This is a genomic window from Streptomyces sp. NBRC 110028 (assembly GCF_001417735.1).
Lineage (GTDB): Bacteria > Actinomycetota > Actinomycetes > Streptomycetales > Streptomycetaceae > Streptomyces.
Window position 1 is genome coordinate 166,207 of sequence record NZ_BBUZ01000034.1, and the last position, 48,896, is coordinate 215,102.

General features: G+C 72.6%; 30 protein-coding genes. 14 read left to right on the top strand and 16 right to left on the bottom strand.

Annotated elements, in window-relative coordinates:
• Nucleotides 1-241: 241 nt before the first annotated feature.
• From prfB to ASC60_RS27355, 3 genes are all read right to left on the bottom strand, one after another.
• The gene (prfB, locus tag ASC60_RS27345) at nucleotides 242-1,348 is read right to left on the bottom strand and encodes a peptide chain release factor 2 (RefSeq protein ID WP_055555536.1); all 1,107 of its coding nucleotides are present in this window, start codon (nucleotides 1,346-1,348) and stop codon (nucleotides 242-244) included.
• Between the two features lie 87 nt (nucleotides 1,349-1,435).
• A complete protein-coding gene (locus ASC60_RS27350; protein WP_079038664.1) occupies nucleotides 1,436-2,872 on the bottom strand; it encodes a serine/threonine-protein kinase in 1,437 nt (478 codons plus the stop codon).
• A 205-nt stretch (nucleotides 2,873-3,077) separates the two neighbouring features.
• Nucleotides 3,078-4,763, bottom strand: a complete 1,686-nt coding sequence (locus ASC60_RS27355) for a serine/threonine-protein kinase (protein WP_055555458.1) — start codon at nucleotides 4,761-4,763, stop codon at nucleotides 3,078-3,080.
• 504 nt (nucleotides 4,764-5,267) lie between these two features.
• Here ASC60_RS27355 and ASC60_RS27360 point away from each other — a divergent pair.
• The 9 genes from ASC60_RS27360 (at nucleotide 5,268) to ASC60_RS27395 (ending at nucleotide 20,958) form a co-directional block, all read left to right on the top strand.
• A complete protein-coding gene (locus tag ASC60_RS27360; protein ID WP_055555460.1) occupies nucleotides 5,268-9,413 on the top strand; it encodes an FHA domain-containing protein in 4,146 nt (1,381 codons plus the stop codon).
• 316 nt (nucleotides 9,414-9,729) lie between these two features.
• Nucleotides 9,730-11,097, top strand: a complete 1,368-nt coding sequence (locus tag ASC60_RS27365) for an ABC transporter substrate-binding protein (protein WP_055555462.1) — start codon at nucleotides 9,730-9,732, stop codon at nucleotides 11,095-11,097.
• Nucleotides 11,098-11,120: 23 nt separating this feature from the next.
• A complete protein-coding gene (locus ASC60_RS27370; protein ID WP_055555464.1) occupies nucleotides 11,121-12,491 on the top strand; it encodes a carbohydrate ABC transporter permease in 1,371 nt (456 codons plus the stop codon).
• Nucleotides 12,488-13,369 carry a carbohydrate ABC transporter permease gene (locus tag ASC60_RS27375; protein WP_055555466.1) on the top strand — a complete coding sequence of 294 codons (882 nt, stop codon included), beginning with the start codon at nucleotides 12,488-12,490 and terminating at the stop codon, nucleotides 13,367-13,369. Before ASC60_RS27370 ends, ASC60_RS27375 begins: the two co-directional genes overlap by 4 nt.
• Nucleotides 13,370-13,561: 192 nt before the next feature.
• Complete coding sequence (locus ASC60_RS27380) at nucleotides 13,562-15,469, top strand: stealth family protein (protein WP_055555468.1); 1,908 nt, start codon at nucleotides 13,562-13,564, stop codon at nucleotides 15,467-15,469.
• Nucleotides 15,442-16,452: an FkbM family methyltransferase gene (locus tag ASC60_RS27385; protein ID WP_055555469.1), complete on the top strand. Its 1,011-nt coding sequence runs from the start codon at nucleotides 15,442-15,444 to the stop codon at nucleotides 16,450-16,452. The genes ASC60_RS27380 and ASC60_RS27385 overlap by 28 nt, the downstream gene beginning before the upstream one ends.
• Before the next feature lie 141 nt (nucleotides 16,453-16,593).
• The gene (locus ASC60_RS27390) at nucleotides 16,594-18,633 is read left to right on the top strand and encodes a hypothetical protein (protein WP_055555471.1); all 2,040 of its coding nucleotides are present in this window, start codon (nucleotides 16,594-16,596) and stop codon (nucleotides 18,631-18,633) included.
• Nucleotides 18,634-18,769: 136 nt separating this feature from the next.
• Nucleotides 18,770-18,928: a hypothetical protein gene (locus tag ASC60_RS41805; protein ID WP_159043328.1), complete on the top strand. Its 159-nt coding sequence runs from the start codon at nucleotides 18,770-18,772 to the stop codon at nucleotides 18,926-18,928.
• A gap of 26 nt (nucleotides 18,929-18,954) precedes the next feature.
• Nucleotides 18,955-20,958 (top strand): glycosyltransferase, encoded by a 2,004-nt coding sequence (locus tag ASC60_RS27395; protein ID WP_055555473.1) that lies wholly within the window; start codon nucleotides 18,955-18,957, stop codon nucleotides 20,956-20,958.
• 2 nt (nucleotides 20,959-20,960) lie between these two features.
• Here the strand turns inward: ASC60_RS27395 and ASC60_RS27400 are convergent, their stop codons facing one another.
• The 3 genes from ASC60_RS27400 to ASC60_RS27410 all read right to left on the bottom strand — a co-directional run bounded on the left by ASC60_RS27400 (nucleotide 20,961) and on the right by ASC60_RS27410 (nucleotide 30,426).
• Nucleotides 20,961-22,946: a glycosyltransferase family 2 protein gene (locus ASC60_RS27400; protein ID WP_055555475.1), complete on the bottom strand. Its 1,986-nt coding sequence runs from the start codon at nucleotides 22,944-22,946 to the stop codon at nucleotides 20,961-20,963.
• Between the two features lie 38 nt (nucleotides 22,947-22,984).
• Complete coding sequence (locus tag ASC60_RS27405) at nucleotides 22,985-25,279, bottom strand: bifunctional glycosyltransferase/CDP-glycerol:glycerophosphate glycerophosphotransferase (RefSeq protein ID WP_055555477.1); 2,295 nt, start codon at nucleotides 25,277-25,279, stop codon at nucleotides 22,985-22,987.
• Between the two features lie 173 nt (nucleotides 25,280-25,452).
• Nucleotides 25,453-30,426: an NAD-glutamate dehydrogenase gene (locus tag ASC60_RS27410; protein WP_055555478.1), complete on the bottom strand. Its 4,974-nt coding sequence runs from the start codon at nucleotides 30,424-30,426 to the stop codon at nucleotides 25,453-25,455.
• Nucleotides 30,427-30,854: 428 nt separating this feature from the next.
• Here ASC60_RS27410 and ASC60_RS27415 point away from each other — a divergent pair, with 428 nt between their 5' ends.
• Complete coding sequence (locus tag ASC60_RS27415; protein ID WP_055555538.1) at nucleotides 30,855-31,436, top strand: DJ-1/PfpI family protein; 582 nt, start codon at nucleotides 30,855-30,857, stop codon at nucleotides 31,434-31,436.
• A 114-nt stretch (nucleotides 31,437-31,550) separates the two neighbouring features.
• On the opposite strand, the gene ASC60_RS27420 is transcribed toward ASC60_RS27415, so the two are convergent.
• Both ASC60_RS27420 and ASC60_RS27425 read right to left on the bottom strand, forming a co-directional pair.
• Nucleotides 31,551-32,219: an HAD family hydrolase gene (locus tag ASC60_RS27420; RefSeq protein WP_055555480.1), complete on the bottom strand. Its 669-nt coding sequence runs from the start codon at nucleotides 32,217-32,219 to the stop codon at nucleotides 31,551-31,553.
• A 16-nt stretch (nucleotides 32,220-32,235) separates the two neighbouring features.
• A complete protein-coding gene (locus ASC60_RS27425; protein WP_055555482.1) occupies nucleotides 32,236-32,742 on the bottom strand; it encodes a hypothetical protein in 507 nt (168 codons plus the stop codon).
• 393 nt (nucleotides 32,743-33,135) lie between these two features.
• On the opposite strand from ASC60_RS27425, the gene ASC60_RS43325 reads away from it, so the two are divergent.
• On the top strand, nucleotides 33,136-33,708 hold the full coding sequence (locus ASC60_RS43325) for an Rv3235 family protein (RefSeq protein WP_234357170.1): 573 nt from the start codon (nucleotides 33,136-33,138) through the stop codon (nucleotides 33,706-33,708).
• Nucleotides 33,709-33,756: 48 nt separating this feature from the next.
• Here ASC60_RS43325 and secA read toward each other — a convergent pair whose 3' ends face one another.
• Complete coding sequence (gene secA, locus ASC60_RS27435; RefSeq protein WP_055555484.1) at nucleotides 33,757-36,597, bottom strand: preprotein translocase subunit SecA; 2,841 nt, start codon at nucleotides 36,595-36,597, stop codon at nucleotides 33,757-33,759.
• Nucleotides 36,598-36,839: 242 nt separating this feature from the next.
• Here secA and ASC60_RS27440 point away from each other — a divergent pair, with 242 nt between their 5' ends.
• Nucleotides 36,840-37,439 carry a GNAT family N-acetyltransferase gene (locus ASC60_RS27440; RefSeq protein ID WP_055555542.1) on the top strand — a complete coding sequence of 200 codons (600 nt, stop codon included), beginning with the start codon at nucleotides 36,840-36,842 and terminating at the stop codon, nucleotides 37,437-37,439.
• Nucleotides 37,440-37,493: 54 nt separating this feature from the next.
• Complete coding sequence (locus ASC60_RS27445; RefSeq protein ID WP_055555486.1) at nucleotides 37,494-38,675, top strand: winged helix-turn-helix domain-containing protein; 1,182 nt, start codon at nucleotides 37,494-37,496, stop codon at nucleotides 38,673-38,675.
• Between the two features lie 21 nt (nucleotides 38,676-38,696).
• On the opposite strand, the gene ASC60_RS27450 is transcribed toward ASC60_RS27445, so the two are convergent.
• The 7 genes from ASC60_RS27450 to mtnA form a co-directional block, all read right to left on the bottom strand.
• Nucleotides 38,697-39,434: a response regulator transcription factor gene (locus ASC60_RS27450; protein WP_055555488.1), complete on the bottom strand. Its 738-nt coding sequence runs from the start codon at nucleotides 39,432-39,434 to the stop codon at nucleotides 38,697-38,699.
• Nucleotides 39,435-39,644: 210 nt separating this feature from the next.
• Nucleotides 39,645-40,337, bottom strand: a complete 693-nt coding sequence (hpf, locus tag ASC60_RS27455) for a ribosome hibernation-promoting factor, HPF/YfiA family (RefSeq protein ID WP_055555544.1) — start codon at nucleotides 40,335-40,337, stop codon at nucleotides 39,645-39,647.
• 318 nt (nucleotides 40,338-40,655) lie between these two features.
• Nucleotides 40,656-41,426 carry a ComF family protein gene (locus ASC60_RS27460; RefSeq protein ID WP_055555489.1) on the bottom strand — a complete coding sequence of 257 codons (771 nt, stop codon included), beginning with the start codon at nucleotides 41,424-41,426 and terminating at the stop codon, nucleotides 40,656-40,658.
• A gap of 127 nt (nucleotides 41,427-41,553) precedes the next feature.
• On the bottom strand, nucleotides 41,554-43,422 hold the full coding sequence (locus ASC60_RS27465) for an LpqB family beta-propeller domain-containing protein (protein WP_234357171.1): 1,869 nt from the start codon (nucleotides 43,420-43,422) through the stop codon (nucleotides 41,554-41,556).
• On the bottom strand, nucleotides 43,412-45,448 hold the full coding sequence (gene mtrB / locus ASC60_RS27470) for an MtrAB system histidine kinase MtrB (RefSeq protein ID WP_304956820.1): 2,037 nt from the start codon (nucleotides 45,446-45,448) through the stop codon (nucleotides 43,412-43,414). Before mtrB ends, ASC60_RS27465 begins: the two co-directional genes overlap by 11 nt.
• Nucleotide 45,449: 1 nt before the next feature.
• Nucleotides 45,450-46,127, bottom strand: coding sequence for a two-component system response regulator MtrA (gene mtrA / locus ASC60_RS27475; protein ID WP_055555491.1), 678 nt, complete (start codon nucleotides 46,125-46,127; stop codon nucleotides 45,450-45,452).
• On the bottom strand, nucleotides 46,124-47,284 hold the full coding sequence (mtnA, locus tag ASC60_RS27480) for an S-methyl-5-thioribose-1-phosphate isomerase (protein WP_055555492.1): 1,161 nt from the start codon (nucleotides 47,282-47,284) through the stop codon (nucleotides 46,124-46,126). The genes mtrA and mtnA overlap by 4 nt, the downstream gene beginning before the upstream one ends.
• Nucleotides 47,285-47,433: 149 nt before the next feature.
• On the opposite strand from mtnA, the gene ASC60_RS27485 reads away from it, so the two are divergent.
• Nucleotides 47,434-48,645: a proline-rich domain-containing protein gene (locus tag ASC60_RS27485; protein ID WP_055555496.1), complete on the top strand. Its 1,212-nt coding sequence runs from the start codon at nucleotides 47,434-47,436 to the stop codon at nucleotides 48,643-48,645.
• Nucleotides 48,646-48,896: the final 251 nt, after the last annotated feature.

Genomic DNA, 48,896 nt, shown 5'->3' on the forward strand with positions numbered 1-48,896 from the left:
TTTCATGACACCGTCAAGCGTCTTTGGGAGCGAGATGTCCGCTATGAAGGTGCTTGCGTGACGCATGGGTACAGGACTGTGACCAAAAAAGGTCCCTGCGCGACCACTTGGGGATCGGGAAGACCGTCGCCAGGGGCAGCTGAGGGGTCCTTAGCTGCCCTGCTCGCGCTGCTCGCGCCAGCGGATTCCGGCCTCCAGGCTGCGCTTGTCGTTCCTCTCGCAGGGGATCCGCACGGTCGAGTTACTTCTCCTGCTTCTTTCGCCAGCGGATCCCCGCTTCGAGGAAACCGTCCAGCTCGCCGTCGAGCACCGCCTGCGGGTTGCCGACCTCGAACTCGGTGCGCAGGTCCTTGACCATCTGGTACGGGTGCAGGACGTACGAACGCATCTGGTTGCCCCAGGAATTGCCGCCGTCGCCCTTGAGCGCGTCCATCTTGGCCTGCTCCTCCTGGCGGCGGCGCTCGAGCAGCTTCGCCTGGAGGACGTTCATCGCGGTCGCCCGGTTCTGGATCTGCGAGCGCTCGTTCTGACAGGAGACCACGATGCCGGTCGGGATGTGGGTCAGCCGCACCGCGGAGTCGGTGGTGTTGACGCCCTGCCCGCCGGGGCCCGACGAACGGTAGACGTCGACCCGCAGCTCGGACTCGTCGATCTCGATGTGGTCGGTCTGCTCGACCACCGGCAGCACCTCGACGCCCGCGAAGGACGTCTGGCGGCGGCCCTGGTTGTCGAACGGCGAGATGCGCACCAGGCGGTGGGTGCCCTGCTCGACGGAGAGCGTGCCGTAGGCGTACGGCGTCTGCACGGCGAAGGTGGTCGACTTGATGCCGGCCTCCTCCGCGTACGAGGTCTCGTAGATCTCCGTCTTGTAGCCGTGCCGCTCGGCCCAGCGCAGATACATCCGCTGCAGCTGCTCGGCGAAGTCGGCGGCGTCGACGCCGCCCGCCTCGGCGCGGATGTTGACGAGAGCCTCACGGGAGTCGTACTCGCCGGACAGGAGGGTACGCACCTCCATCTCGTCGACGGCCTTGCGCACGGCCTCCAGCTCGGCCTCGGCCTCGGCCTGCGCGTCCTCGTCGCCCTCGTCGGAGGCCAGCTCGAACAGCACCTCGAGGTCGTCGATCCGGCCGCGCAGCTCCTCGGCCCGGCGCAGATGGCCCTGGAGGTAGGAGAGCTTGCTGGTGACCTTCTGCGCGCTCTCCGGGTCGTCCCACAGGGACGGGGCCGCCGCCTGCTCCTCGAGCACGGCGATGTCGGCCCGCATCTTGTCGAGGTCCAGGACGGCCTCGATCGACCCCATGGTCGAGGAGAGGGACTTCAGCTCTTCGGATACATCGACGACTGCCACGTGCACCAGCCTAACCGCTATAGAAGGATCTCCGGCCCGTCGGTCCCTCGCCGGGACAGCGGGCCCTCATGGGAGGACCGGCGGCCCTCATGGGGCACCGGAACCCTGCCCTGACTCCTGCCCCGAACCCTGTCCGCCACCCTGTCCTGCGCCCTGTCCGGAGTCCTGCGAGGACGAGTGTTCGCCGCCCTTGGGCGCATCGCCGCCGTCCCCGCCGCCCGCGACCAGCCACCCGCCGATGCCCAGGACGACCAGCGCCGCCACCGTGGCCGCGGCGACCTTGAGCCGACGGCGGCGCAGCGCCCCCGAGACCGCGGGATGGCGCGCCGAGCCCGCCCGGCGCTGACCGTGAACGCGGGGCGCGCGCGCGGTGCCGTGCGCGCCGCCCGCCAGCTCGTCCGCGCTGGGCACGCGCATGCTGGTGTGCGTATCGCGGCTGCTGTCCGGCACCGCGCCCGGGACCAGCGGGACCGCGCCGCGCCGCCGCCGCTGCGGCCCGCCCTGGCCGTACCCCTGCCCGGCCCCCTGGTCGTAGCCCTGGCCCTGGCCCGGTCCGGCGGCGGGCCGGTGCCCGCCCTCCGGGTGGGCGCCCTCGTCCTCCCGCCGCTCCTCGGACTCGTCCGGCTCGTCGATGTCCAGCGGCGGGTACCCGGCCAGGCCGGGCAGGATCTCGCGCAGCCGCGCGGCCAGCTCGGAGGCGCGCAGCCGGGAGGCGGGCGCCTTGGCGAGGCACTGGAGCAGCAGCTGCCACAGCTCGTCGGGGATACCGGGCAGCGGGGCGACGGTCTCCGTCACATGGCGGCGCAGGATCGCGCCGGGGTGGCCGCCGCCGAACGGGGTGAAGCCCGCCAGCAGCTCGTACAACACCGTGGCCAGGGCGTACACATCCACGCTGGCGCGCGGCGGCAGCCCCTCGATGATCTCCGGCGCGAGGTAGTCGGGGGTGCCGATGACGCTGCGCGGGTTGGGCGAGCGGCCCTGCGACTGCTGCTGGCCGCGGGGCGGGCGGCCGCCGCGGGACCGGCCCGGTTCGTCGACCAGGCGCGCGATGCCGAAGTCGGTCAGCAGGGCGGGGTGGGAGCGGCCGGGGCCGAGCGGTCCCTGCATGTCCAGCAGGACGTTCTCCGGTTTGACGTCCCGGTGCACGATCCCGGCGGCGTGCGCCGCGGCCAGCCCGTCGGCGACGTCCGCGGAGATCGCGACCGCGGCCTCCGGGGACAGCCGCCGCTCGCGGTCGAGCCGGGTGCGCAGATCCGTACCGCGGATCAGGTCCATGACGAGGGCCAGGTCGTTGCCGTCCACCACGAGATCACGCACGCCGACCACCCGTGGGTGGTCGAGGCTGAGCAGCGCGGTGCGCTCCTGTACGAAACGGCCCACGAGCTCCTCGTCGGAGGCGAGATCCTCGCGCAGGAGCTTGATGGCGACCGGGCCCTCGGGACCGTCGCCCAGCCACACCGTGCCGGCGCTGCCGCGGCCCAGGACCTGGTGCGCGGTGTACCGGCTGCCGATCTTCCGTGACAAGACTGCTCCGAATCCTCCGACAGGGGGCACGTTGGCGACAAAGCTACGCGGCTACTGGCGCGTTGGGGGCACCAGACAGCGCCAACTGTCACTTCTGAGCGGAAAACACCCCTTGGATATCGACAAATCACCTGACTCGGCGCATCGGTCGGGGTGTTGAGGGCGCTCCGGTGTGCTCGTGGTGCGCGGCGGATTCAGCCGTGGGTCAGCTCGGGCCGCCCAGGCTGGAGATCCAGTCCTTGACCTCGGTGACCCAGGACGAGACCGCGTCCCAGTAGCCCTTGCCCTCGGCGACCCAGTCCTTGAGCGGGGTCAGCTCCCAGATCAGCCAGGAACCCACGACCAGGATCAGGATCACGAACAGGCAGCCCTTGAGGCAGCCGAGCCCGGGGATCTTCATCCGGTTGGGGTTGGACCCCCGCTGCCGGGGCTCGCGGCGCTCCGGCTCCGGCGGCGGCGCGTAACGCTGCGGCTGCGGCTGCTGGGGGTGGTGCGGGGCCGGGGCGTACTGCTGCGGCTGCTGCTGTTGCTGACGGCGCTGCTGCCGACGCGACGGCTGCGGCTGCGGGGGCTGCTGCGGCTGCTGGTACGGCTGCTGTTGCTGCTGGTACTGCTGTTGCTGATAGCCCTGCTGCTGATACCCCTGCGGCGGCTGCGGCGGTCCGGGGCGACGCTGGGGGCGGCGGCGCAGCGGGTCCTCGCTCGGGTCGAGGTACTGGACCTGCGTCTGCTCGTTGCGGTCGCGGGCCGCGGCCATCTGGTTCTGCCAGGGGTGCGGATCGTCCTGGCCGGGGGCGCCGCCGGGCGGCACGGGCGGCATGGCCCGGGTGGGGTCGGCGCCCGGGCCCGTGGTGGGGAGCACGTTGGTGGCCGCGGCCGGGTCGTACGAGGGCTGGTTGCCCGGCGCGTTCGTCGGCAGGACCTGGGTCGCGTCGCCCGCGTCCGCGGGGGCGGTGTCCGGGACCGGGGCCGGCGCCGGGTCCGGCGCGAGCAGCGCGGCGACGCCGAGGGCGGCCTCCGCCTGCGCGGCCGAGGCGTGCACGCCGACACCGGCGGCGACCACGCGCAGACCCCGGGCCAGGCTCTCGGCGCTGGGGCGCTCGTCCGGGTTCTTGCGCAGACAGCGCTCTATGACCGTCCACAGCGGCTCGGGCACGGTCGTGGGGCGGCGCGGCTCCTCGCTCAGGTGCCGGTGCAGCACCTCCAGCGCGGTGTTCCCCGCGAACGGCGGACGGCCGGTGGCCAGCTCGTACAGCATGATGCCCGCGCCGTAGATGTCCACCGCGGACGTCTGCGGACGGCCCTCGGCGGACTCCGGCGCCACGTAGGCGGGGGTGCCCACGAACTCCTGGGTCCGGGTCAGCCCGGGCGAGTCGGCGAGCCGCGCGATGCCGAAGTCGGTCAGCATCGGGTGCATCTCCTCGCCCTCGCCGGTGCCCGCGAGGAGCACGTTGGCGGGCTTGAGGTCGCGGTGCACGATGCCGTCGGCGTGGCTGGCGGCGAGCGCGTCGGCGACCTGCGCCATGAGGAGGGACGCGGCGACGGGGGTGAACGGGCCGTTCGCGCGCAGATAGTTGTGGAGATCCGGACCGTCGATCAGGTCCATCACGAGGGCGAGCAGATCGCCCTCGACGACGAGATCGCGGGTGCGGACGATGTTGGGGTGGGTGAGACGGAGCAGCACGGAACGCTCGCGGAGAAAGCGCATGACGATGTCCGCGTCGTTCGCCAGCTCCTCCTTGAGGACCTTGATGGCGACCGTCTCGCCGGGCTGCCCGGCCACGGCCGCCTCGGCGCCCGCCGTCTCCCGCTGGCTGGCCCGCCAGACGGTGCCCGTGGCTCCGCGTCCGAGCGGCTCCTCGAGCAGGTACTTGCTGCCTACCGGCCGCACGTCATGCGCTCCCTGGTCGTGGTCGTATCGCTTGCATCGCTTGCTGCGTCGCTTGTACTGACTGCCGTGCTCGTCCGCCCACTGTAATGGGGACGGACAAGGTGCCGTACCGATCACCGCGGGACCCGACCGGGCGCGCGACCGGGCCCCCGGGGAAGACGCGTGATCCGGAGGGACGGTTGCCCGCTCCTCGCTCCCCGGCACGGCGGAGCCGTCCTCGGCCGGGCGGCGCTCGCACGGCACTCACGCAGCGGATCCGGTCGCAATCAGCCAGTTTCGGCCGACTAGCCGACCAATCAAGATCATGTGGCGCCAGGCGGCGGGCGAAGTGTCAGCGGCAGGTGCGAGGATGCACGCAGCACGGAAGCGCCGAGCGGCGGGGGACTCACGCTCCGTGACCCGTACGACCCCGTACGGACCTGTACGTGCCGAAGCGCCTGGGGGCGAGGCGGCGGGGTTGGCACCCCCGCCCGGCCCCCCGGACAGAAGGGACCGTTGACGGCGATGCAGATTCGGCTGACCGTCCTCGGGCCGCGCAGCGCCCATCCGGGCCGTTCCGGCCATCCTGCGCCCGCGCCGCCGCCGCACGCCCTCGCGGGCGCGGTGGACGTGCTCGTGACCGCTCCCGTCGGCACCGCCCTCGCCTCCGTGACGAGCGGCCTCGCCGCCGCCGTCGCCGCGGCCGGGCACGACGCCGGGGGCGGCACCGGCGCGGTCGTGGTCTACGCGGGCTCGGAGCGGCTCGACCCACAGCGCTGCGCGCTCGGCGAGCCGCCGCTGGTGGACGGCGCGGTGCTCTCCCTCCACACCCCGGCCGACCCCGATCACTACCCCGGCTACCCGGGCTACCCCGGGCTGCCCGAGGCGGCCGTGTCCGACGCCACGGTCCACCTGGACGTGATCGCCGGGCCCGACGCGGGCGGCGTCCACCTGCTGCACGGCGGCCAGGTCCGCATCGGCCGCTCCGCCGAGGCCGACGTCCCCCTGGACGACCCCGACGTCTCCCGGCTGCACTGCGCCGTGACAGTCACCGAGGACGGCCGGGTGACCATCGCCGACCTCGGCTCGACGAACGGCACCGCCGCCGACGGCGCCCCCGTCGGCCGCGACCCCGTACCGCTCGCGCCGGGCGCGCTGCTCCGGATCGGGGAGTCCGCGCTGCGGCTGCGCGCCCCCGCCGCCGCGCCGTCGTCCCCGGTCCGCCTCCCGGTCCACCCGGACGGCGAGGGCCATCTGCGGGTCGCCCCCCGCACGGACGGTGTGGCCCACGCCCAGGGCCCCTGGACCGGCGCCCCGGCGCCCCGCCACCCCGGCCGGGGCTGGGCCCCGGCCGGCCAGTGGGACGCCACGACCCACGCGGGCCCCCAGGGCGTCACCCCCCACCCCGGAGCCCCCACCACCCACGGCACGGGCACCTCGCCCGGCGCCCCGCCCGCGGACACGGGGCGGCCTGCCGAGCGTCCGGCAGCCCCGGGCCACCCCGCCGCCCAGGCCCCCTGGGCCGAAGGCCCGGCGCGCGGCGGCGCGCCGTACGGTGCCGCTGCCGCCACCGGGCCGCGCGGCGCCGCCGGGCGGCCAGGCGCGGGCGGCGACGCACCGCATGGCGGCCCGGCGGGCAGCGGAGGCCCCGGACAGCCAGGCGCGGCGGGCAACGCCCCCTACGGCGCACGGTCCGCAGCCCCCGCGCACGACGCGCAGGAGCCATGGGACCCCCGTACGGGCGGTGGCAGGCACCCCGCGAGCCCCGGCCCCCGCCCCGGGGGCCCGGCGGGCGGCGGCGCGCCGTACGACGACCAGGCCCACCCCGGACCGCGCGGCGCGACCGGCCGACGCCCGGCCGACGACCGCGGCACCACGGGACAGCCGGGCGCGGGTGAAGCCGCGTCCTACGGCACCCCCGGCGGACCGCACGGCGCGCAGGAACCCTGGCCGGACGACAGCCGCACCGGCCAGGGCAGGCATCCCGCGAGCCCGGGCCCCCGGGCCGGAGGCGGCGCGCCGTACGACGACCAGGCCGCCACCGGACCGCGCGGCGCGGTCGGCGGGCCCCCGGCCGACGCGCGCGGGCTTCCCGGACAGCGCGGCAGCGGCGGGGGTTCCGGCGGCCCGCGAGAACCCTGGCCGGGCGGTGCGGATCGCCAAGGTGCGGCCGGCGGCTCCGGGCGCGGCGGCCAGGAGCCCTGGGCCCCGGGCCCCACAGCAGGCGGCGCGCCGCACGGCGCAGCCGACCGGCGTCCCGGGGGCCGGGGGCGGGGGACGCCGTTGCGGGGGACCACCGTGCCGCAGGGGCTCGGCGAGGCGGGGGCGTACGCGTACGACGCGCCCGGGGCGCAGGTCCGGCGGCGTGGGATAGGGGCCTGGGTGCGGCAGCTGACCGGGGGCCGGGGCGCCGACGAGCGCGGCGCGGACGAGGCGGTGAGCGCCGAGGACGCGGCGGCGCGGGCGGCCGAGGAGGCCGCCGCGCTGCACCGGCGGTGGCCGGACCCCGCCGCGGTGCTGATGACGGCGCTGGGGCCGGGGCCGCGGCTGTGGGAGCGCGGGCCGGGCCACCCGGACGCGCTCACCGTGCGGCTCGGCTCCGCCGACCGGCTCTCGGGCGCGGGCGGGCTGCTGCCCGCGGCGCCCGTGACCGTCGATCTGCGGCAGGCGGGTTCGCTGGGGCTGGCGGGGCCGCGCGGGCGGCTGGCCGGGCTCGCCCGGTCCGTCGTGGCGCAGCTCGCGGCGCTGCACCCGCCGGGCACGCTGGAGATCGTGCTGCTCAGCACCGAGGACCGGCCCGCCGAGTGGTCCTGGCTGGGCTGGCTGCCGCAGCTCCAGCCGTTGCGCGGGCAGGACTGCCGGTTGCTGCTGGCGTACGACGCGGAGCAGGTGACGGCCCGTGCGGCGGAGCTGACGCGGCGGCTGAACGACGCCGCCGGGAGCCCGGCCGGGCCGTACACGGTGGTGATCGTGGACGGCGATCCGGGCCCGCCCGCGCTGCGCGAGACGCTCGGGCGGCTGGCGGTGGGCGGTCCGGGGGCCGGGATCCATCTGCTGTGTCTGGCCGAGGCCCCGGCCGCGTCGCCCGCCTCACCGCTGTCGATGAGCTACGAGACGGCGTGCGCGGCCTCCGCGGCGTTCACGTCGTGCGAGGTGGCGGCGCTGCTGAGCGGTGATGTGGCCACCGGGCTGCAGATCGTGCGCCGGGATGCCGCCACCGGCGGCGCGGGCGTCCCCATGTGGGTGGCCGGGGCCACCACGGCAGCCACCGTGGACGCGGTGTCGGGGGCGTGGGCCGAGCGGTTCGCGCGGGCGCTCGCGCCCCTGCGCCCGGCCGCTTCCGGCCACGGCGACGAGGGCGGTCCGGGGCGGCAGGTGTCGGCTCCGCTGCCCGACTCGGCCCGGCTGCTGGACGAGTTGGGGCTGGCCCGGGCCACCCCCGCCTCGCTGATGGCCCGTTGGGCGGCCGCCGCGGACGAGGTTCCGGCGGGCGGGCGGGCGCTCGCGGTGCTGGGCGCCGGGCCGCGCGGGCCGGTGACCGTCGACCTGGCCGCCGACGGCCCGCATCTGCTGATCGACGGCGGGGCGGGCACCGGCAAGACGGAGCTGCTGCGGTCGCTGGCCGCCTCGCTCGCGGCCGCCGAGCGCCCCGACCGGCTGGAGCTGGTGCTCCTCGACGGCGCGGGGGCGAGCGACGGCGCGGAGCGCGGCGAGGGGCTGCGGATGTGCACCGACCTGCCGCATGTGTCGACGTATCTGGCGGCCTCCGACCCGGTGCGGATGCGGGAGTTCGCGCAGGCGCTCAGCTCGGAGCTGAAGCGTCGGGCCGAGCTGCTGGGCCGACTGGACTTCGTCGCCTGGCACGGTCGGCTCCGGGAGGGCACGGGCGTGAGCGCGGCGGGCGGCGCTTCCCCGCGGGTGATCGCGCCCCGCTCCCCCGGTGACGTCGACGCGCCGCCCAGTACGACGCTGAGGCTGCGCCCCCAGCGCGGCCGCCACGACCAGCCCGACCAGCCCGACCGGTCCGGCCGCCCCGACCGTCCCGGCCCGGGTGGGCAGCACGACCCCGAAGCGCGCACCGCGGAAGCTCCGCGCCCCTTCCCCCGCCTCGTCGTCCTCGTCGACGACTTCGACGCGCTGGTGGCACCGGCCCTCGGCAGCCCGGGCCGCCCGGCGGCCGGTTCGGTCGTCCGCGCGCTGGAGGCGATCGCCCGCGACGGCGCCCACCTCGGCGTCCACCTGGTGGCGGCGTCCGGCCGCCCGGACCGTACGGCGGACACGGCGGCGGTCGAGCGGGCCGGGCTGCGGATCGTCCTGGAGCCCCGCCCGCTGGGTCCCGCCTCGTCCGAGCGGCCGGAGGCGGAGACCCACACGTCCGACGCGTCCGGTGAGCCCGGCGGGGAGCACGCCCCCGGCCGCGGCCGTCTGCTGCGCCCGGAGGACGCCGCGACGACCCCGTTCCAGGCGGGCCGGGTCACCGGGCGGATACCGCGCACCGCGACCCAGCGGCCGACGGTCGTCACCCTGGAGTGGGAGCGGATGGGTGATCCCCCGGCCCGCCGCCCGCTGCGGGAACTGGGCAACGGGCCGACCGATCTGGCGCTGCTCGCCAGCGCGCTCCAGCGCGCCGCGCAGTCGGCCGACGCGCCGACCGCGCCCGCGCTGATCTGAGCGACGGACTCCCGGCCGGAGGGGCGGGCCGCACCGCGGCCCGTCACCCCTCGGCGTCCCCCGATCAATTGACGCCTTAACCGATCCCAGACCCCAGATCCCAGACCCCAGATCACCGATCCCGGACCCCAGATCCCAGACCCGGATCACCGATCTGCCCGTTCCGCTCCCTCTTTGTGATTCGGCGTTCATCACGGCCCGGTCACGACCGTGAGTGAACGCCGAAAACAGTATTGCCACGTTGGGTGACCGGGCGTAGGACTGTCGCACGGGACACGACCGCGCGCGCGGCGGTCGGCATCGGAGGGAAACGGGGATGCAGAAATCGCTTCGCAGGAAGCGGAGGAAGCGAGCGGCACGAGCCGCGCTGGCCGCGGCGTCGGCGGGAGCGCTCATGCTCACCGCCGCGGGCTGCGGCGGCGACGACGGGGACACGGTCAGCGGCGGCCCGCCGCCGGTCACCGTGAAGCTGCCTCAGCTGAAGGGCCAGAAGCTCCAGGTCACCGCGGTCTGGACGGGGACGGAGCAAGAGAACTTCACCAAGGTGCTGAAGGAGTTCGAGAAGCGCACCGGCGCCAAGGTCTCCTTCGTGCCCAGTGGTGACGACATGGCGGGCTTCGTCGGCTCGAAGGTCGCGGGCGGTTCGCCGCCGGACGTGGCGATGGTCGGCCAGGTCGGGGTGATGCGCGAATTCGCGCAGAAGGGCTGGGCGAAACCGCTCGACGCCGCCGCCAAGGCGGAGGTGAACAAGAACTTCGCCAAGGGCTGGCAGGATCTCGGCTCGTACGACGGCAAGCAGTACGGGGTGTATTTCAAGGCCAGCAACAAGTCCCTGCTCTGGTACAACACCTCGGCCTTCGACTACGCGGGCGCGAAGGTGCCGAAGACCTGGAACGAATTCCTGGCCCAGGCCCAGCTGATCTCGGATTCCGGCACCGACGCGGTCGCGGTCGGCGGCCAGGACGGCTGGACGCTGACCGACTGGTTCGAGAACGTCTATCTCTCCCAGGCGGGACCGGAGAAGTACGACCAGCTCGCCCGGCACAAAATCAAATGGACCGACCCATCGGTCAAGAAGGCCCTCGAAACGCTCGCCCAGCTGTGGGGCGCGAAGGGTCTGGTCGCGGGCGGCCGCGGCGGCGCGCTGCAGACCGCGTTCCCGGATTCGGTCACCAAGGCCTTCGGCAACGCCGCCGAGCCCGAGGCGGGCATGGTCTTCGAGGCCGACTTCGTCGCCGCCAACGTCCAGGACGCGGGCGCGGAACTCGGCGGGGACGCCAAGGTGTTCCCGTTCCCGGCGGTGGGCGCCAAGCCACCGGTGGTGACCGGCGGCGACGTGGGCGTGGCGCTGAAGAACAGCAAGGCCGCGCAGGCGCTGCTGACGTTCCTGGCCTCGCCCGACGCCGCGACCATCTGGGCCCGTTCCGGCGGCTTCATCTCGGCGAACAGAAACGTCAAATTCAGCGCCTATCCCAATGACCCGATGCGTGACATCGCCAAGGCGCTCATCGCGGCGGGCAATGACTTCCGGTTCGACATGTCCGACCAGGCCCCGGCCTCCTTCGGCGGAAAGCCCGCCCAGGGCGAGTGGAAAGCGCTCCAGGACTTCCTCAAGAACCCGAGGAACGTCGAAGGAATCCAGCGCCAGTTGGAAGCCGATGCCGCCAAGGCGTACAAGAACTGACGACTCGACCGGGAGATCCACATATGTCGACCGCGACAGCGGGCGGCGCGGCCACACCTGGCCGGGCATCGTCCGCCCCACCGGCCACTCCGCACGTCGCCAAGAAGAAGAGCGTTCTGGGCACCCGGCCCTGGCTGGCGGCGGTGTTCCTGCTGCCCGCGCTGGTGCTGCTCGGCGCGCTCGTCGTCTATCCGATCGGCTACTCCGTCTACCGCAGCTTCTTCGACGCGAGTGGCAACGGCTTCGTCGGCCTGGACAACTACACGGAGATGTTCTCCGACGACGCGACCAAGACGGCGATCAAGAACAACATCATCTGGCTGATCCTGGCCCCCACCATCTCCACCGCGCTCGGCCTGATCTTCGCCGTGCTCACCGAGCGGGTGCGCTGGGCCACCGCGTTCAAGTTGATCGTCTTCATGCCGATGGCGATCTCCATGCTGGCCGCGGGCATCATCTTCCGGCTGGTGTACGACCAGGATCCGGACAAGGGCGTCGCCAACGCCATGTGGGTGAGCGTGCATGACTCGTTCAGTGCCTCGTCGCCCTTCCCCGGCGCCCATCCGCGCCCGGCCGCCGGGCTGACGGAGTCCGCGGGCGGCTCCTTCACCACCCAGGACACGGTCCGCGCCGGGTCCCCCGCCTCGATTCCGCTGGTCGCCGCCAAGCGCGACGACATCAGCGGCGCGCAGGACGCCAAGGCCGCGCGGCCCGAGGCCGGGAAGATCACCGGCACCGTCTGGTTCGACTTCACCAAGGGCGGTCTGGGCAAGGAAGGCGCGATCGACAAGGGCGAGAAGGCGATGGCCGACCTCAAGATCGAGGCGGTCAAGGACGGCAAGGTCGTCGCCAAGACGACGTCGGCCGCGGACGGTACGTACACCCTCCCCGCCAAGGCCGAGGGCGCCCAGCTGCGGCTGCCCGCCTGGAACTTCTCCGCGCCGTACAACGGCATCGACTGGCTCGGCCCGTCCCTCGTCACCCCCGCCATCATCGGTTCGTACGTCTGGATCTGGGCGGGCTTCGCCATGGTGCTCATCGCGGCGGGGCTCGCGGGCGTACCGCGTGAGCTGATGGAGGCCGCGCGGATGGACGGCGCCAACGAGTGGCAGGTCTTCCGGCGGGTCACCGTGCCGCTGCTGGCGCCGGTGCTCTCGGTCGTCGTCGTCACGCTGATGATCAACGTGATGAAGATCTTCGACCTGGTCTACATCATCGCGCCGGGCCCCTCGCAGGACGACGCCAACGTCCTCGCGCTCCAGCTCTTCCAGTCGTCCTTCGGGACCGACGTCAACCAGGGCCTCGGCAGCGCGATCGCCGTCCTGCTGCTGTTGCTGGTGCTGCCCGTCATGTTCGTCAACATCCGCCGGATCCGAAGGGAGAGCCGCCGATGACCAGCGCGGACACGGTCGTACAGACGAAGCGGTCCCCGATCGCGCGGATCGCGGAACGGGCCGGGGGCGGGGTGGTGCAGGTCGCCCTCGTCCTCATCGGGCTCTTCTGGCTGATGCCGACGGCAGGGCTGCTGCTGTCCTCCCTGCGCGACCCCTCGCAGGTGGACATCTCGGGGTGGTGGAAGGTCTTCACCGACCCGTCGCAGCTGACCTTCGACTCGTACGACAAGCTGCTCGGCAACCAGCAGATCACCGATTCGCTGTGGACCACGCTCGCCATCACCATCCCGGCGACCCTCCTGGTGGTCGTCTTCGGCGCGCTGGCCGGCTACGCCTTCGCCTGGATGGACTTCCCCGGCCGCGACTGGTGGTTCCTGATCGTCGTCAGCCTGCTGGTCGTCCCGATCCAGGTCGCCCTGGTCCCGGTCGCCAAGCTGTTCGGGGAGATCGGCATCTTCCAGACCACGACCGGCGTCGTGCTCTTCCACACCGCCTTCGGGCTGCCCTTCGCGATCTTCCTGCTGCGGAACTTCTTCGCCGAGATCCCCAGGGAGCTGCTGGAGGCGGCCCGCCTGGACGGCGCGGGCGAGCTGCGGCTGTTCTTCCGGGTCGTCATGCCGCTGGGGGCCCCGGCGATCGCCTCGCTGGGCATCTTCCAGTTCCTGTGGGTCTGGAACGACATGCTGATCGCCCTGATCTTCGCCGACAGCGGCAATCCGCCGATCACGGTCGCGCTGCAGCAGCAGGTCCGGCAGTTCGGGAACAACATCGACATCCTGGGCCCGGGCGCGTTCGTCTCGATGATCATCCCGCTGGCGGTCTTCTTCGCCTTCCAGCGCCAGTTCGTGCAGGGCGTGATGGCGGGCGCGGTGAAGTAGCCCCACCCGACCTGTGGCCCGGCGACCCGGCGGTCGCCGGGCCACCGTCGTCTCCGGGCGGCCGGCGGGGCGCTGGGCCGAACGGGGGCACTTTGGGCGGCGGCCCGCCATGCCGCCGCCCCATCCGGGCGGCGTTCAGATGATGGTGTGAGGAACCACCCGTCCCGCGCCGCCCGCCCCAGGACTCGCACGATGCCCCTCACCGCACCGCCCGCCGCCCCCCGCCACCCATGGCTCGCCGATCCGCCCCTGGTCCGCGGCTACCGGCGTACGGTCCCGCTGCGGATCCGCCGCGCGATCATCGCCCTGACCGGCGCCGACGTGCGCCGCGCGGCCCTGCACGGGCTGGGGCGGCTGTCCCTCGCCTCCGGCGCGCTACGGCTGCGCTGGGCCCGGCGGCGGCTGGGCCGGCTGGTCCGTACCGGGCTGCTGTCGGCACCGGACCGCATGGTGATCGCCGACGACCGCGGCACCCGGATCGCGACCGTCGTCCCCGCCCCCACCCCGCTGTTCGCGCGCGCCGAGAACCTGCGGCTGGTGTGCGAGGCGCTGGACCGGGCGCGGCTCGACCACTTCGTCGTCCGCTGCTACAGCAACGTCGCCTCCGCCGTGGGCGTACGCGCGGACCAGCGGGCCGAGGTGGTCGCCGCGCTCGGCGCGCTGTGCGCGAGGGAGGCCGGCTACGTCTCGCCGCCCCCGGGCCGCAAGGGCGCGGCGGGGGCGCTGCGCCTCGGCGCCACGGCCCGGGCCTGGCGGCCGCTGGCCGGCGCGCCCGTCGTCCGCTTCACCCGCTTCCACACCACCCCGCGCGGGGACCTCGTCCTGGGCTCCTCGCACGGCTGCGACATCGAGTTCTGGGAGCGCGCCCCGGCGGACGCCCCGGGAACCCCGGGAACCCCCGAGCCGGCCGGCCGTACAGCCACCGGCGGCGCGCCCCTCCTCCATGCCCCCCGCCCCAACCGCACCACCGCCTCCGTACCGCTCGTGGGCGACGCCGTACGCGCCCCGGACCAGCGGTTCACCCGGCTCGCCCCGGCCGAGGGCTGGTCCCCGGGCCCCCTGGTCCGTACGCGCCCCGAGTTCACCACCCGGCTGCCGGACGAGGTCCGCTTCCCCATCGACGTCGTCTACACCTGGGTCGACGGTTCGGATCCGGAGTGGCAGCGGCGGCGCGCCGCCGTAACGGGCGAAGGCGGTGGCTACCACGAGGAGGCCGCCAACGCCGCCCGCTACGCCAACCGCGACGAGCTGCGCTACTCCCTGCGCTCGCTGCACCTGTACGCCCCCTGGGTGCGCCACATCTACATCGTGACGGACCGCCAGGTGCCGCCCTGGCTTGCGCTGGACCAGCCCGGCATCACCGTCGTCGACCACGAGGAGATCTTCGACGACCTCAGCGTGCTGCCCACGTTCAACTCGCACGCCATCGAGACCCGGCTGCACCACATCACGGGCCTCGCCGAGCACTTCCTCTACTTCAACGACGACGTCTTCCTCGGCTCGCCCGTCACCCCGCAGGACTTCTTCCTCGCCAACGGCGTCACCAAGTTCTTCCCCTCCCGCGCCCTCATCCCGCTGGCCCCCGCCGACCACCTGGACGTCCCCGTATCGGCGGCGGGCAAGAACAACCGCAGGCTGCTGGAGGGCCGGTTCGGCGCGACCGTCACCCAGAAGATGAAGCACACCCCGCACGCCGTGCGCACCAGCGTCCTCGCCGAGATCGAGCGGGAGTTCCCCGACCCGATCCGCGCCACCATGGCCAGCCGGGTGCGTTCCGCCTCGGACGTCTCCCTGCCGTCCTCGCTCCACCACTACTACGCGTTCCTCACCGGCCGCGCGATCCCGGCCCAGCTGCGGTACGACTACGTCGACCTGGCCCGGCCCGGCATCCACTCCCGGCTGGCGAGACTGCTGCGCTCGCGCCACTGCCAAGCGTTCTGCCTCAACGACACGGTCTCCTCCGAACACGACCTGGCCGGTCAGCTGGCCCTGCTCCGTCCCTTCCTCGACGCCTACTTCCCCGTTCCCAGCCCGCTGGAGCGGGCCGTCACCCGACAGGAGCCGCGGCAGCCATGCCCCTCGCCATCACCCTCCCGCTGAACCCGGACGTCCTGGCCTCCAGCGGTCCGTACCCCCGCGCCCTCAATGTGCTCAGCCGCAAACAGACCGCCGTCCAGCGGCAGTTGCGCCGCTCCGGCCTCGCGGGCTACGAACCCACCACCCAGGCCACCCTGCTGGCCCTGGCCGGACAGGCACCGGCGGGCAGCGCGGTGTACGACATCGGGGCGCACATCGGGCTGTACTCGGCCCTGATCGACGCGATCTACGGGCGCGGCGGCCCGCACACCATCGCCTTCGAACCCACCCCGCAGACCGCCGCCCTCTGCCGCCGCATCCGCCACTGCAACGCCCTGGACTACGAGGTGCAGCAGACCGCGCTCTCCCACGAACCCGGCACCGCGGAGCTGTACTTCTCCCACAAGTCGGAGTCCTCGAACTCCCTCAACCCGGCCCACCGCAAGCACACCGAATCGGTGACCGTCCCGGTCACGACGGTGGACGCCTTCACCGAGGACCGCGGCCTCACCCCCCACCTCATCAAGATCGACGTCGAGACCTACGAGGCGGCCGTCCTCACCGGCGCCCTCGCCACCATCCGCCGCCACCGCCCCTGGATCATCTGCGAACTCCTCCCCGGCGCCGACCACGACACCCTCCGCACCGCCCTGACCCCCCTCACCGCCATGGACTACGGCCTGCACCCGATCACCCCGGAGTCCCCCTGGCAGCGCTACGACGAGACCACCTACCGGCAGGCGGTCAGCCCCCAGTCCCGCGACTGGCTCCTGGCCCCCCGCCCCCTCGTCCCCGCCTTCCACCGCGCCGTACGCCGCTGGCTGATCGCGATCCTGGCCTGCGACGAGACGACGAACCTGCTCACCCCCGACAAGGCGTCCTTCCCCTACGCCTGGAACGCCCCCTACCGCTCCCGCGCCCTCCGGCCCACCCTGACCCGCCTCACCACCGCCGCGACCCTCGCCCGCCGCGCCTTCCCCCGGCCCGTCACCACGACGGTGCGCTGAGCGGCCCCGGCCCGACCGCCTCCCGGGGGTCCCCGTGGACTGCCGGCGTCCGAGCCATTCGGAGGTCGACAAAAGGCGCAAATATGGCCATTCGCCTAGGGTGCAGTCAGTACGACGCAGCCTCCGCGAAGGGCACGTGCCATGGATCGCCTCGGTGTCCGGAATCCCCGCGGTCTCGCGGCGTTCGCCGTGGTGGCCGGGGGGATGGTGACGATGGCGGGGGCCGGTGTCAGCGGGGCCGGCGGGGTGTTCGTGGGGGCCGGGGCGGTGGGGGTCGGGGGCGATCTGGCACTGCAGCGCTGCGCGCCGGGGCTGATGGGGCGGCTGGGCCGGCTGCATGTCGGGGAGACACTGCGCTTCGAGTTGCGGTGTGTGCTGCTGCTCCTGCTGCTCGGGCGGATACATGTCACCGGCCCCGTAGGGCTGGCGTCGGCGATGGCGCTGGTGCTGTGTCTGCTGGGCGGCCAGGCGCTGCACGCCGCGATATGCACGCTGATCCGCCGTCGGCGGCGGCTCGCGGTCGCGGCGCGCCACATCGATCTGCGCCGGCTGGGCATCAGCGACCGGCCGCCTCGGCGGCTGACCGAATGGCCGGGCCTGCGGATGCTGGCGTACGAGGTGTCGGCGCTGGCCGGGCTGGGGGCGACGCTGGTCACCGGGGACGCCCGCTGGGTGGTGGCGGGGCTGACCCTGGCGGCCGGGGGGTGCCTGGTGACGGTGCTGGCGCTGCTGCCGTACCTCGTGCGGTCGCTCCGGCTGCCGGGCCCGGCGCGGGTGCTGGCCGAGGTGAACGCCTGGCTGGGGCGGCACCGGCCCGAGACGGTGCTGTACTTCTCCGGGCCTCGGGAGTCCGCCTACCAGGTCGGCATGTGGCTGGAGACGCTGGCCGCGCTGCGCGCCCCGGCGCTGGTGATCCTGCGGGAGCGGCATCTGCTGGAGGAGCTGGCGCCGACCGCGCTGCCGGTGCTGTGCGTACCGGAGGCGACGCATCTGCGGCGGCTGGACCTCGGCAGCGTGCGGGTCGCGCTCTATCCGGCGAACGTCGGCGAGAACATCCACCTGCTGCGCGTCCCCACCATGCAGCACGTCTTCCTGGGCGACGGCGACACGACCGCCGGAGTCGATCCGTACAGCAAGGTCTACGACCAGGTGTGGGTCGCGGGCCGGGCCGGGCGGCAGCGGTACGCGGAGGCGGCGGTCGGCGTCGAGGACGCGGACGTCGTGGAGGTGGGGCGGCCGCAGCTGGACGGCGTACGGGTCCGGGAGGACGACGACCGCGCCCCGGCGGCGATACCCACGGTGCTGCTCACGGCCGGGGACGAGTCGCTCGTACGGCGGCTGCTGGAGAACGAGCCGCCGGTGCGGGTCCTCTACCGGCCGCCCCCCGCCGCCCGCGGCCGCCGGTCCGCGCACCGGCGGACGCGAGCGGCGATCAGCGCGGCGAACGAGCGGCGGGCCGGGCGGGAGGCGGACGAGCCCGAGGAGGCGCGGGCGCTGCGCGCCGAGGCCGCCCGCTGCCGCACCGAGCTGACGCGCCGTATCGCCGCGCTCCAGGCGCGGCTGCGCCGGGCACACGCCGACGAGGCGATGCTCACCCGCGACAGCGCCGCACCCGATCCGGCGCCGCCCGAGGAGGCCAGGGAGCTGGGCGAGCAGTGGCACCGGGCCCACTGGGCGGCCTCACCGCCCTGGTCGCACCAGATCATCGAAGCGGACACCGCGAACGCCCCCGCCCTGCACTCCTGCTTCGACCAGGCCGATCTGCTGATCGGTGACCCCTCCGGCGTGGTCTCGGACTTCATCGCCACGCTCAAGCCGTACGCCCTCGTCGATACGGCGGGGCTCGGCGCGCAGGAGTTCCGGCGGCGGCACACCGTGGCCCGCGCCGCCTATCTGCTGGGCCCGGAGGACGCCGGGGTGGACGACCTCCTGCGGCTGCTCTTCGACCCCGCCGGGGACACGTTGCGCGCCGCCCGCCACGAGCTGAGGGCGTATCTGCTCGGCCCCGGCACCCCGCCGTCCGTCCAGCGCTTCGACGAGGCGGTCGCCACGCTCGCCGCGAAGGGCGAGGCGCTCAACCGACTGCGCGAACTCCAGCCGATCCGCGAGGGAGCACCCGATGAGCATCAGCCGGCCGCACCGTGTTCACGCGCTCCCTCCGCGCCGCCGCCCGCGAAGTGAACCGGGTCCGGTGCGTCCTACGTCGAACGGGGGCGCCCCGGACGCCGGTCCGTCACCCACCGGCCGCACGTCCCACACCCGTCCCTCACCCCCGGCCCCGACCATGAGCAGCCCCCACCGAGAGTCAGGAGCGATCATGGGAACGCAGCAGCACGTCACATCCGTCGGCCTCATCCGGGCGACCACCGACGGCAGATGGGCCGCGGACCGCGACCGCGTCCGCAGCGGCGATCCCCCGCACCGCGGCGCCCCCGCACGCACCCGCCCGTCCGCACCCCCCGGCAACGCCGCCTGAGCCCCACCTCACCCACCGGAGTCCGCATGTTGCCGCGCACCCCACGCCCCGGCCCGCGCCCCCGCGTCAGCGTGATCGTCCCCGCCCGCGACGCCATGCCCACCCTGACCCGCGCCCTCACCTCCGCCATGGAGCAGACCATAGGCATCGCCCGGCTGGAGATCATCGCGATCGACGCCGGGTCGACGGACGGCACCGCCGAGGAGCTGGACCGGCTGGCGGCCGACTGCCCCGCCCTCAAGGTCGTCCACCAGGAGCCCGGCGACGGCCCGGGCAGACCCCGCAACACCGGCCTCGACCTCGCCCGCGGCGACTACGTCTTCTTCCTCGACGCCGACGGCCACCTCGGCCCCGACGCGCTGCGCCGCATGGTCGCCATGGCCGACCAGAACGGCACCGACGTCGTCCTCGGCAAGATGGCCTCCCCCACCGGGCGCGGCGTCCCCCGGGCGGCGTTCCGCCACAACCAGCTGCGCACCGACGTCCTCGGCTCGCACGCCTACTCCACCCTCGCCCCCTGGAAGCTGTTCCGCCGCTCCCTCATCGAACGGTTCCAGCTGCGGTTCCCGGAACACTGCCGTGCCGACGAGGAGCAGCCCTTCACCGCGGCCGCCTACCTCAACGCCTCCGGCATCTCCGTCGTCGCCGACTACGACTGCTACCACCTCGACCGCCGCGAGGCCCCGCAGAACCCAGCCCGCCGCGGCCTCACCGACCGCATCGACGCCATCCGGCTGCTGTTCCAGACCGCCGCCCGCTACACCCAGCCCGGTCCGCGCCGCGACCATGTGATGCGGCGCCACATCCGCCGGGAGCTGTGCGGCGCGCTGCGCGCCCTGCCCCGCGAGGACGAGGCCGAGGCCCGGACGCGGTTCTTCCCCGAGCTGCGCCGCTGGGCGACCGACCACTGCTCGGACGCGCTCTTCCGCACCCTCACCGCGCCCGAGCGGCTGATGGTCCATCTGCTGCGCACCGGCCGCTTCGACGATCTGCTGAGCGTCATCCGCACCGCCAAGGAGGACGCGCGCCGCGGCCGTCTGGTCGAGAAGGGACGCGTGTACTGGCTGCACCCGTTCTTCCGCGACCCGGCGGCCGAGGTCCCCGACGACTGCTTCGACGTCACCGACCGGCTGCCGGTCCGCCACCACCTCACCGGCGCGGCCTGGTGCGGCGGCTCCACACTGCGGGTCCGCGGCCGGGCCGAGGTCACGGGCCTGGACGCCGGGCCGGAGGACCACACCGAACTGATACTCCGCCACCGCGAGACCCGGGACGAACTGTGCGTACCGGTCTCGGCGGCGGACAGCGAGGTGGAGGGCGAGTTCGAGGCGGACGTCGACATCGCCGCCGCCGGCGGCGGCGCCCCGCTGCGCCCGGGCGTGTGGGACGTCTACCTCGACGTACGCGCCGAGGGCGTCAGCCGCACCATACGGTTCGGCAGCCGCCACGCCGAGGGGCTCGACATCGGCACCGCGCGCCGGGTGGTGACCGCGGGCCCCGGCCTGCGCGCCCGCGTCACGCCGTACTTCACCACCCCGTACGGCAACCTCTCCCTCGACATCGGCCCGGCCCCGCGCGGCGCGCCCTGCGAGGTGACCGAGGCGCTGTGGCACCCGTCCGACAAGGGCACGCTGGTCGTCGCCGGGCGGCTGCTGCCGCCGGGCTCGCCGCCCCGCGACCGGGTGCTGCGGCTGCGCGCCGAGCACACCGACGGCCGCGTCCTGGACCACCCCGTGCGGTACGCGGCGGGCCACCCGGCGGGCGCGTTCACCGCCCGGCTGCCGGTGCGCGACCTCGGCCGGGGCCGCTGGACGGTGACGCTCGCCCTCGTCGGCCACGGCGACGGCCCGCCGTGCGCCGCCCCCGTGCCGCCGCCCGAGCGGCTGCCCGGCACCCGCTGGCTGCGCCGGGGCCGCCCGTACTACGCCAAGCCGCTCACCGGGCGCGGCGCGGCGACCCTGGAGCTGCGCATCGCCCCCGTACGCCTGCTCGCCGCAGCCCGCAACCGCCTCGGCCGCCGTTCCCCCTGAAGTTACCGGGCCCGGCGGCGCACCCGGCGGCTCCGGGCCCGCCGCAGCCGCCGCCGCACCCCCGCGGCGACCCTGATCGGCGCGACGTCCAGGGCGAGCGCCGGGGCCGATCGCGGGGTGAGGGGTTTGGCGTAGTACGGGCGGCCGAAGCGGAACCAGCGGGTCGAGGCCAGGTTGCCCACGCAGGGCACGACGACGGTGCGGTCCTCCAGGAGCAGCGTCAGCGTCCAGCGGCCCGCCGTCAGCTGACCGACGGGCAGCAGGGCGGTGAAGTCACCGCAGGCGCCGCCCCGCTCGAACCGGGCCGCCACCTCGCGCACCGCGCCCGTCCCGCTCTCGGCGCGCAGCCGCACCCCGCCCCGGTACTCACCGGTCAGCCGCCCGCCGACGATCAGGACGCTCTTCCTGGCGCCGTGCCACGCGGTCCGGGTCACCCGGCACGGGGCGTCGTCGGGGGCGTGGGCGACCTCGCCGACGTCGAGCGAGAGATTGCCGTACGGGGTGAAGTACGGGACGACCACCACGGGTTCGCCCCCGGGGGTCGTCACGGCGCGCCGGGCCGGCCGGGTGGCCGCACTATCCTCGCGGCTGCCGCCGAACCGCACGACGCGGCTGACGCCCTGGGCGCGGACGTCGAGGTAGAGGTTCCACAGGCCGCGTTCCAGCGGCGCGCCGCCGTCGGCGGTGGCCGGGTCGATGACGGCGGCGAAACCGGACGTCCCGGGGGTGTGTGTCGCGGGCACCCGGATCTCGAGCCGGTCGGCCTCGTACTTGCGCAGGATGACGTCCGTGCCCGCGTCGATCGCGTCGATGCCCTCGATGGCGGCCCGGCCGGTCAGCCGCAGCACTCCGCCGTGCCAGCGCGCCGCGTCGAGGTGGTGGTGGACCGGCAGCCGGTCGGTGATGTCGAAGCAGACGTCGGGGACGTCGGCGGTGTGGTCGCGGAAGAAGGGGTGGAGCCAGTAGACGCGGCCCTTGTCGACCAGATGGCCGCGCTCCTGGTCCCGCTTGGCGTCGCGGGCGACGGCCAGGACGTCCTCGAAGCGGTCGGTGCGCAGCAGATGGATCAGGAGCCGGTCCGGGGCGTCGATCCGCTGGAAGATGGTGTCGGTCACCCAGGTCCGCGCCCAGCGCCGGAACTCGGGGAAGAAGCGCTCCCGCGCGTCCCGTTCGCTCTCGCGCGGCAGCAGCGCCCGCAGCGGACCGCACAGCTCCCACTCGACGTGACGGCGCATGATCTGGTCCCGGCGGGGGCCGGGTTCGAGGTAGCGGGCCACGGTCTCGAAGCACAGCCCGATGCCGTCCATGCGGTGGGCGAGGCCGGAGGCGGTGAGGGTGAGGTTGCTGCGGTTCTCGCGGTAGCGGACGTAGTAGCAGTCGTAGTCGGCGACCACGGAGATGCCGGAGGCGCCCAGGTAGGCGGCCGCGGTGAACGGCTTGTCCTCGCAGTTGCGGTAGGGCGGGAAGCGCAGCCGCAGCCCTTCGATGAGGGAGCGCCGGAAGAGCTTCCAGGGGCCCAGGGTCAGATAGGCGTGGGAGGAGAAGATGTCGGTGCGCGGCTGGTTGTGCGAGAAGACGGCCCGGGGCACGGCGCGGCCGCCGACCGAGGCGATCCGGCCGAGCACGATGTCGGTGCCGTTCTCGTCGGCCATGGCGACCATGCGGCGCAGCGCGTCCGGTCCGAGGTAGTCGTCGGAGTCGAGGAAGAACACGAAGTCCCCCCGCGCGCGGTCCAGGCCGGTGTTGCGGGGGCCGCCCGCACAGCCGGAGTTCGCCTGGTGGACGACGTGCAGTGCGGGGCACCCGCGGGCGAGCCGTTCCAGTTCCTCACCGGTGCCGTCGGTCGAGCCGTCGTCCACCGCGATGATCTCGATCCGGTCCAGGCCGAGGGTCTGCTCCATGGCGGAGGTGACGGAGCGGGTCAGCTCCGGCATGGCGTTGTAGGCGGGGATGATCACGCTGACGCGCGGGGCGGACGCGGCGGGCATGGCGGGCTCCTGACTCCAGGCTCGGGGGCCGACGGGGATCAGTCGCGGTCGGGGAAGGCGCGGGTGGGCTGCACGGTGTGCGGGGGCAGGGTGCCGCCGTGCCCGGGCAGGGCCACCGGCAGCGACGGCACCGTACGGCCCTCGGGCCGCCCGTGGGCCACCGGCCGCGCCGTGACGTCCTCGCCGAGCATGAGCGTCCGTACGACGCGCTCCGCCGCGTGGCCGTCGTCGTACGGGCAGAACCGGGCCCGGAACGCGGCGCGCAGCGCGGCCGCTTCGGCGTCGCACCACCGGCCCTCCCGGAAGACGGCGATCAGCTCGTCCAGGGTGCGGGCCACCGCGCCCGGGGTGTCGCCGGGGCGGCCCGACAGCAGGTCGAAGTAGACGCCGCGGGAGGCCCGGTAGATGTCCCAGTCGTCCGCGTAGATCACGATGGGCCGGTCGAGCAGGGCGTAGTCGAACATGATCGACGAATAGTCGGTGATCAGCGCGTCGGCGGCCAGGCACAGCTCCTCCACCCGGGGATGGCGCGACACGTCCCGCACCAGTCCCGCCTCGTGGAGCGCGCGCAGCGCCGCCGACGGCCGGTACGAGTAGTGGGCCCGCACCAGGAGCGTCGTGCGGGGGCCCAGGGCGCGGCTGAGCCGCTCCAGGTCCAGCCGGGGGGCGAACCCCTTCTGGTAGTCGCGGATCGTGGGGGTGTAGAGGACGGTGGTGTGGCCCTCCGGGACGCCGATCCCGGCGCGGGCGCGCCGCACGTCGTCGGCGGAGGCCGAGACCAGGATGTCGTTGCGCGGATATCCGCATTCCAGCAGCCGGTAGGAGGCGGGGTAGACCCGCTCCCACACCTCGCTGGAATGCGGATTCGAGGAAAGGGCGAAGTCCCAGCGGTCGATGCGCTTGAGGAGGTTCCCGAAGCTCATTCCGGCCGCGGCGGCGGGATAGTACTGCTGGTCCAGGCCCATGCATTTGAGTGGTGTGCCATGGAAGGTCTGCAGATGCACCGTGCCGGGCCGCTTGACGACGTCATTGGGGAAATTGACGTTGTTGACGAGATAGGTGGCGCGGGCGACCGTCCGGTAGAAGTCCCGGGTGCCGGTGACGACGTAGTCGACGTCCTCCGGAAGCGCGTCGATCTCCGACTTCCTGACCACCCACACCCCGTGGATGTGCGGCGCCAGTTCGCGGGCCTTGTAGTAGATCGCCGCCGGGTTGCACAGCACTCCCCGGCCCCAGTAGGCGCTGTAGACGGCGAGGTTGGGGTCGGCCGGGCGCTGCCGGTGGGCCCGGTACAGGGCGCGTTTGCCCCGTACGGCCAGCGCCGCGCGGGTCACCCGCTTGGCCTTGCGGGCCCCGGCCACGGCCCGCGTCGCCATCTCGTGCTCCCGGTAGCGGGCGAACGAGCCGCGGGCCAGCGCCGCGAAGCGCCACTCGGCCCCGGCGGGTGGCGTGAACCCGTCCGGGATGTGGGTCCGGTACCAGGCGGCGGCCCGGCGGAAGAAGCGGGGCCGGTCGGCCGTCGCCACCCGGGAACGGCGGTCGAGGCAGAACAGGAAGTGGGACACGGCCCGCTCGAAGAGCAGACAGCGCAGCGGATTCAGATGCGGATGCTCGTCGAGGAAGGCGAAGAGCCGGGTGTACTGGTCGAATATGACGAAGTGTTTCTCACCCGGACTTCCCGTGCTCGCACCGACCCGCCGCTGGCGGTATTCCAGGCCGACCAGATCCACGCAGGCGATGCGCCGCGCCGACAGCATCGTCAGATACGACAGCAGCGCGTCCTCGTAGATTCCCTCGCTGAACGAGAAACCGTGACCGGTGTAGAAGGCGCGGCGGTAGACCCGGTTGGACGACATCGCGAAGATCCGCAGGAATTCGGGGCGCTCCAGGACGTTGAACACCTCGGTGCCCGCGGAGTTCAGCAGCTCCCCGAAGACGCTGGGGGCGGTGCGCCCGGACCAGTAGGTGCGCACATGGTTGAAGTAGAGGATGTCCGGGTCCTCGTTGAGGGCGAGCCGTTCGGCAAGGCCCTCCAGGGTGCCGGGCGCGAGGGTGTCGTCCCCGTCGAGGAACAGCAGATAGTCGCCGGTGGCCCGTTCGACACCGGCGTTACGGGCGTGACCCGGGCCGGAGTTGACGGGCTGGTGCACGGGCACCACCCGGCTGTCGCGGGCCGCGCGGGCGTCGATGATGGCGCCGCAGTGGTCCGGCGAGCAGTCGTCGACGGCCACCACCTCCAGGTCGCGGAACGACTGGGTCAGCACGGAGTCCAGGCAGGCCTGCAGATAGCCCTGCACGCGGTAGGCGGCGATGACGATGCTGAAGCGGGGCATGCGGCTCCTCGGGACGCGACGGCGGATCGAGGCGCGAAGCGCTCACTGAGCACCACCGTAGGGTCGTTCATCCCGATATGCCCGATAAGCCCATGAAGGGACGGCCGAGCGGGTGAAGAACGCCCCCGGCGGGCATGAAACCCGCCGGGGGCGCTGTCGAGAGCCGAGCCGGGTCAGCTGTGCGTACGCAGCATCGTCCGCATGGTGCGCATCGCCACCGACAGGTTCGCCAGGTCGAACGTCTCCGACGACTGGATCTCCTCCAGCGTGGTCCGCGCCCGCTGGAGGATCGCGGCGTTCTTCTGCTCCCACGCCTTGAAGCGCTGCTCCGGCGTCGAGCCGCCGTTACCGACCGACAGCACGTCGGAGGTGAGGGCGGCGTGGGCCGCGTACAGGTCCTCGCGGATGGAGGCGCGGGCCATCGACTGCCAGCGGTCGGCCCGCGGCAGTTCGATGATGCGGTCCATCAGCCGGCTGATGGACAGCCGGTCGGCCAGGTCGTAGTAGACCTCGGCGACCGAGAGGGGGTCCTTGCCGGTGCGGTCCGCGATGGCCACGATGTCCAGCGTCGGGAAGGCGGACGAGAAGCCCGCCACCCGGGTCGCCAGATCGTCCGGGACCCCGGCGGCCGTCAGCTCGTCGTGGATGCGCTGGTACCACTCGATGTCGCCGCCGCGCAGCAGCTTGGGCAGCTGCGCCCGCACCGCGGCGACCCGCTCGGCGAAGAAGTCGATCGTCCCGGCCAGCTCCAGCGGCTGCGGCCGGTTGTTGAGCAGCCAGCGGGTGCCGCGCTCGACGAGCCGCCGCGAGTGCAGCCGCATCCGGGTCTGGAACTCCGCGGCGACGACCGTGTCCAGCGACTCGACCTCGTCCCAGATCTCCCCCAGCTCGAAGATGGCCCGCGCCGCCGTCTGGGCGCGCACGACCTCCTCGGTGGAGGCCCCGCTCTCCTCCCGCATGCGGTGCAGGAAGGTCGTACCGGCGGTGTTGACGGTGTCGTTGACCAGCACCGTGGTGATGATCTCGCGCCGCAGCGCGTGCCCGTCGATGTGCTCCGGGAAGGTCTGGCGCAGCGCCTGCGGGAAGTAGGCGTGCAGCAGCCGCTGGAGGTACGGGTCGTCGGGGAGCCCGGTGCCGATCAGCTCGTCCGCCACGGTGATCTTGACGTAGGCGAGCAGGACGGCCAGCTCGGGCTGGGTCAGACCGCGCCCGGCGGACAGCCGCTCGCGGATCTGCCGGTCGGAGGGCAGGAACTCCAGCGCGCGGTCCAGCCGTCCCTCGCGCGTCAGCCGGCGCATCAGCCGCTGGTGGGCGTGGAGCAGGCTGGGGGCCTGGGCGCCGGAGATGGCCAGGGCCACGTTCTGCGCGTAGTTGTTGCGCAGCACCAGCGCGCCGACCTCGTCGGTCATCTCGGCCAGCAGCTTGTTGCGCTGCTTGACCGTCATGTCGCCCTCGGTGACCAGCGCGTTGAGCAGGATCTTGATGTTCACCTCGTGGTCGGAGGTGTCCACCCCGGCGCTGTTGTCGATCGCGTCGGTGTTGATCCGGCCACCGTTGGTGGCGAACTCGATGCGGCCGAGCTGGGTCAGGCCCAGGTTTCCGCCCTCGCCGACGACCTTGACCCGCAGGTCCTGGCCGTCCACCCGGATCGCGTCGTTGGCCTTGTCGCCGACGTCGGCGTGCGACTCGGTGGACGCCTTGACGTACGTACCGATGCCGCCGTTCCACAGCAGGTCGACCGGAGCCTTGAGGATGGCCCTCATCAGGTCGGCCGGGGTCATCTTGGCGACCTTGGTCTCGATGCCCAGCGCCGCCCGCACCTGCGGGGTGATCTGGATGGCCTTGGCGGTGCGGGGGTGGATGCCGCCGCCCGCCGAGATCAGCCCGGTGTCGTAGTCCTCCCAGGACGAGCGCGGCAGCTCGAACAGCCTGCGGCGCTCGGCGTACGAGGTGGCCGCGTCCGGGTTGGGGTCGATGAAGATGTGCCGGTGGTCGAAGGCGGCGACCAGCCGGATGTTCTCGCTCAGCAGCATGCCGTTGCCGAACACGTCACCGGACATGTCACCGACGCCGACGACCGTGAAGTCCTGGCTCTGGGTGTCGTGGTCCAGCTCGCGGAAGTGCCGCTTGACGGACTCCCAGGCGCCGCGCGCCGTGATGCCCATGCCCTTGTGGTCGTAACCGGCCGAACCGCCGGAGGCGAACGCGTCGCCGAGCCAGAAGCCGTACGACTGGGCGACCTCGTTGGCGATGTCGGAGAAGGTCGCGGTGCCCTTGTCGGCGGCGACGACCAGGTAGGTGTCGTCCCCGTCGTGCCGGACGACGTCCTGCGGCGGCTCGACCTGACCGCCGACCAGGTTGTCGGTGATGTCGAGCAGACCGGAGATGAAGGTCTTGTAGCAGCCGATGCCCTCGGCCAGCCAGGCGTCCCGGTCCACCGACGGGTCCGGCAGCCGCTTGCCGACGAAACCGCCCTTGGCGCCGACCGGCACGATGACCGTGTTCTTCACCATCTGCGCCTTGACCAGGCCCAGGATCTCGGTACGGAAGTCCTCACGCCGGTCGGACCAGCGCAGGCCACCGCGCGCGACCTTGCCGAAGCGCAGGTGCACACCCTCCACGCGCGGCGAGTACACCCAGATCTCGTACGCCGGACGGGGCGCGGGCAGATCGGGCACGGCCTGCGGGTCGAGCTTGACCGACAGGTAGTCATGCGGCTCGCCGTGCGCGTTCTTCTGGAAGTGATTGGTGCGCAGGGTGGCCTTGATGAGGGTGAGGAAGGAGCGCAGGATGCGGTCCTCGTCGAGCGAGGCCACCTGGTCCAGCGCCGCGTCCAGCTCCTCCATCAGGGCGTCGGTCAGCTCCAGGCCCGCCCGCTGCCGCTCGGGCGACATCCGGGCCTCGAAGAGGGAGACCAGCAGCCGGGTCGTGTGCACATTGTTGCGGAGGGTGTCCTCCATGTACGACTGGCTGAAGGTGGAACCGGCCTGCCGCAGGTACTTGGCGTACGCGCGCAGCACCATGGCCTGCCGCCAGTCGAGACCCGCGCCCAGCACCAGCTGGTTGAAGTTGTCGCTCTCGGCCTGGCCGGTCCACACGGCGGCGAACGCGTTCTGGAAGCGCTCGCGGGCGTCGTCGGCCAGGGTCTCGCCCTCGCGCAGCGGCAGCCGCAGCCCGAAGTCGTAGATCCAGGCCGTGCTCTTGTCCGAGCAGCGCAGCTCGTACGGGCGCTCGTCGACCACCTCGACGCCGAGCGTGTTGAGCACCGGCAGCACGGCCGACAGCGACACCTGGCCGCCCGCCCGGTAGATCTTGAAGCGGCGCTCGGCGTGGGCCGCGCCGACCGGCTCGTACAGGCTGAGCGCGAAGTCCTGCTTGCTGTCCTCGGCGGTCAGCCGCTCCACGTGCTGGAGGTCGGCGACGGCGCCGCGGGGCGTGTGGTCGGCCTTGTAGCCCTCGGGGAAGGCGTTCTGGTAGCGGCGCAGCAGTTCGGCGGCGCGCTCCTCGCCCACCTCCGACACCAGGGCCTCGGAGAAGCCGTCGGCCCACGAGCGGGCGGCGTCGACCAGCCGGTTCTCGATGCGCTCGACATCGGCGTCGGTCAGGTCGGGCAGCTCCGTACCGGGCTGGACGCGGACCACGAAGTGCAGCCGGGACAGCACCGACTCGGTGTGGAGGGCGGTGAAGTCCACCGGCGGGCGGCCGCTCAGCTCCTCCAGCAGGATGTCCGTCAGCCGCAGCCGCACCTCGGTGGTGAAGCGGTCACGGGGCAGGTAGACCAGCGCCGAGTAGTAGCGCCCGTACTCGTCCTGCCGCAGGAACAGCCGCAGCCGGCGCCGCTCCTGGAGGTAGAGCACGCTGGTGACGATCGTGCGGAGCTGGTCGACCGGGGTCTGGAACAGCTCGTCGCGCGGGTAGGTCTCCAGGATCTGCAGCAGATCCCGGCCGTCGTGGCTGTTGGCCCCGACTCCGGCGCCCGCCAGCACCTCGGCCACCTTGCGCCGGATGACCGGCACCCGGCGCACCGACTCGGTGTACGCGGCGGACGAGAACAGCCCCAGGAAGCGCCGCTCGCCGATCACATTGCCCTCGGCATCGAACTTCTTCACGCCGATGTAGTCGAGGTACGACGGCCGGTGCACGGTGGCGCGGCTGTTGGCCTTGGTGAGGACCAGCAGCTTGTGCTCACGGGCCTTGGCGCGGGCGTCGGCGGGCAGCCGGTTGAACGACGGGGACACCGGGGCGGCCCCGTCATGGGCACCCTCACCGCTGTCCCGGTGGGCCGGGTCGGACCGCAGGATGCCCAGGCCCGTGCCGGGCACCGCGCTCAGCACGTCCTCCTCGCCACCGGCCTCGGCGGGCGCCTGGGTCAGCTCGTACTCGCGGTAGCCGATGAAGGTGAAGTGGTCGTCGGCGAGCCAGCGCAGCAGCTCACGGGCCTCCTCCACCTCCTGGTCGCGCACCTCGGCGGCCTTGGGCTCCTCCGGCAGCACCTCGGCGAGCCGCAGCGCCGACTGGCGCATCTTCTCCCAGTCCTCGACGGCCTCGCGGACATCGGACAGGACGCGCAGCAGGTCGGCGGTGATCTGCTTGAGGTCGCCCCGGTCGGTCTCCCGGTCGGTCTCGACGTGGATCCAGGACTCGACGACGGCGTCGTGCGGCAGGTCCTCACGGGCCTTGCGGTCGTACGTGGCCTCCAGCAGCTCGATCAGCTTGCCGGTGATGTCACGGCGCACGACCACCTGCGGGTGGATCACCACGTGGATCCCGCGGCCCTGACGGGTCAGCTCGTTGGTCACCGAGTCGACCAGGAACGGCATGTCGTCGGTGACGACCTCGACGACCGAATGGCTGCACGTCCAGCCGTGCTCCTCGACGGTCGGGGTGTGCACCCGTACGTTCGCCGTGCCCTGGGGGCGCGCCTCGGCGAGCCGGTAGTGCGAAAGCGCAGCGCCGAAGACATCGACCGGGTCACGGTCCGCGAGGTCCTCCGGTGGCGTGTGCAGGTAGTAGTGCTGGAGGTATGCGGTCAGGGTCTCCGGGCCCGGGCCCTGAACCGGTGGTTGCCCCCCGGCAGGGCTGTTCTCAGCGACCCGGGCGGCCCGTGTGAGCAGCTCGGCCTTGGCTTCGTCCAGCTTGGTCTGCATGTCCTCTGGCTCCTGTCGCGCGCCGTTGCGTGACATCGATAGCGGTGGCATGACGCCGCGACTCGGGGTATCCGGTCACGTACGACGGTATGCCGGATAGGGAGAAGGCCGCGGCGTACTGGTCCGTAAGTGACCAAGACCCCACGCGGCGTCGACCAGCGACAGCGGCTCCGGCCCGGAGGCGCCCCGGGCTGGGAGCGAGGGCCTCCTTGCCCCCATGGACTATCGCGCTGATCACGCAGTAAGGCTATCTCCCCTCCCCAGGGGCTCGTCATGAGCCGTTCGTGTACAAAACCCGGCCCCGATGTTTGACGACACCGCACAGCGAGGGAGCGCGCGCCCGCTCGTCAGGCGCTCTTGGCAAAGCCCCGGTACGGATGCAGGGTGACATCGACGGTGGTAAGCGTGGAAACGTGGAGGTGGGCGGCATGAGCAGCACGGCTGCGACTGCGAAGATCCTGCTGGTGACCGGGGACGCGGCCGAGTCCCTGGAGGTGCTCTACCCGTACCAGCGGCTGCGCGAGGAAGGCTACGACGTCCACATCGCGGCCCCCTCCCGCAAAACGCTGCGCTTCGTGGTGCACGACTTCGAGGACGGCTACGACACCTACACCGAGAAGCCCGGCTACAGCTTCCCCGCCGACCTCGCCTTCTCCGACGTCGACCCGGGGCAGTACGCCGCCCTGGTGATCCCGGGCGGCCGGGCCCCCGAATACCTGCGCAACGACCCGGAGCTGCGGAAGATCTGCAAGGCGTTCTTCGACGCCGACAAGCCGGTGGCACAGATCTGCCACGGCCCGCTGCTGACGGCGGCGGTCGGCGGGCTGACCGGGCGGCGGGTGACCGCGTATCCGGCGCTGGAGCTGGACATGCAGGCGGCGGGGGCGACCTTCCAGGACACGGAGGTCGTGGTGGACGGCGCGCTGGTGTCGTCGCGGGCCTGGCCGGACCATCCGGTGTGGATGCGGGAGTTTCTGGCGGTGCTGCGGACGAAGGCGCCGATCAGCTGACAGATTTCACCGTCTGTCAGCTGTCAGTCATCAGCTGTTTGCTGTCAGCTGTCATGTGTCAGCCGTTGTCTGTCAGCTGTCATGCGCCGGCTGTTCGCTGTCACGTGTCAGCTGTCAGCTGTCAGCCAGCGCCTCGGCCTCCCGTACGGCCTCCTCCAGGGTGTCGACCACCGGCACCCCGGCGGCCAGCAGACTGGCCCGGCTGTGCGAGCCGCCCGTGTAGAGCACCGCCCGCGCCCCCACATGCCGGGCCGCCACCGCGTCGTCCACCGCGTCCCCGATCACCACCATCCGCTGCGGCGGCACCCTCTCCAGCGCGGCGAGATGGCGCACCATCTGCTCGGCCTTGCCGGTGGTGCTCTGCCCGGTGCGGCCGTCCACGCGGACGAAGTGGCGCTCGATGCCGTGCGTGCGCACCAGGGGCATCAGGTTCTCGTGCGGCGCCAGCGAACACAGCGACTGGGTGAGCCCCGCCGACTGCCACTCCGCGAGCAGTTCCCGGGCGCCGAGCGCCAGCCCCGCGCTCTCGGCCAGCGCCCAGTAGTGCCGGTGGAAGGCCTCGTCCATGACCTCCCACTCCGCGTCGGTGGGCAGCCGCCCCATCAGCCGCTCGTAGAAGAGCGGGACCGGGACGCAGTACAGCTCCCGGTAGCGCTCCAGCGTGATCGGCGGCAGGCCGATCTCCCCGAACGAGGCGTTCGTCGCCTGGATCACGGCGTCGATGTCGTGGAAGAGCGTGCCGTTCCAGTCCCACACGATGTGCGTCACACGGTTCGTCCCCATCCCTCGACAGTAAGGCCTACTCGATGAGGTTGGGGATCTCCTGGGTGGCGTACCACATCAGCTCGTGGTCCTCCGCGCCGTCCACCGTGAACTGCGCGTCGTCGTCCCCGAGGTCCGCCGCGCCCAGCGCGTCGGCCGCCGCGGCGACGTCCCGCTCGGCGTCCTCGGCGTCCAGGTGCACCGCCGCGGCGTCGGTCAGCCGCACGGCGGCGGCGATCCGCACCTCCCCCAGGGCGGACGGGTCCAGCCCCCGGTCCGGATCGGCGGCCGCCTGCCCGTCGGGCACGTCCAGGGCCACCACCACGCGCCGCCGCGGCACCTGCCGGTCCACGGCGAGCAGCCGCAGGGACGCCTGCGCGGCCCGGCTGAGCGCCGCGTACTCCAGCTCTTCGATGTCGTCCGACACGTACCACTCGCGCAGCGCGGGCGTCACGGCATAGGCGGTCAGCGGCCCCGGTCCCAGTTCTCCCGCCTTGTGCGCCTCGGCGAGACCGGAGAGGGTCAGGGGGACGTAGACGCGCATGGGCCGCCGCTTTCACGAGACATCAGGTCCCGCCAGGATACGTGCCGCCCCCATTTCGGAAGGGCTCGGTTCACCGGCCAGGGGGGCTGCCCGAGCACCTTGAGGCACCCAGGGCACACCAGAGCGCGAGCGCGGCGGCGGGGCCTCCGGCCCGGGTCCGCCGGTCCCCGTTCGGGGTATTCGCGGGGCCCCGCGGCCCCCGGCTCTCCCGCCGCCACGTACGCCGTCACCAGCCCTTCCACCGGATCGATTCCCCCGGATAGGTGAAGCCCTGGGCCGGGGCCGGGCGCCCGGGGCCGGGCGTTGCGGGTGGCGGAAACGCGTCGGTAGAAGTCTCCCCAACGGAAGCTACCGCCCGGTATTCCGCCGGGCCCGGCAGAGACGGCGAGGCGCATGCACGAGATCACGCGGACGGCGACGCGGACCGACCGGGGCGCGACGGGCACCGCCGCCCGGCGCCGGAGCGGCGGGCCGCCGGGGCGCCGCGACTCCCGGCGGCCGGGCGGCGCCACCGTACGGCGCCCGGACGGCGCACCCGGCGGCGCGGCCGCGTCCCACCCCGGCACCCGCACCGCGACGCGGCGTACGGCGGCCGTCTCCCGTACGGCCGCCCTCGCCGCCGTACAGCGGGAGCGGGACCGGCTGCCCCACTACTGGTTCGCGCACCGGCTGCTGCTCACCCTCAGCGGCCAGCGCCCCGTCCACATCCTGCTCGGGCACGCCCTCCCCGACGCCTACGACCAGCTGATCGCCCTCGCGCCCCGCGCCCCGCTGCGCCCCGCCGCCGGACGCGCCGCGCCCGTCGTACGGCGCTGCGGGGAGTACCGGCCGCGGCACGGGGTGATCGAGGCGTTCGCCCGGATCGCCTCCGGCGACCGGCTGAGCGCGCTCGCGTTCCGTCTGGAACTGGGCGCCGACGCCCGCTGGCGCTGCGCCGCCGTCGACCTCGGCCCGCTGGTGACATGAGAAGGCCGGGGCACCGTGCCCCGGCCTTCTCACGCGCCCGCGTACGCGCTACTTCTTACGGCGACGGCCGCCCTTGTTGGCCTTGCGCCGCTCCGCGCGGGTCAGCCCGTCGGACTCGGAGCGCGGCGCGGGCGGGGTGTCACCGTTGGTGAAGTCGCCCTCCACGATGCCGCCCTCGCCGTCGACCGTCGGGGCCGAGAAGTGCAGCCGGTCCGGCCGCTGCGGGGCCTCCAGGCCCTTGGCGTGGATCTCGGGACGACCCGTCGATGCCCCCGCGCCCGCCGGGACCGCGTCCTGTACGTCCTTGTCGAGCGTGGCCTTCGCCTCCGCGTCCTCGACCGGGACCTCCTCGACCTGCTGCTCGACCTGGACCTCCAGGTTGAACAGGTAGCCGACCGACTCCTCCTTGATCCCCTCCATCATGGCCTGGAACATGTCGAAGCCCTCGCGCTGGTACTCGACCAGCGGGTCCTTCTGGGCCATCGCGCGCAGCCCGATGCCCTCCTGGAGGTAGTCCATCTCGTACAGGTGCTCGCGCCACTTGCGGTCCAGCACGGACAGCACGACGCGCCGCTCCAGCTCGCGCATGATCTCGGAGCCGAGCTGCTCCTCACGGGCCTCGTACTGCTGGTGGATGTCGTCCTTGATGGCCTCGGCGATGAACTCGGCGGTGATCCCGGCGCGGTCGCCGGTCTCCTCCTCCAGCTCATCGACGGTCACCTTCACCGGGTAGAGCTGCTTGAACGCGCCCCACAGCCGGTCCAGGTCCCACTCCTCCGCGAAGCCCTCGACGGTCTCCGCCTGGATGTAGGCGTCGATCGTGTCGTCCATGAAGTGGCCGACCTGCTCCTGCAGGTCCTCGCCCTCCAGGACGCGGCGGCGCTCGCCGTAGATGACCTCGCGCTGCCGGTTGAGGACCTCGTCGTACTTCAGGACGTTCTTACGGGTCTCGAAGTTCTGCTGCTCGACCTGCGACTGGGCGGAGGCGATGGCGCGGGTGACCATCTTGTTCTCGATCGGCACATCGTCGGGGACGTTGGCCATGGCCATCACGCGCTCGACCATCTGCGCCTTGAACAGCCGCATCAGGTCGTCGCCGAGCGAGAGGTAGAAGCGGGACTCGCCAGGGTCGCCCTGACGGCCGGAACGACCGCGCAGCTGGTTGTCGATACGGCGCGACTCATGGCGCTCGGTGCCCAGCACATACAGCCCGCCGAGCTCCTTGACCTCCTCGAACTCGGCCTTGACCGCGGCCTCGGCCTTCTCCAGGGCGGCGGGCAGCGCGGCCGCCCACTCCTCGGCGTGCTCCACCGGGTCCAGACCGCGCTGGCGCAGCTCGGCCTCGGCGAGGTCGTCCGGGTTGCCGCCGAGCTTGATGTCCGTACCACGGCCGGCCATGTTCGTCGCGACCGTGACGGCGCCCTTGCGGCCGGCCTGGGCGACGATCGTCGCCTCCCGGTCGTGCTGCTTCGCGTTCAGCACCTCGTGCGGCACCCCGCGCTTGGCGAGCTGCTGCGACAGATACTCCGACTTCTCCACGGAGGTGGTGCCGACCAGGACCGGCTGGCCCTTCTCGTGCTTCTCGACGATGTCCTCGACGACCGCGTCGAACTTCGCCACCTCGGTGCGGTAGATCAGGTCCGACTGGTCCAGGCGGGCGAGCGGGCGGTGGGTCGGGATCGGGACGACGCCCAGCTTGTAGATCTGGTGGAACTCGGCGGCCTCGGTCATGGCCGTACCGGTCATGCCGGAGAGCTTGGTGTACAGGCGGAAGAAGTTCTGCAGGGTGATCGTGGCGAGGGTCTGGTTCTCGTCCTTGATCTCCACCGCTTCCTTGGCCTCGATCGCCTGGTGCATGCCCTCGTTGTAGCGGCGACCGGCGAGGATACGGCCGGTGTGCTCATCGACGATCATGACTTCGCCGTCGATGACGACGTAGTCCTTGTCCTTCTTGAACAGCTCCTTGGCCTTGATCGCGTTGTTCAGGTAGCCGACCAGGGGAGTGTTGACGGACTCGTACAGGTTGTCGATGCCCAGCCAGTCCTCGACCTTGGTCACGCCGGACTCGTGGATGGCGACGGTGCGCTTCTTCTCGTCGACCTCGTAGTCCCCGGTCTCTTCCTGACCCTTCTGCAGATTCGCCGCCTCGCCCCGGGTCAGCCGGGTGACCAGCTTGGCGAAGTCCCCGTACCACTTGGTGGCCTGGTCGGCCGGGCCCGAGATGATCAGCGGCGTACGGGCCTCGTCCACCAGGATCGAGTCGACCTCGTCGACGATCGCGAAGTTGTGACCGCGCTGCACCAGCTCGTCCTGCGACCACGCCATGTTGTCGCGCAGGTAGTCGAAGCCGAACTCGTTGTTGGTGCCGTAGGTGATGTCGCACGCGTACTGCTCGCGGCGCTGCGCCGGGGTCATGTTGGCGAGGATGCAGCCGACCTCGAGGCCGAGGAACTTGTGCACCCGGCCCATCCACTCGGAGTCACGCTCGGCCAGGTAGTCGTTGACCGTGATGAGGTGGACGCCCTTGCCGGACAGCGCGTTCAGATAGGCGGGCAGGGTGCCCACCAGGGTCTTGCCCTCACCGGTCTTCATCTCGGCGACGTACCCGAGGTGCAGCGCGGCACCGCCCATCAGCTGGACGTCGTAGTGCCGCTGGCCGAGCACCCGCTTGGCGGCCTCGCGCACCGTCGCGAACGCCTCCGGCATCAGGTCGTCGAGGCTTTCGCCGTCGGCGTACCGCTCCTTGTACTCGTCGGTGAGGGCACGCAGCTCGGCGTCGGAGAGGGACAGGAAGTCCTCTTCGATGGAATTGACCTGGTCCGCGATGCGGTGCAGCTTGCGCAGGATCTTTCCTTCGCCTGCACGCATGAGCTTGTTGAAGACGGACACGTAGGCTGGCTCCTTGCCGGTCGGGCCTGGCACGGTTGTGGGGTGCGCTGGCGCGGCATTGTCAAGGGGCACAAGCCCCGCCGCAACGGCCATCGTAAGACAGACCCCGCCTGGCCGGGAGGTCCGTCACCACGCGGGCCCGGTGTCACCACACCGTGTCAACGCGTGAGGAGGCGCCGGGGTGCCCCCGAATGAGCCAAAACCAGTCGCGGCGCCGCGCGGGGGCGGCCCAGACTCGGGCCATGGAGCCCGTCACCCTCACCACCGAGCGGCTCGTGCTGCGCCCCTTCCGGCCATCCGACGCCCCGGCGGTCCACGCCGCCTGTCAGGACCCCGGCATCCTGCGCTGGACCACCGTGCCCGCTCCGTACGAACGCGCGCACGCCGAGGACTTCGTCCGGCGGACCTGCCCGGAGGGCTGGCGGAACGACAGCAGCTACAACTTCGCGGTGCTCACCCGGAGTACGGGCGAACTCATCGGGGCGATGGGCCTGGTACGGCTGGGCCGGCTGCGCGGCCCCGAGCACCAGGCCGAACTGGGCTACTGGACGGCACGGGAGCACCGGCGGCGCGGCTACACGGGTGAGGCGGCGCGCGCGGTGGCCGCGTGGGCGTTCACCGGGCTGGGCGTGGAGCGGCTGGAGTGGTGCACCGAGGCCGGGAACGAGGCGTCGCGGGCGGTCGCCCTCGCCGTGGGCTTCCGGATGGAGGGGACGGACCGGGCGCGGATCGTCCGCGAGGGCACGCGGCGGGACGCCTGGCGGGGCGCGCTGCTGCCCTCCGACTGGGGGCTGCCGTCGGCCACGCCGTACCTCCCGGCCCCCGCCGCGCATCCGGCCTGAGGCATATCCGCAGGTGGTGGAGGGTTGTCGGTGGTCGCCACTACGGTGGCGCGCATGACGCATCCCGCCGCCGGGTCCGGACCCGCCAAGCCCGAGATCACGTTGTCCGCCGACGAGGCGCGCCGGATCGCGCTGCGCGCCCAGGGACTCCTGGGGGCGCCCGACCGGCGCGGCGGGGTGCGCGGCGTGCTGCGGCATCTGGGCGCGGTGCAGCTGGACACGATCTCGGTGCTGGCGCGCTCGCACGAGCTGATTCCGTACGCGCGGCTGGGCGCGGTCGGCCGCGAGGCGGTCGAGTCGGCGTACTGGACGGGCACCCACGCCTTTGAGTACTGGTCGCACGCGGCCTGTGTGCTGCCGATCGAGGAGTGGCCGCACTTCGCCTTCCGGCGCCGCGCCTACCGGGCCCGCCCGCACTGGCACCACGAGCTGCCGGACGGGACGTACGAGAAGGTGGTGGCGCAGCTGCGGGCCGAGGGCCCGCTGACCGCGAGCGAGCTGGGCGGCGCCAAGAACGGCGGCCTGTGGTGGGACTGGTCGGCGGTGAAGGTCGCGGTGGAGCGCGCGCTCATGTACGGCGAGGTGGTGTGCGTGGAGCGGCGCGGCTGGAAGCGGGTGTACGACCTGGCGGAGCGCGCCGTCCCGGACGGGCTGCTGCACGACGACCTGGACGACGCGGAGTGCCTGCGGCGGCTGGTGCGGCTCGCGGGGCAGTCCCTCGGCGTGGGCACCCGGGCGGACCTCGCGGACTACCACCGGCTCAAGGGGGAGCAGGTGGAGGCGGTGATCGCGGACTCGGGGCTGGTCCCGGTGACGGTCGCGGGCTGGGACAAGGCGGCCTGGGCGGATCCCGAGGCGCTGGCCACCACCCCGCGCGGACGGCACCGCACGACCCTGCTGTCGCCCTTCGACTCGCTGATATGGGACCGGGCGCGCACCGAGCGGATCTTCGGCTTCAGCCATCGGCTGGAGGCGTATGTGCCCCGGCCCAAGCGGGTGTACGGCTACTTCGCCATGCCGCTGCTGTCGGGCGGGCGGCTGCTCGGCCGGGTCGATCCGGCCCGTGAGGGGACCACGCTGGTGGCCCGGCAGGTGTCGCTGGACTCCCCGAAGGCGGTGGCGCCGATGGCGGAGGCGCTGCGCGAGGCCGCCGGCTGGGTGGGCTGCGACGCGGTGCGGATCGAGCGCGTCAACCGGCCGGAGCTGGCCGCGCCGCTGGCGGCCGCGGTTCGCTGACCGCGGCCCGGCCCCGCCCGCTCACCTGATTTCGAGGATCTTCTCCCGCATCGCGTAGACCACGGCCTCCATCCGGGAGTGCAGCTGCAGCTTCTCCAGGATGTTCCGGACGTGGTTCTTCACCGTGTTCTCGCTGATGAACAGCTCCTTGGCGATGTCACGGTTGTTCATGCCGGTGGCCACGAGCTTCAGCACCTCCAGCTCACGGTCGGTGAGCCGGGGCGCCGGCACCAGCCGCCGCTCGTCGGTGCGCTGGATCATCGACTTGAACTCGGTGAGGAGCTTGGCCGCCATCGACGGGCTGATCTGCGACTGGCCGTCGGCCACCGCCCGGATCGCGGTCGACACCTCGTCGGTCGAGATCTCCTTGAGCAGATAGCCGGTGGCGCCCGCCTTGATCGCGTCGTAGAGATCGGCCTCCTCGTCGCTGATCGTCAGCATGATGATCTTGGCGCTGGGGGCCACTTCCTTGATCGATGTGCATGCCTCGATCCCCCCGCGCTTGGGCATGCGCACATCCATCAGGACGATGTCCGGCAGCAGATCCGCCGCCTTGTCCACGGCCTCGGCGCCGTCCCCGGCCTCACCAACGACCTGAATGTCCTCCTCCTGGGCCAGGACGATCTCCAACCCACGCCGGAAGAGAGCGTGGTCGTCCACTACGAGGACCCGGATCGGCTCCTTGCGCGACTCGGCCCTGTCCGGCCCCAGGCGTTGGTCATCGCCTTCGTCGGACATGGGCCCGAAGCTGTCCGCCATCGTTCCTCCCCCTGAAGGCCATGGCCCTTGCGGTCTGCACTCTGTGGTGCACGGTGCGGTGCGGCCTCAACCAGTCGTTTCCCCATACCGGTTGGCCGTCGAGCCATGATTTCATGCCCGGACCGGCCACGGGACCGCGCGGCGCATACGCCGCGCGATCCCGCTCACTCTCTGTGCGCCCGCCCAGAGGCGGTCGACGCTCAGGTCGCCTCAGGCGCCGAGCGCACCGCCGGCACCCCCGGGCTCCTCCCCGGCGAACGCCTCCGGCTCAAGATGAATGACCCCGTAGTCATAGCCGTGCCGCCGGTAGACGACGCTGGGCTGGCTGGTGTCGGAGTCGACGAACAGATAGAAATCGTGCCCGACCAGCTCCATCTCGTAGAGAGCCTGGTCGAGCGTCATCGGGACCGCGGCGTGAGTCTTCTCACGGACCACGAGGGGGCCCTCGCCCTGGACCTCCAGGGGCCCCATCCGGGTGGTCGGCACGGTGTCCGACGGGGTGCGCTGGGCGGCGATCTCGCCGTGCCCGTTGATACGTGCCGCATTGGGCACCGTGATGGCCACGTCGCTGGCCGGAATACGACCGTTGCCACGCCGGGTGTGGCGCTTGTCGTGCTGCTTGCGCATCCGCGCTTCCAGCTTGCCGGCCGCCAGGTCCAGCGCCGCGTACGGATCGGCCGCCGCGGCCTCCGCCCGAATGACCGGGCCGCGCGAGCGAAGGGTGATCTCCACACGGTCGGACCGATCGGCCTGACGCGGGTTGTGCTCCTTGGACACCTCGACATCGAGGCTGATCACCTTGCCGTCGAGCTTCTGGATCTTATCCAGCTTCAGCTTCTCGGCCACGTGCTTCCGGAACCGCTCGGGCACCTCTGTTTTACGGCCCTTGACGACGATGTCCACGCAGAACTCCGTTCCCGGGTCGCTCCGGATCATCCACCGGAGCTCAATCCCTTGTGCACTAGGCTCCGGCGTCTTCCGGAGCCACCGGCTTGGCAGCTTTCACCTCTCCTTCCCACGGGGAAGAAGTCCACCCCGTTTCGTCCAACGACTCACAAGAAAGCACCCAAAAGCACGCCAAGCGGATTTGCGAGTCATAGCACCTGCCACTCCTCACAACCGAACATAGCTCGCCCGGACGGATGTCGGCACCCCCTACCGGGCCGTACCTCCGATCAGGTGCTTGGCATCCTTACAGCCTGCAACGACGCGGCTTCGTATTCAGTTCCGCTTACCGCTCGCGAAGGGTCTGAGACGGCCGGAAGTCGTCGACGGGGCGGGAAGCCCCGAAGGCGCGGAGTCCGGCGGCGCGGCCACCACCGCCCCGCCCACCACGCGTCCGCCCGCCTCCGCCACCGCCCGGGCCGCCTCCGCGAGCGAGGCCCCCGTCGTCATCAGATCGTCCACCAGCACCACCGGGCCCGCCACCAGGAGCCGCCCACCGCCCGGCACGGCCTCCAGCGCCCCCGTCACGTTCTCCCGGCGCTGCCGGGCATCCAGCCCCGACTGGTCGGTCACCCGGCGCCGCTGCCGCAACACCGCCGGCACCCGCGCGGGGCACCCCGCGCGGCGCAGCACACCCGCCGCCGCGAACGCGATACGCCGGGCCGGATCATGGCCCCGCGCCCCCACCGCACGCCGCGCCGAGGGCACCGGCACCAACAGGAGCGGCGGGCTTCCCCCCACCCCGGGCAGGGCCCCGCTGGCCGCCGCCCGCACCGCGTCGGCCAGCGCCTCGCCCAACGGCCCCGCCAGCCGCAGCGCTCCCCGCTCCTTGTGCGCGAGCAGCACCGCGCGGGCCTCGTCCACGTAATCCACCGCCGCGTGGACCACCGGCAGCCCCGGCGGCACCGGGCTCGGCAGCACCCGGCGCGCCCCGGACCCGCGCAGCACCGCATGGCACCGGTCGCACAGCGGGACACCCGGCCGACCGCACCCCGCGCAGTCGGCCGGCAGCACCAGATCGGCGATCTCCTGCCACCAGCCCCGCATGGCCCCCACTGTCCCGTCACACCGGCCGGGCCGCCACCCCCTGTGGAAAACCACGCGCATGTGGACAACCAGCCGCCCCCACGGCGGGGCAGACGGTTGCCGAGCCGCCACCACGCACGCCCTACGGCTATCCGGGGTACACCGGCCCGGAACCGTCCTCGTCCACGGTCTTCCAGTCCGTGTTCGGCAACAGCCGGACGATCCCGTTCTCCCTGGTCTCGGCGAGCAGCGGCCGGGTCTGGTCCTCCGAGGCGGCGACCGTCTCCACCCCGTTCGGCCCCGGCACCTCCGGCAGATCCGCCGGAGAGCCGTCCGTTTCCACGTACTGCAGTTGCTGCACGCCGTCCGACTCACGACCCGCGACCACCAGCCGGCTGTCCCCCGCCCAGGACGCGGTGTCGACGTCCTGCAGCTTCGGCGCGATCGCGTGCAGCGCCCGCACCGACAGCTTCGGATGGGCCGCCGTGCCCCGCCGCTCGATCCGGCCCAGCCGCAGCGTCGTATGCCCGTCCCGCTTGACCAGCATCGCGATTCTCGTGCCGTCCGCCGACACCCGCAGGGCCGTGATCCGGCCACCGTCGAGCGCCGGCAGCCCGACCTCGTCCGCCTGGCCCGTATCGCCCCGCAGCCGCAGCAGCCGCGGCCGCTGCGGATCCCGGTCGGCCACCCACAGCCCGCCCAGCCCGTCCCAGCTGGGCGCCGTCAGCCCCTGCTCGGGGCTGCCACCCTGGCTGTGCACCCGCACCCGGCCCCGCTCGGCGCCGGACGACAGCTCCGTCACATACAGCGACCGGCCGTCCTGGCTGACCGCCGCGGCGTCCCGCTCGTCGCGCGAGACCGCCACCGTGCCCAGCCCCGCGCCCTCGGCGCCGAACGGCCCCGGCACCGGCCGCGGCTTGTCCTCGTCGTCGGACAGCCGGACCATTCGGTGCTGCGCGTCCACGAAGTACTGGTGCTGGGGCCGCCCGATGACCTGGGCGGGGGCGTACGCGCGCGCCGCGTCGCTCGACAGCGCGCACAGCTCGGAGCCGCTCTGCCGCTCCAGCCGCACCCCGCTGACCTCGTCCGACCCCTCCCAGAGGTCCTGCACCGTGAACAGCGTCTGCGCCGCCATCCGGGCACACCGGCCCGGGCTGATCCCCGCCGCCTGATCGCTCAGCCGGACCTTGAGCGCGTTCGAATCGTCCAGCGACAGCCGGTCGGTGTGCCGGCCGAGCGCCGTACCGGCCGGGAACGCCGTGCTGACCACCGGCTCCAGCCAGTCCGTCGGGCCGTCCAGCAGCGCCTTGACGGTCGCCGTGACCGGATTGATGCGCCGCCGCAAATAGACCGGATCCGCGACCAGGACCTCGTCCCCCACCCGCGAGTCCTCGCCGTCCGGCCCCAGCTTCGCGAAGTAGTACTTGTTCACCGAGTGGTAGATGCGCTGGAAATCGGACTCGCCGAGCACCAGCCCCGGCGGCGGCCCGTCGATCCGCCACTCCGACCCGCGCAGGGTCAGATGGATGCGCTGCTCGTACCTCTCCTCATCGGGCCGGTAGGCGTGCGTCGCGTCCACCGTGGCGATCCGCTTGCCCGACAGCACGACCGTCTTGCTGTCGCCGTCCCGGTCGGCGGGGTCGGTCTCGACCCGCACGTCCGGCGCCTGCTCAAGCACCGTGGTCCGCGCGAACGGATCCCAGTCCTTGGAGGCGCCCCGGGTCAGATACTCCTTCGCGGTGGCGAAGTTCTCCTCGTCGCTCGTCGTGGCCTCCAGGAAGCCGGAGACCAGCTCCGCGGGCTGCTCGCCCTTGCCCGGGCTCACCCCGTACACCCGGACCTGCGAATCCACGTCCGAGCGCGGCGAGGAGTCCACCCGGCGCACGTCCCCGCTGTCGGGCATCGAGGCACAACCGGACAGCAGCAGCACACCACATGCCAGCAACGTGCCCGTGCCCCGCACGCGGTGGCGCGCGCCGGAGCGGGAACGGTGGCTGTCGGCACGGTCAGCGCCCACGGGGGCGGCCCTCCCCTTCGTTCGGTGTCGTTCGCTCCCGGTGCTCCCGGTGCGACGGCTCCGTGGCGCCACGCACCACCCGGGCCCCGTTCCCGGGCAGCGCCGTCGGATCGGCGGAGGGCACCGGGGCGTCGGCGGGCGGGAGCGCGGAGCGGGGCTGCGCGGGCACCGAGGCCAGCCGCTCCGCCGCGGGCTGCGCCTGCCCGCCGTTCCCGCCGCCGGGCAGCCGGTTGCGCCGGGAGTCCTCGGGCTCCAGCGGGATCGGCGAACCGCGCAGCACATCGCCCGCGGCGCGCGGCAGCGTCAGCCGGAACTGCGAACCGCCACCGGGCTCGCCCCACGCCTGGAGCCAGCCGCCGTGCAGCCGCGCGTCCTCCACCGCGATCGACAGACCGAGGCCGGTGCCACCGGTCGTCCGGGCGCGCGCCGGGTCGGCCCGCCAGAAGCGGTTGAACACCCGCGTCGCCTCGCCGGGTTTCAGCCCCACCCCGTAGTCCCGCACGGCCACGGCGACCGCGCCGCCCGCCGCCGCGAGCCGCACCACCACGTCCCGGCCCTCGCCGTGCTCCACGGCGTTGACCACCAGATTGCGCAGCACCCGCTCCACCCGACGGGCGTCCGCCTCAGCGACCACCGGCGCCTCGGCGCCCCGCACCAGGATCCGGGTGCCCTTGGCGTCGGCCAGCGGCTCGGCCCCGTCGACCACCCGGTTCACCACATCGCGCAGATCGATCTGGTCGGCCTCCAGGGCGGCCGCGCCCGCGTCGAACCGGCTGATCTCCAGCAGATCGGAGAGCAGCGACTCGAACCGGTCGACCTGGCCCCACAGCAGCTCGGCCGAGCGCGCCGTGATCGGGTCGAAGTCCTCACGCCCCTCATAGATGACGTCCGCCGCCATCCGCACGGTCGTCAGCGGTGTGCGCAGCTCATGGGAGACGTCCGAGACGAACCGCCGCTGCATCCGGGACAGCTCCTCCAACTGCTGGATCTTGAGCTGGAGGTTCTGGGCCATCTTGTTGAACGCCTCGCCGAGGCGGGCGATGTCGTCCTCCCCGGTGACCTTCATCCGCTCCTGCAGCAGACCGGCCGCCAGCCGCTCGGAGATCCCCGCCGCCATCCGCACCGGCGTGACGACCTGCCGCACCACCACCCAGGCGATGGCGCCGAGCAGGACCACCACGAACACCCCGGCCGTGGCCAGCGTGCCCTTCACCAGGCTCAGCGACTTCTCCTCCTGGGTGAAGGGGAAGAGGTAGTACAGCTGATAGGCGTCGCCGTGGTTGTCGTCCAGCCGCTTGCCGATGATCAGCGCGGCCTCGCTGTCGCCGGAGCCGAGGTGCTCGATCCGCCCGTACTGCTCGTACGGCATGGTCCGGCCCTCGTCCACCCGCTGCCGCAGATCGGCGGGCACGCTGTCCGCCTTGACGTCACCGGAGGCCCGGGGGCCACGGCTGGCCACATAGGGCGTCTCCCCGGAGTCGGAGCTGAGCGCGACCACCGAGTACGCGCCCTTACCACCACTGGCCAACTGCTCCACCAGGGCGTTCAGCCACGCCCCCGCGTCCTGGGCGCCCCGGCTGCCGGGCCCCGCACCGTCCTGACCACCGGAATCGCTCTTACGGTCGGCCATCTGCTCGGCCACCTCGAACCCGCCGACGGCCTGGCCCTGCGCGGCATGCCGCTTGGCGTCCAGCAGCCCGTTGCGCACCTGCCCGATGACGACCAGGCCGAGCAGGATCACCACTCCGAGCGACATCAACAGCGTGGTGGCCACCACCCGCAGCTGGATGTTCCGCCGCCACAGCCGGGCAGCGGGCAGGAGCGGACGGCGCACCCACCGGCCGAACAACCGGATCAAGGGATGGGCCGGTCCGCCGGAGGCACCGTCGGGCAGCAGATGCCCGCCGCTCCACAGCCGCCGGAGCAGCGGAATGTCGCCCGCCGGATCGGGTCGCCCCGCCCGGCCGCTCTCCGGCGCCCCGCCTCCCGAACCCTGGGGCCGCGGAGCCGTGCCGCCACCCGTCATCTCAGCTGGGCCCGGCCTTGTAGCCGACGCCGCGCACGGTCACCACGATCTCCGGCCGCTCCGGGTCCTTCTCGACCTTGGAGCGCAGCCGCTGCACATGCACGTTGACCAGCCGGGTGTCGGCCGCGTGCCGATAACCCCAGACCTGCTCCAGCAGCACCTCGCGGGTGAACACCTGCCACGGCTTACGGGCCAGCGCCACCAGAAGATCGAACTCCAGCGGGGTCAGCGCTATCGACTGCCCGTCCCGCTTCACCGAGTGCCCGGCGACGTCGATCACCAGATCGCCGATCTGCAGCTGCTCCGGCGTCGGGTCCTCGGACCGCCGCAGCCGCGCCCGGATCCGGGCCACCAGCTCCTTCGGCTTGAACGGCTTGACGATGTAGTCATCGGCACCGGACTCCAGCCCGACCACCACGTCGACCGTGTCGCTCTTGGCGGTGAGCATGACGATCGGCACCCCGGACTCGGCCCGGATCAGCCGGCATACCTCGATCCCGTCCCGTCCGGGCAGCATGAGGTCGAGCAGCACCAGATCCGGCTTGGCCTCGCGGAAGGCGGCAAGGGCCTTGTCGCCGTCCGAGACGAACGACGGTTCAAAGCCTTCGCCGCGCAGCACGATGCCGAGCATCTCTGCCAGTGCGGTGTCGTCGTCGACGACAAGGACGCGTCCCTTCATGAGGCCATCATCCCATTACCTGATCGTGACCTGGAGCACAGCTCCGCGATACCCCCTTCGGTGACGGGCGCGACGACACCGCGCTCGGTGACGATCGCGGTGATCAGCTCCGGCGGTGTGACGTCGAAGGCCGGGTTGTACGCCTGTGTCCCCAGGGGGGCGACCGGCACTCCCATCGCCGCCTCGGCCCCGGGGCCGGCCGGAGCATGCGGCACTATGACGTCCGTCACCTCATGTCCGGGCCGCTGCTCGACCTCGATCGCCGCCCCGTCGGGGGTGTCCGGGTCCATCGTGGTGGTCGGGGCCACCACGATGAACGGCACATGGTGGTAGCGGGCCAGCACCGCGAGCGGATAGCTGCCGACCTTGTTGGCCACCGAACCGTCCGCGGCTATGCGGTCCGCGCCTATCAGCACCGCGTCCACCTCTCCCGCCGCGAACAGCGACCCGGCCGCGTTGTCGGTGAGCAGCGTGTACGCCATCCCGTCCCGGGCCGCCTCGTACGCCGTGAGGCGGGAGCCCTGGAACAGCGGACGGGTCTCGTCCACCCACAGCCGCCGCAGCTGCCCGGCGTGGTGCACCGCCTTGACCACGGCCAGGGCGGTGCCCTCACCGCCGGAGACCAACGCTCCGGTGTTGCAGTGGGTGAGGATGCGGTAGCCCCCGGCGGGCAACAGCTCATCGAGGAGCGCCTGGCCGTGCTCGGCCAGGCGCTCGCTGGCCTCGGCGTCCTGACCGTGGAGGGTGCGGGCCTCGGCGAGCGCGGCAGCGGCGGCACGGTCAGGGGCCGCCCCGTCCCCGATCGCCGCGTGGTACGCGGCGGCGGCCCGGCGCACGCCATAGCCGAGGTTGACGGCGGTGGGACGGGCATGGGCGAGCGATTCGGCGGCCTCATCCACATCGAATCCGCGCACCGCGGCGAGGGCGACCCCATAGGCCCCGGCGATGCCGAGTATCGGGGCTCCCCGTACGGCGAGCGAGCGGATCGCCTCCACCAGCATCGGCACATCCGTGCACACCAGCTCGACCTCCTCGGCCGGAAGCCGGGTCTGGTCGAGGAGCACCACCACGGGCCCCTCCGGTGGTTCCTCCCAGCGCAGTGCGAAAGCAGTGGGCGCTGCGGCGCCTTCCGGGGATCCCCGGTGCTGATCAGCCATCCGCCCAGTCTGCCCCCTGCGGTGCCGACTAATGAAGTAGTCAGCCCACCCCGGCGCCCGGTACGAACCGCAACACACCGTGGCACGATGGCTACGAACCGGCCGTCACCGCATCCGCGACCGGCCAAGGAACAACCTACGGAGCGACGATGAACGACTCTCCGGGCTGGGCTCCGCCCGGATCGTCCCCTTCCGACGAGCCCGACCACGGCAGTCAGCAGCCGAACGAGCCCGTCGGCCACCCCGCGCAGGAGCGGCCGGCTCGGGGCACCACCTGGGCCAGGCAGCAACCCCCAGCGGGACGCTGGACGGCCCCCGACGGCGGCATCTCCACGCCGCCTACGCATCCGGCCGGACCGGCGAACGGCGGCGGCTGGGGCACCGGTTGGCGACAGGCCCCGCCCGCGCCCCGCCCCGGTGTCATCCCGCTCCGCCCGCTCGGTGTGAGCGAGATCCTGGACGGCGCGATCGCCACGATGCGCGCTCACTGGCGCACGGTCCTCGGCATCTCGCTCGCCGTCTCGGTGGTGGCCCAGGGGCTGATCACCGTCGTCACCGGTCTGTGGTTCCGCACTACTTCCGGAACCGGCTCCGTCGACAAGCCGGATCCCACGCTCGGGGAGACGCTGGAGTCCGTCCGCAGCGCGATGGGCAGCAGCTCGGTGACGTTGTTCGTCGGTGTGCTGGGCACGATCGTGACGACCGCCCTGCTGACCATGGTCACCGCCCGGGCAGTCCTGGGGCGGCCCGTGTCCACCGGCGAGGCCTGGGGCGACGCCCGGCCGCGCCTGCTTCAGCTGTGCGGCCTGCTCCTGCTCATCCCGGCCATCGCCGCGGCCGTCATCAGTGTGGGCATGGCGCCGGGGCTGCTCCTCGCAGCGGTCGGTGTGCCCAGCGAGGGCGCGGCGCTCGCCTCGCTCGGAGCTCTCGCGGGCACGGGCGTCGCCATCTGGCTCTGGATCCGCTTCAGCCTCGCCGCCCCCGCGCTGATGCTGGAGAAGCAGGGGATCATCTCCGCCCTGCGCCGCTCGGCCAAGCTCGTACGCGGAGCGTGGTGGCGGGTCTTCGGCATCCAGCTGCTCTCCATCGTGCTGGTCTTCATCGTGGCCGCCATCGTCGAAGTCCCGACCAGCGCCGTCGCGATGGCGTTCGGCGGGGACGGCGCCATCGACTACCTGTCCGGCGAGTCCGTCTCCGTCGGCTGGGCCTTCCTGATCGTCGTCGGCATCGGCGGAGTGATCAGCTCGGCCATCACCTTTCCGATCAGCGCCGGTGTGACCGCTCTCCTGTACATGGACCAGCGCATCCGCCGCGAGGCACTTGACCTCGACCTCGTCCGTGCCGCCGGCTACGGCGACTGATGTCGTGATGGCTGAGATGGTTGTGGTGACAGTGGCGGGTAATGGCGTCGGAACCGGCCCCACAGCGGGCCCTGACGCCATCTCCACCGCTTTCCTGACCTGTGTCGCCTGCACCGCTTTCACCATGAGCCCCCGCTCTCCTCACCCCTCCTGCTGGCGATTCTGAGCGGTCTGACACACGCCGCGCCAGGGCTCGGGCCCCGTTTCACCCGATCCAGTGATACATCAGTTCGACTGGGAACCTGGCGCCG

Excerpts from the sequence above, each read along its gene's own strand:
- ASC60_RS27360 (WP_055555460.1), top strand. The coding sequence starts at position 5,268 with ATGCAGATTCGGCTGACCGTCCTCGGGCCGCGCAGCGCCCATCCGGGC.
- ASC60_RS27365 (WP_055555462.1), top strand. The coding sequence starts at position 9,730 with ATGCAGAAATCGCTTCGCAGGAAGCGGAGGAAGCGAGCGGCACGAGCC.
- ASC60_RS27370 (WP_055555464.1), top strand. The coding sequence starts at position 11,121 with ATGTCGACCGCGACAGCGGGCGGCGCGGCCACACCTGGCCGGGCATCG.
- ASC60_RS27375 (WP_055555466.1), top strand. The coding sequence starts at position 12,488 with ATGACCAGCGCGGACACGGTCGTACAGACGAAGCGGTCCCCGATCGCG.
- ASC60_RS27380 (WP_055555468.1), top strand. The coding sequence starts at position 13,562 with ATGCCCCTCACCGCACCGCCCGCCGCCCCCCGCCACCCATGGCTCGCC.
- ASC60_RS27385 (WP_055555469.1), top strand. The coding sequence starts at position 15,442 with ATGCCCCTCGCCATCACCCTCCCGCTGAACCCGGACGTCCTGGCCTCC.
- ASC60_RS27390 (WP_055555471.1), top strand. The coding sequence starts at position 16,594 with ATGGATCGCCTCGGTGTCCGGAATCCCCGCGGTCTCGCGGCGTTCGCC.
- ASC60_RS41805 (WP_159043328.1), top strand. The coding sequence starts at position 18,770 with ATGGGAACGCAGCAGCACGTCACATCCGTCGGCCTCATCCGGGCGACC.
- ASC60_RS27395 (WP_055555473.1), top strand. The coding sequence starts at position 18,955 with ATGTTGCCGCGCACCCCACGCCCCGGCCCGCGCCCCCGCGTCAGCGTG.
- ASC60_RS27400 (WP_055555475.1), bottom strand. The coding sequence starts at position 22,946 with ATGCCCGCCGCGTCCGCCCCGCGCGTCAGCGTGATCATCCCCGCCTAC.
- ASC60_RS27405 (WP_055555477.1), bottom strand. The coding sequence starts at position 25,279 with ATGCCCCGCTTCAGCATCGTCATCGCCGCCTACCGCGTGCAGGGCTAT.
- ASC60_RS27410 (WP_055555478.1), bottom strand. The coding sequence starts at position 30,426 with ATGCAGACCAAGCTGGACGAAGCCAAGGCCGAGCTGCTCACACGGGCC.
- ASC60_RS27415 (WP_055555538.1), top strand. The coding sequence starts at position 30,855 with ATGAGCAGCACGGCTGCGACTGCGAAGATCCTGCTGGTGACCGGGGAC.
- ASC60_RS27420 (WP_055555480.1), bottom strand. The coding sequence starts at position 32,219 with ATGGGGACGAACCGTGTGACGCACATCGTGTGGGACTGGAACGGCACG.
- ASC60_RS27425 (WP_055555482.1), bottom strand. The coding sequence starts at position 32,742 with ATGCGCGTCTACGTCCCCCTGACCCTCTCCGGTCTCGCCGAGGCGCAC.
- ASC60_RS43325 (WP_234357170.1), top strand. The coding sequence starts at position 33,136 with ATGCACGAGATCACGCGGACGGCGACGCGGACCGACCGGGGCGCGACG.
- ASC60_RS27440 (WP_055555542.1), top strand. The coding sequence starts at position 36,840 with ATGGAGCCCGTCACCCTCACCACCGAGCGGCTCGTGCTGCGCCCCTTC.
- ASC60_RS27445 (WP_055555486.1), top strand. The coding sequence starts at position 37,494 with ATGACGCATCCCGCCGCCGGGTCCGGACCCGCCAAGCCCGAGATCACG.
- ASC60_RS27450 (WP_055555488.1), bottom strand. The coding sequence starts at position 39,434 with ATGGCGGACAGCTTCGGGCCCATGTCCGACGAAGGCGATGACCAACGC.
- ASC60_RS27460 (WP_055555489.1), bottom strand. The coding sequence starts at position 41,426 with ATGCGGGGCTGGTGGCAGGAGATCGCCGATCTGGTGCTGCCGGCCGAC.
- mtrB (WP_304956820.1), bottom strand. The coding sequence starts at position 45,448 with ATGACGGGTGGCGGCACGGCTCCGCGGCCCCAGGGTTCGGGAGGCGGG.
- mtrA (WP_055555491.1), bottom strand. The coding sequence starts at position 46,127 with ATGAAGGGACGCGTCCTTGTCGTCGACGACGACACCGCACTGGCAGAG.
- mtnA (WP_055555492.1), bottom strand. The coding sequence starts at position 47,284 with ATGGCTGATCAGCACCGGGGATCCCCGGAAGGCGCCGCAGCGCCCACT.
- ASC60_RS27485 (WP_055555496.1), top strand. The coding sequence starts at position 47,434 with ATGAACGACTCTCCGGGCTGGGCTCCGCCCGGATCGTCCCCTTCCGAC.